This window comes from Sphingomonas sp. Leaf67 (assembly GCF_001421965.1).
Lineage (GTDB): Bacteria > Pseudomonadota > Alphaproteobacteria > Sphingomonadales > Sphingomonadaceae > Sphingomonas.
Window position 1 is genome coordinate 229,842 of sequence record NZ_LMLP01000020.1, and the last position, 56,071, is coordinate 285,912.

Annotated in this window: 57 protein-coding genes, 2 pseudogenes and 1 other annotated feature (2 of these 60 only partly in view); of the genes and pseudogenes, 35 read left to right on the forward strand and 24 right to left on the reverse strand. The window is 63.6% G+C overall.

The annotated features are described in order from the left end of the window. From ASE90_RS11865 to rfbC, 5 genes are all read right to left on the reverse strand, one after another. Positions 1-835: the 5' portion of a glycosyltransferase family 2 protein gene (locus ASE90_RS11865; RefSeq protein WP_156361554.1), read on the reverse strand. It extends 35 nt beyond the left edge of the window; the window shows 835 of its 870 coding nt (coding positions 1-835); it begins with the start codon at positions 833-835; the stop codon falls past the left edge of the window. Between the two features lie 94 nt (positions 836-929). Beyond that, the gene (gene rfbA / locus ASE90_RS11870; protein WP_056000664.1) at positions 930-1,799 is read right to left on the reverse strand and encodes a glucose-1-phosphate thymidylyltransferase RfbA; all 870 of its coding nucleotides are present in this window, start codon (positions 1,797-1,799) and stop codon (positions 930-932) included. Next, positions 1,796-2,683 carry a dTDP-4-dehydrorhamnose reductase gene (gene rfbD, locus ASE90_RS11875; protein WP_056000667.1) on the reverse strand — a complete coding sequence of 296 codons (888 nt, stop codon included), beginning with the start codon at positions 2,681-2,683 and terminating at the stop codon, positions 1,796-1,798. The genes rfbA and rfbD overlap by 4 nt, the downstream gene beginning before the upstream one ends. 34 nt (positions 2,684-2,717) lie before the next feature. Then, on the reverse strand, positions 2,718-3,767 hold the full coding sequence (rfbB, locus tag ASE90_RS11880; protein WP_056000669.1) for a dTDP-glucose 4,6-dehydratase: 1,050 nt from the start codon (positions 3,765-3,767) through the stop codon (positions 2,718-2,720). Between the two features lie 14 nt (positions 3,768-3,781). After that, positions 3,782-4,348 carry a dTDP-4-dehydrorhamnose 3,5-epimerase gene (rfbC, locus tag ASE90_RS11885; RefSeq protein WP_235531783.1) on the reverse strand — a complete coding sequence of 189 codons (567 nt, stop codon included), beginning with the start codon at positions 4,346-4,348 and terminating at the stop codon, positions 3,782-3,784. A gap of 377 nt (positions 4,349-4,725) precedes the next feature. Between rfbC and ASE90_RS19230 the strand changes: the two genes are divergently transcribed. From ASE90_RS19230 to ASE90_RS11930, 9 genes are all read left to right on the forward strand, one after another. Next, positions 4,726-5,985, forward strand: coding sequence for a sugar transferase (locus ASE90_RS19230; RefSeq protein ID WP_235531785.1), 1,260 nt, complete (start codon positions 4,726-4,728; stop codon positions 5,983-5,985). A 78-nt stretch (positions 5,986-6,063) separates the two neighbouring features. Next, positions 6,064-6,813 (forward strand): WxcM-like domain-containing protein, encoded by a 750-nt coding sequence (locus tag ASE90_RS11895; RefSeq protein WP_162235087.1) that lies wholly within the window; start codon positions 6,064-6,066, stop codon positions 6,811-6,813. Continuing rightward, complete coding sequence (locus ASE90_RS11900) at positions 6,806-7,921, forward strand: DegT/DnrJ/EryC1/StrS family aminotransferase (protein WP_056000678.1); 1,116 nt, start codon at positions 6,806-6,808, stop codon at positions 7,919-7,921. Before ASE90_RS11895 ends, ASE90_RS11900 begins: the two co-directional genes overlap by 8 nt. Before the next feature lie 15 nt (positions 7,922-7,936). After that, positions 7,937-9,202, forward strand: coding sequence for an O-antigen translocase (locus tag ASE90_RS11905; protein ID WP_056000681.1), 1,266 nt, complete (start codon positions 7,937-7,939; stop codon positions 9,200-9,202). Between the two features lie 932 nt (positions 9,203-10,134). Next, the gene (locus ASE90_RS11910) at positions 10,135-10,989 is read left to right on the forward strand and encodes a glycosyltransferase family 4 protein (RefSeq protein ID WP_162235088.1); all 855 of its coding nucleotides are present in this window, start codon (positions 10,135-10,137) and stop codon (positions 10,987-10,989) included. Continuing rightward, positions 10,986-12,020: an EpsG family protein gene (locus ASE90_RS11915; protein ID WP_056000687.1), complete on the forward strand. Its 1,035-nt coding sequence runs from the start codon at positions 10,986-10,988 to the stop codon at positions 12,018-12,020. Before ASE90_RS11910 ends, ASE90_RS11915 begins: the two co-directional genes overlap by 4 nt. Beyond that, positions 12,017-14,032 carry a glycosyltransferase gene (locus ASE90_RS11920; protein WP_056000690.1) on the forward strand — a complete coding sequence of 672 codons (2,016 nt, stop codon included), beginning with the start codon at positions 12,017-12,019 and terminating at the stop codon, positions 14,030-14,032. Before ASE90_RS11915 ends, ASE90_RS11920 begins: the two co-directional genes overlap by 4 nt. Then, positions 14,025-15,152, forward strand: coding sequence for a glycosyltransferase (locus ASE90_RS11925; protein WP_056000693.1), 1,128 nt, complete (start codon positions 14,025-14,027; stop codon positions 15,150-15,152). The genes ASE90_RS11920 and ASE90_RS11925 overlap by 8 nt, the downstream gene beginning before the upstream one ends. Positions 15,153-15,501: 349 nt before the next feature. Then, on the forward strand, positions 15,502-16,374 hold the full coding sequence (locus ASE90_RS11930) for a hypothetical protein (protein ID WP_414889180.1): 873 nt from the start codon (positions 15,502-15,504) through the stop codon (positions 16,372-16,374). A gap of 18 nt (positions 16,375-16,392) precedes the next feature. Here the strand turns inward: ASE90_RS11930 and ASE90_RS11935 are convergent, their stop codons facing one another. The 6 genes from ASE90_RS11935 to ASE90_RS11960 are packed head-to-tail and all read right to left on the reverse strand — an operon-like array spanning position 16,393 to position 21,117. Further along, positions 16,393-17,775: a class I adenylate-forming enzyme family protein gene (locus ASE90_RS11935; protein WP_056000701.1), complete on the reverse strand. Its 1,383-nt coding sequence runs from the start codon at positions 17,773-17,775 to the stop codon at positions 16,393-16,395. A 10-nt stretch (positions 17,776-17,785) separates the two neighbouring features. Next, the gene (locus ASE90_RS11940; protein ID WP_056000704.1) at positions 17,786-18,820 is read right to left on the reverse strand and encodes a ketoacyl-ACP synthase III; all 1,035 of its coding nucleotides are present in this window, start codon (positions 18,818-18,820) and stop codon (positions 17,786-17,788) included. A gap of 9 nt (positions 18,821-18,829) precedes the next feature. Next, positions 18,830-19,483 (reverse strand): MBL fold metallo-hydrolase, encoded by a 654-nt coding sequence (locus tag ASE90_RS11945; protein WP_056000708.1) that lies wholly within the window; start codon positions 19,481-19,483, stop codon positions 18,830-18,832. Next, entirely contained in the window at positions 19,483-20,196 is a 714-nt protein-coding gene (locus tag ASE90_RS11950; RefSeq protein ID WP_056000711.1) for an SDR family NAD(P)-dependent oxidoreductase, read from the reverse strand. Before ASE90_RS11950 ends, ASE90_RS11945 begins: the two co-directional genes overlap by 1 nt. 2 nt (positions 20,197-20,198) lie before the next feature. Continuing rightward, positions 20,199-20,504, reverse strand: a complete 306-nt coding sequence (locus ASE90_RS11955) for a hypothetical protein (protein WP_200910879.1) — start codon at positions 20,502-20,504, stop codon at positions 20,199-20,201. Between the two features lie 19 nt (positions 20,505-20,523). Next, complete coding sequence (locus ASE90_RS11960; RefSeq protein WP_056000714.1) at positions 20,524-21,117, reverse strand: GNAT family N-acetyltransferase; 594 nt, start codon at positions 21,115-21,117, stop codon at positions 20,524-20,526. A gap of 65 nt (positions 21,118-21,182) precedes the next feature. Between ASE90_RS11960 and ASE90_RS11965 the strand changes: the two genes are divergently transcribed. From ASE90_RS11965 to mqo, 8 genes are all read left to right on the forward strand, one after another. After that, on the forward strand, positions 21,183-22,685 hold the full coding sequence (locus ASE90_RS11965) for an O-antigen ligase family protein (protein WP_056000717.1): 1,503 nt from the start codon (positions 21,183-21,185) through the stop codon (positions 22,683-22,685). Between the two features lie 43 nt (positions 22,686-22,728). Next, the gene (locus ASE90_RS11970) at positions 22,729-23,439 is read left to right on the forward strand and encodes a polysaccharide biosynthesis/export family protein (RefSeq protein ID WP_056000720.1); all 711 of its coding nucleotides are present in this window, start codon (positions 22,729-22,731) and stop codon (positions 23,437-23,439) included. Positions 23,440-23,452: 13 nt separating this feature from the next. Then, the gene (locus tag ASE90_RS11975) at positions 23,453-25,651 is read left to right on the forward strand and encodes a GumC family protein (protein WP_082449762.1); all 2,199 of its coding nucleotides are present in this window, start codon (positions 23,453-23,455) and stop codon (positions 25,649-25,651) included. Beyond that, positions 25,651-26,886 carry a hypothetical protein gene (locus ASE90_RS11980; protein ID WP_056000723.1) on the forward strand — a complete coding sequence of 412 codons (1,236 nt, stop codon included), beginning with the start codon at positions 25,651-25,653 and terminating at the stop codon, positions 26,884-26,886. Before ASE90_RS11975 ends, ASE90_RS11980 begins: the two co-directional genes overlap by 1 nt. A 32-nt stretch (positions 26,887-26,918) precedes the next feature. Next, the gene (locus tag ASE90_RS11985) at positions 26,919-27,290 is read left to right on the forward strand and encodes a hypothetical protein (RefSeq protein WP_056000726.1); all 372 of its coding nucleotides are present in this window, start codon (positions 26,919-26,921) and stop codon (positions 27,288-27,290) included. Positions 27,291-27,427: 137 nt separating this feature from the next. Further along, positions 27,428-28,360 carry a replication initiator protein A gene (locus ASE90_RS11990; RefSeq protein WP_056000729.1) on the forward strand — a complete coding sequence of 311 codons (933 nt, stop codon included), beginning with the start codon at positions 27,428-27,430 and terminating at the stop codon, positions 28,358-28,360. Between the two features lie 417 nt (positions 28,361-28,777). Then, a complete protein-coding gene (locus ASE90_RS11995; RefSeq protein WP_235531789.1) occupies positions 28,778-29,596 on the forward strand; it encodes a helix-turn-helix domain-containing protein in 819 nt (272 codons plus the stop codon). Between the two features lie 263 nt (positions 29,597-29,859). Next, on the forward strand, positions 29,860-31,575 hold the full coding sequence (mqo, locus tag ASE90_RS12000; RefSeq protein ID WP_056000735.1) for a malate dehydrogenase (quinone): 1,716 nt from the start codon (positions 29,860-29,862) through the stop codon (positions 31,573-31,575). A 44-nt stretch (positions 31,576-31,619) separates the two neighbouring features. Here the strand turns inward: mqo and ASE90_RS12005 are convergent, their stop codons facing one another. Then, complete coding sequence (locus tag ASE90_RS12005; RefSeq protein WP_056000738.1) at positions 31,620-33,107, reverse strand: SulP family inorganic anion transporter; 1,488 nt, start codon at positions 33,105-33,107, stop codon at positions 31,620-31,622. Between the two features lie 61 nt (positions 33,108-33,168). Beyond that, positions 33,169-33,224: a sequence feature (sul1 is cis-regulatory element that is thought to sense ions involved in sulfur or methionine metabolism; They are found in Alphaproteobacteria), on the reverse strand. Between the two features lie 235 nt (positions 33,225-33,459). Between ASE90_RS12005 and ASE90_RS12010 the strand changes: the two genes are divergently transcribed. Next, positions 33,460-34,206, forward strand: a complete 747-nt coding sequence (locus ASE90_RS12010) for a hypothetical protein (protein WP_056000742.1) — start codon at positions 33,460-33,462, stop codon at positions 34,204-34,206. Between the two features lie 122 nt (positions 34,207-34,328). After that, on the forward strand, positions 34,329-35,192 hold the full coding sequence (locus ASE90_RS12015; protein WP_056000745.1) for a hypothetical protein: 864 nt from the start codon (positions 34,329-34,331) through the stop codon (positions 35,190-35,192). A 101-nt stretch (positions 35,193-35,293) separates the two neighbouring features. Here the strand turns inward: ASE90_RS12015 and ASE90_RS12020 are convergent. Together ASE90_RS12020 and ASE90_RS12025 are read right to left on the reverse strand one after the other, a co-directional pair. After that, a pseudogene (locus tag ASE90_RS12020) lies at positions 35,294-36,323 on the reverse strand (type IV secretory system conjugative DNA transfer family protein); the annotation flags it as partial. Next, positions 36,323-36,589: a hypothetical protein gene (locus ASE90_RS12025; RefSeq protein ID WP_056000751.1), complete on the reverse strand. Its 267-nt coding sequence runs from the start codon at positions 36,587-36,589 to the stop codon at positions 36,323-36,325. The pseudogene ASE90_RS12020 and the gene ASE90_RS12025, both read right to left, overlap by 1 nt. Before the next feature lie 412 nt (positions 36,590-37,001). On the opposite strand from ASE90_RS12025, the gene ASE90_RS20875 reads away from it, so the two are divergent. Both ASE90_RS20875 and ASE90_RS20880 read left to right on the forward strand, forming a co-directional pair. Then, the gene (locus ASE90_RS20875; protein ID WP_268795012.1) at positions 37,002-37,130 is read left to right on the forward strand and encodes a hypothetical protein; all 129 of its coding nucleotides are present in this window, start codon (positions 37,002-37,004) and stop codon (positions 37,128-37,130) included. Beyond that, positions 37,127-37,249 carry a hypothetical protein gene (locus ASE90_RS20880; RefSeq protein ID WP_268795013.1) on the forward strand — a complete coding sequence of 41 codons (123 nt, stop codon included), beginning with the start codon at positions 37,127-37,129 and terminating at the stop codon, positions 37,247-37,249. The genes ASE90_RS20875 and ASE90_RS20880 overlap by 4 nt, the downstream gene beginning before the upstream one ends. An 11-nt stretch (positions 37,250-37,260) precedes the next feature. On the opposite strand, the gene ASE90_RS12030 is transcribed toward ASE90_RS20880, so the two are convergent. From ASE90_RS12030 to ASE90_RS12040, 3 genes are read right to left on the reverse strand one after another with little or no spacing between them, the layout of a single operon-like run. Next, the gene (locus ASE90_RS12030; RefSeq protein ID WP_056000754.1) at positions 37,261-37,482 is read right to left on the reverse strand and encodes a conjugal transfer protein TraD; all 222 of its coding nucleotides are present in this window, start codon (positions 37,480-37,482) and stop codon (positions 37,261-37,263) included. Positions 37,483-37,498: 16 nt separating this feature from the next. Further along, the gene (locus ASE90_RS12035; protein ID WP_056000893.1) at positions 37,499-37,825 is read right to left on the reverse strand and encodes a conjugal transfer protein TraD; all 327 of its coding nucleotides are present in this window, start codon (positions 37,823-37,825) and stop codon (positions 37,499-37,501) included. Beyond that, a complete protein-coding gene (locus ASE90_RS12040; RefSeq protein ID WP_156361558.1) occupies positions 37,818-38,129 on the reverse strand; it encodes a hypothetical protein in 312 nt (103 codons plus the stop codon). The genes ASE90_RS12035 and ASE90_RS12040 overlap by 8 nt, the downstream gene beginning before the upstream one ends. 103 nt (positions 38,130-38,232) lie before the next feature. Here ASE90_RS12040 and traA point away from each other — a divergent pair, with 103 nt between their 5' ends. The 4 genes from traA (at position 38,233) to ASE90_RS12060 (ending at position 43,575) form a co-directional block, all read left to right on the forward strand. Beyond that, on the forward strand, positions 38,233-41,121 hold the full coding sequence (gene traA, locus ASE90_RS12045) for a Ti-type conjugative transfer relaxase TraA (RefSeq protein WP_056000760.1): 2,889 nt from the start codon (positions 38,233-38,235) through the stop codon (positions 41,119-41,121). Positions 41,122-41,232: 111 nt separating this feature from the next. Further along, entirely contained in the window at positions 41,233-41,937 is a 705-nt protein-coding gene (locus ASE90_RS12050) for a DUF6118 family protein (protein WP_056000763.1), read from the forward strand. Between the two features lie 417 nt (positions 41,938-42,354). Further along, complete coding sequence (locus ASE90_RS12055) at positions 42,355-42,945, forward strand: helix-turn-helix domain-containing protein (protein WP_200910881.1); 591 nt, start codon at positions 42,355-42,357, stop codon at positions 42,943-42,945. A 54-nt stretch (positions 42,946-42,999) separates the two neighbouring features. After that, complete coding sequence (locus ASE90_RS12060) at positions 43,000-43,575, forward strand: HD domain-containing protein (protein WP_056000766.1); 576 nt, start codon at positions 43,000-43,002, stop codon at positions 43,573-43,575. A 64-nt stretch (positions 43,576-43,639) separates the two neighbouring features. On the opposite strand, the pseudogene ASE90_RS19975 reads toward ASE90_RS12060, so the two are convergent. After that, positions 43,640-43,762 (reverse strand): annotated as a pseudogene (locus ASE90_RS19975) (integrase core domain-containing protein); the annotation flags it as partial. Positions 43,763-44,100: 338 nt separating this feature from the next. Here ASE90_RS19975 and ASE90_RS12065 point away from each other — a divergent pair. From ASE90_RS12065 to ASE90_RS20350, 7 genes are all read left to right on the forward strand, one after another. Further along, positions 44,101-44,310: a hypothetical protein gene (locus ASE90_RS12065; RefSeq protein ID WP_156361559.1), complete on the forward strand. Its 210-nt coding sequence runs from the start codon at positions 44,101-44,103 to the stop codon at positions 44,308-44,310. 136 nt (positions 44,311-44,446) lie between these two features. Further along, the gene (gene poxB / locus ASE90_RS12070; protein ID WP_056000772.1) at positions 44,447-46,165 is read left to right on the forward strand and encodes a ubiquinone-dependent pyruvate dehydrogenase; all 1,719 of its coding nucleotides are present in this window, start codon (positions 44,447-44,449) and stop codon (positions 46,163-46,165) included. Between the two features lie 2 nt (positions 46,166-46,167). Next, positions 46,168-46,653, forward strand: coding sequence for an FUSC family protein (locus ASE90_RS12075; protein WP_200910883.1), 486 nt, complete (start codon positions 46,168-46,170; stop codon positions 46,651-46,653). Positions 46,654-46,761: 108 nt separating this feature from the next. Further along, on the forward strand, positions 46,762-47,016 hold the full coding sequence (locus ASE90_RS12080; RefSeq protein WP_156361560.1) for a hypothetical protein: 255 nt from the start codon (positions 46,762-46,764) through the stop codon (positions 47,014-47,016). 400 nt (positions 47,017-47,416) lie between these two features. Beyond that, a complete protein-coding gene (gene parA / locus ASE90_RS12085; RefSeq protein WP_056000781.1) occupies positions 47,417-48,070 on the forward strand; it encodes a ParA family partition ATPase in 654 nt (217 codons plus the stop codon). Beyond that, positions 48,067-48,342, forward strand: coding sequence for a ribbon-helix-helix domain-containing protein (locus tag ASE90_RS12090; RefSeq protein WP_056000784.1), 276 nt, complete (start codon positions 48,067-48,069; stop codon positions 48,340-48,342). The genes parA and ASE90_RS12090 overlap by 4 nt, the downstream gene beginning before the upstream one ends. Positions 48,343-48,473: 131 nt before the next feature. Beyond that, entirely contained in the window at positions 48,474-48,614 is a 141-nt protein-coding gene (locus ASE90_RS20350; protein WP_200909490.1) for a hypothetical protein, read from the forward strand. A gap of 383 nt (positions 48,615-48,997) precedes the next feature. Here ASE90_RS20350 and ASE90_RS12095 read toward each other — a convergent pair whose 3' ends face one another. Both ASE90_RS12095 and ASE90_RS12100 read right to left on the reverse strand, forming a co-directional pair. Next, the gene (locus ASE90_RS12095) at positions 48,998-49,228 is read right to left on the reverse strand and encodes a BrnA antitoxin family protein (protein ID WP_056000787.1); all 231 of its coding nucleotides are present in this window, start codon (positions 49,226-49,228) and stop codon (positions 48,998-49,000) included. Continuing rightward, complete coding sequence (locus ASE90_RS12100) at positions 49,215-49,490, reverse strand: BrnT family toxin (RefSeq protein ID WP_056000790.1); 276 nt, start codon at positions 49,488-49,490, stop codon at positions 49,215-49,217. Before ASE90_RS12100 ends, ASE90_RS12095 begins: the two co-directional genes overlap by 14 nt. A gap of 205 nt (positions 49,491-49,695) precedes the next feature. On the opposite strand from ASE90_RS12100, the gene ASE90_RS12105 reads away from it, so the two are divergent. After that, positions 49,696-49,992 (forward strand): hypothetical protein, encoded by a 297-nt coding sequence (locus ASE90_RS12105; RefSeq protein ID WP_056000793.1) that lies wholly within the window; start codon positions 49,696-49,698, stop codon positions 49,990-49,992. Positions 49,993-50,065: 73 nt separating this feature from the next. Here the strand turns inward: ASE90_RS12105 and ASE90_RS12110 are convergent, their stop codons facing one another. The 4 genes from ASE90_RS12110 to ASE90_RS12125 form a co-directional block, all read right to left on the reverse strand. Beyond that, positions 50,066-50,644: a GFA family protein gene (locus ASE90_RS12110; RefSeq protein ID WP_235531792.1), complete on the reverse strand. Its 579-nt coding sequence runs from the start codon at positions 50,642-50,644 to the stop codon at positions 50,066-50,068. 18 nt (positions 50,645-50,662) lie between these two features. Then, positions 50,663-51,268: a class I SAM-dependent methyltransferase gene (locus ASE90_RS12115; RefSeq protein ID WP_056000796.1), complete on the reverse strand. Its 606-nt coding sequence runs from the start codon at positions 51,266-51,268 to the stop codon at positions 50,663-50,665. A gap of 64 nt (positions 51,269-51,332) precedes the next feature. Further along, on the reverse strand, positions 51,333-52,478 hold the full coding sequence (locus ASE90_RS12120) for a sensor histidine kinase (RefSeq protein WP_082449763.1): 1,146 nt from the start codon (positions 52,476-52,478) through the stop codon (positions 51,333-51,335). 342 nt (positions 52,479-52,820) lie between these two features. Further along, complete coding sequence (locus ASE90_RS12125) at positions 52,821-54,008, reverse strand: sigma-54-dependent transcriptional regulator (RefSeq protein WP_235531793.1); 1,188 nt, start codon at positions 54,006-54,008, stop codon at positions 52,821-52,823. Between the two features lie 144 nt (positions 54,009-54,152). Here ASE90_RS12125 and ASE90_RS12130 point away from each other — a divergent pair, with 144 nt between their 5' ends. Together ASE90_RS12130 and ASE90_RS12135 are read left to right on the forward strand one after the other, a co-directional pair. After that, on the forward strand, positions 54,153-55,454 hold the full coding sequence (locus ASE90_RS12130; protein WP_235531795.1) for an efflux RND transporter periplasmic adaptor subunit: 1,302 nt from the start codon (positions 54,153-54,155) through the stop codon (positions 55,452-55,454). A gap of 11 nt (positions 55,455-55,465) precedes the next feature. After that, positions 55,466-56,071, forward strand: the 5' portion of a protein-coding gene (locus ASE90_RS12135; protein ID WP_056000799.1) for an ABC transporter ATP-binding protein. 72 nt of this gene lie beyond the right edge of the window; the window shows 606 of its 678 coding nt (coding positions 1-606); its start codon is at positions 55,466-55,468; its stop codon lies beyond the right edge, outside the window.

Here is a 56,071-nt window from a genome sequence, read left to right on the forward strand (position 1 = left end):
TCGCAACGCGCGGCCGGCCATAGCGCGCCAGCGGCACCGACCATGGATGCGCCGGGGTCGCACCGGGCGTGGCGTCCGCTACGAATGCCTGCAACGCTTGCGCGACCGGCCCGTCAGGCTGCGTTACTCCTGTTTCAACATCGAACGGCAGCCCACCGAAATGGCTGACGACGCCGCGCATCCAGTCGTCGTCGTTGCGCTGGTGCCGGCCTGCGGCTTCGCTGGCCCATGGCATCGCCCGGGTGATGGCGAGCCGCCGCAGAGCCTGATCGAGATCGGCATGGCGCAGATGGAACAGGTACAGATCGTCGAAGCGCGGGGCGGCGTCGTGCGCATGCCAGCCCGGTGCCCAGTTGACCCCGCGCCCGATCATGTTGGTCTTGCACATCGACGAGGAAAAGATCACGCTGCCGCGCTGTCCGCCCACCCCGCGCGTGGATTCCAGCGGCGGCTCGCCCGTGCCATGCACGATCTCCAGCCCGATCGAGGTGACCGCGTCGGCCGTCATCCGCTCGGCATAGTCGTTGAGGTCGCGGTAGCCCGCCGGATCGGCGAGCAGCAGTTCGTCGGCATCGACATAGGCGACGCGGCGGTAGTAGCGCAGCAGCCCGCGGGTCAGGTCGGCCACCAGTGCCAGACGCTGGTCATTGTCCTGCGGTGACCGCGGCAGTGCGATCCGGCTCGCGCCGCCGAGCGCTTCGGTCGACCCGTCATCCGACCCGTGATCGATGACGTAGCAATGCGCCAGCCCGACCTGCCGCGCATAATGCCGCAGCCAGATCGGCAGCTTCTCTGCCTCGTTATAGACCATGGTGATGATGGCGAGTGGCGGCACGAACGATTTTCCGGGAATATGGGGAGTGTCGTCCTAGTCGGTCTGCCCCCCTTTGTCACCGCCGGCCCCGATCCAGCGACCGGCGGGATTTGGACTAGCGCCCATCCACCGCGTTCAGGATCGCCCGACCATAAGCGGTCTTCTTGAACCGCTCACCCGCCGCGCGCGCCTGCTCGGCTGAGATGAAGTCCATCTCGAACGCGATTTCCTCGAGACACGCCACCTGCACGCCCTGCCGCTTCTGCAACGTCCGCACGAATTCCCCCGCCTCCAGCAGGCTGTCGTGCGTACCGGTGTCGAGCCACGCATAGCCGCGCCCCATCTGTTCAACATAGAGGTCGCCGGCCTCCATATAGAGCCGGTTGAGATCGGTGATCTCCAGCTCGCCCCGGGCCGAGGGCTTCAGGTTGCGGGCATAGTCGACGACGCGGTTGTCGTAGAAATACAGGCCGGTGACCGCGTGGTTCGACTTCGGCACCGCCGGCTTTTCCTCTAGGCTGATCGCGCGGCCGCCTTCGCCGAACTCGACCACGCCATAGCGTTCGGGGTCTTCGACGCGGTAGCTGAACACGGTCGCGCCAGTTGGACGGGCGACGGCGCTGGCGAGCAGGTCGGTCAGGTGCGCGCCGAAGAAGATGTTGTCGCCCAGCACCAGCGCGACGTTGTCGTCGCCGATGAAGTCCGCACCGATGGTGAACGCCTGCGCGAGGCCATCGGGGCTGGGCTGTTCGGCATAGGACATGGTCAGGCCGAACGCCGATCCGTCGCCGAACAGGCGGCGGTAATTGTCAATGAATTCGGGGCTGGAGATGATCAGGATGTCGCGGATGCCCGCGAGCATCAGCACGCTCAGCGGGTAATAGATCATCGGCTTGTCATAGACGGGCAGCAGCTGTTTGTTCACCGCCAGCGTCGCCGGGTGAAGCCGCGTGCCCGAGCCGCCGGCGAGGATGATGCCCTTCATGCTGTATGTCCGATCAGTTCGTCGAGAATAGGCTTAAGCGCCGCCTGCCACGGACGTGGGGCGATGCCATAGGCGGCGTGGATGGCGGTGTGGCTGAGCAGCGAGTTGGCCGGGCGTTTCGCTAGGGTCGGATAGTCGCTGCTCGGGATCGGCGCGACCTCGGCCGAGGCCCCGCCGCGTGCCGCCGATTGCGCGAAGATCGCGCGCGCAAAACCGGCCCAGCTGACCGCGCCTTTATTGCTGAAATGAAAGGTGCCGGTGGGCGCATCGGCGTCCTCGGCCAGACGGACGGCGATCACCAGCAGCGCCTGCGCGAGATCGGCGGCGCTGGTCGGCGACCCGATCTGATCGTCGACCACCGACAGCGTGGTCCGGGTGGCGGCGACGCGCAGCATCGTCTTCACGAAATTGCTGCCATGCGCCGACACGACCCACGCGGTGCGGACGATCGCATGGCGCGCGCCGCTGGTGCGGACCGCCAGTTCGCCGCCCAGCTTCGACGCGCCATAGACGCCGAGCGGCGCGACCGGATCGGTCACTTCCCACGCACCGTCCTTGTCGCCGGCGAAGACGTAGTCGGTCGATACCTGCACCAGCGGGATGCCGGCCGCGCCACAGGCCTGCGCGAAGGCGGCCGGGGCCAACGCGTTGATGGCCCACGCCGCGACGACGTCGCTCTCGGCCTTGTCGACGGCGGTATAGGCGGCACCGTTGATGACGGCTGCCCAGTCGCGCGAGGCGACCACGTCCGCGATCGCCGTCGGATCGGTCAGGTTGAGCGCGGCCCGGTCGAGCGCGACGACCTCATAACCGGCCGGGCAGGCGATGCGCACCAGCTCGCGGCCCAATTGTCCGTTGGCCCCGGTGACGAGGATCGGCCTCATCGCGCACCCGACATGTCGACAGGTCGACGCGACATCACGCGACCCCGCGCCGTTCGGCGGCCTTGGCGGCGACCAGCGGACGCCACCACGCCTCGTTCGCCAGATACCATTCCACTGTCTTGCGGATGCCGGTTTCGAAGGTTTCCGCCGGGCGCCAGCCCAGTTCGGCACCGATGCGCGACGCGTCGATCGCATAGCGCTTGTCATGGCCGGGGCGGTCGGCCACCTCGGTCATCTGTTCAGCGTAAGGACGGCCATCGGCGCGCGGGCGTAGTTCGTCGAGGATCGCGCACAGCGTCTGCACCACCTCGATATTCTGCCGTTCGTTATGGCCGCCGACATTATAGGTCCGGCCCGGTCGCCCGCGTTCGAATACCGCCTGCAGCGCGCGGACATGGTCCTCGACATACAGCCAGTCGCGGACCTGATCGCCCTTGCCATAGATGGGGAGCTTTTCGCCATCGAGTGCCTTGGCGATCATCAGCGGGATCAGCTTTTCGGGGAAGTGATACGGCCCGTAATTGTTCGAGCAGTTGGTGATCAGCACCGGCAGGCCGAAGGTATGGCCCCATGCGCTGACCAGATGGTCGCTGCCCGCCTTCGACGCCGAATAGGGCGAGCGCGGGTCATAGGGGGTGTCTTCGGTGAACAGCCCGGTGTCACCCAGCGTGCCATACACCTCGTCGGTCGAGATATGGTGGAAACGGAACGCCTTGCGCGCCTCTTCTTCGAGGGTCAGCCAATAGGCGCGCACCTCGGCAAGCATCGTATAGGTGCCCACCACATTGGTCTGCACGAACGCGCCGGGGCCATCGATCGAGCGGTCGACATGGCTCTCGGCGGCCAGATGGGTGATGACGTTGGGTCGGAAGCCGGCGATCGCGGCACGGACCGCCTCCGCATCGCAGATATCGCCCTGGACGAACCGGTACCGGTCGCTGTCGGCGACCCGCTCGACCGTGGTCAGTGTGCCGGCATAGGTCAGCTTGTCGAAATTCAGGACGTCGTGATCGGTATTCTCGATCAGGTGGCGCACCAACGCCGAACCGATGAAGCCGGCGCCGCCGGTGACGAAAATACGCATTGTCGAGGTCCTTTTTAGGAAAGCGGGGCCAGCCGGCGGCCGTCATAGGCGAACGGACTGTTGAACTGGGCGAGCGTCGGCTGCACCTTGTCCTTGGCGCTGAGCTCGGGGATGGTTCCCCTAGGTATCGGCCAATCGATGCCGACGCTGTCCCAGGCGATGCCGCCGTCGTTCGCGGGAGCATAGGTGTCCGAGCATTTATAGGTGACTTCGCAATCGGGCTCGAGCGTCACAAAGCCGTGTGCGAAACCGATCGGAATGAAGAGCTGATGCCCATTCTCGGCCGACAGCTCAGCCCCGACCCACTGACCGTAGGTCGGCGAACCTTTACGTACATCGACCGCGACGTCGAAGATCCGGCCACGGATGCAGCGGACTAGCTTGTCTTGGCCTCTAGGTGGCGTCTGAAAGTGGAGGCCGCGCAGGGTGAAGGCGGGCACCGACAGCGAGTGATTGTCCTGCACGAAGGTGCAGGTGATCCCGAGCTTTTCAAAGGCGGGCACCGAATGGACTTCGGTGAACCAGCCTCGGTCGTCACCGTGGCGACGGGGCACTAAACGTTTGACTGGCGCGTCCATCATAGGGGCCTGCTAACGATCGAAGCAGAAGCCGACAACCTGCAAGATGCCTCTGCTCCGGCTACCACAGGTATTGAACTGGTCGCTTCTGCTATTCGGTATAAAGCAGGAGCCTAGATTTTTTACGGGGTGAGGCTTTCCCGGTCGGTTTTGTGCATAATATGACGTGATGCTGACTGAAAGAAATTCTCTCCAAATCAGGCATTTGTTATCTACGCCAAGGACGTCCATCCGTACGCGCAGGCAGAGGAACGTTTACTTTTTTGTCGTCGGTCTCTAGCCACCCGCGTCAGTCACAAGGTCGTTATAGGTAGCCAATGTGATTGCGTCGACGTCGAGCGATGCAAGCGCATATAGGCTACAAAACGCAGGATTTATACATGTCCCTGTTCGATGTCAGCCGAAATAGCTCCTGGCATTCGCTAAGATTACAGATAACGGGTGGCTTGATAGCGGCTTCAGTGCCGTTTTTAATCCGTTTATCAGGAGAGGGTAGCGAGCACATCGTTATAATGACCTTTGTCGGGTGTATTATTGCGGTATGTATTGGAACGCTGACATTCCGGGGAATCAGTACGTATCCTGGGGCTGAGTACAGTGTATATATTGTACCTTCATTTGCATTTTCATACGGTACTTTGATACTATTTTTCGTATTAGGCAGATTTAATTATTCGATCGCTGTCTTGTTCGGTAGTTTCATATTTAGCGTATGCTGGATGTACGTTGTGTATTTCAAAATACAAAGGGCGCGTGATTTACGCATTGGATTAGTCGGGGAGACTAATAACGCATATGTGAAAGAGTTGAGCCAAGTTCGCTGGTTCCCTTTGGCTGACCCCTTGGCTGATGTTTCCGGGTTGGCTGCGGTTGCTGTCGACCTCCGTCAAGATTTGCCCGATGAATGGGAGCGTCGCTTGGCGGATTATGCTCTTTCTGGCTTGCCGGTATATCATATCAAGCATCTATACGAATCAATGACCGGCCGGGTGGAGCTGGAACAGTTATCTGAAAGCAGTTTTGGAAGTTTATCGCCAATTTCAGCCTACATGAGTTTGAAGCATGTAATAGATTGGGTATTAGCCGCTATTGCTATTATGGTACTTATACCTGCGCTCTTAGTAGTAACAGTTGTAATAAAGCTTAGTTCGCCAGGGCCGGCGCTATTTCGCCAGCGGCGCATTGGATACCGTGGACTTCCGTTCATAGTTTATAAATTTAGAACGATGAAGCAAGCTACCGCAGCAGAAGCTGATGCGCGTAATGCTGCTATGACCCAAAGCGACGATGCTCGGATTACTAAATTGGGAAAGTGGTTGCGGATGACACGGATCGACGAATTGCCGCAACTGCTGAATGTTTTACGTGGCGAGATGAGCTGGATTGGCCCTCGTCCTGAAGCCGAGGTACTTTCGCAATGGTATGAGGAAGAAATTCCGTTTTATAGATACCGCCATATCGTACGTCCCGGAATAACCGGTTGGGCACAGGTAAACCAAGGGCATGTGGCAGAAATATCTGATGTCACAAGTAAGCTTCATTACGATTTTTATTATGTGAAACATTTTTCACCATGGATTGATCTGCTTATTGTTGCTCGAACAGTTAGGACGATGGTTACAGGTTTTGGTGCTCGCTAAAAAGTAAGTGTCGTAGGGAGTTCCGATTAAATGTCAGACGCACGTATAGAATCAGCGCCCTCTTTGGACGCTGGTGCCATGTTCGCGAGTTTCTCGGGTACGCTTCGTATTGGCGATGATGTCGTCGTTGGGCCGGGGGTTTCGGTGGTTCCTCCGGTTGGAGATGCGGATAATCGACGGGTTACGACGATCGAGAAGGGAGCGATCGTTGGGGGCAACGCGGTGATCGTTGCCGGCGTTACGATCGGTCGCCAGGCGCGGATCGAAGTGGGCGCGGTGGTCGAGACGTCGGTTCCCGACTTTGCGATCGTCAAGGGAAACCCGGCTACGATCATCGGTTACACCGACACACCGCGCGCAGTGATGGCCGGTGGCGCGCAGGCCGCGCGGATCGAACCCGCAGGGATCGGTGGCGTCAGCTTTCACCGGATGATGACCGCGGTCGACATGCGCGGCAAGCTAACGGTTGGCGAGTTCGAGGAATCGGTGCCGTTCGTTCCCGAGCGGTATTTCCTGGTGTACGACGTCCCCAGCAAGGACACCCGCGGCGAGCACGCCCATCGTGAATGCCACCAGTTCCTGGTCTGCGTCCACGGCAGCGTCACCTGCATCGTGGACGACGGATCCGCGCGGCGTGAATTCGTGCTGTCCGAACCCTATCAGGGGCTGTACATGCCGCCGATGATATGGGGTACCCAGTACCAATACTCCCCCGGAGCGGTGCTGCTGGTATTCGCTTCGCACCGATATGATCCCAAGGATTATATCCGTGAATATTCCACGTTTCTGGCCGAGACAGGGCACGACAAGGGCGCGCGCATTGACTGACAACATTCCCTTTCTCGACCTTGGTGCCGTATTCGCGAGCGCGAGGGACGAGATTGCCGATGCGATGACGCGGGTGCTCGACAGCGGTTGGTACATTCTCGGCAATGAAGTCACCAACTTCGAGGCGGCCTATGCCGGCTATTGCGGGGCGAAGGCATGCGTCGGCGTCGCCAACGGACTGGACGCGCTGGAACTCGCCCTGCTGGCGATGGGCGTGGGCGAAGGCGATGAAGTGATCGTTCCGTCCAACACCTATATCGCCACGTGGCTGGCCGTCAGTCACGTCGGGGCGGTGCCGGTGCCGGTCGAGCCCGATGCGACATACAACATCAATCCGGCACGGATCGAGGCGGCGATCACGTCCCGAACCAAGGTCATCCTTCCCGTCCATCTGTATGGACAGGCCGCGGACATGACCGCGATCCTCGACATCGCGCGCCGGCATGACCTGCGAGTGCTGGAGGATGGTGCGCAGGCGCATGGTGCGCGCTACGATGGTATCCGGGTAGGCGCGCATGGCGATGCGGTCGCCTGGAGCTTCTATCCCGGCAAGAATCTTGGCGCGATGGGAGACGGCGGAGCCGTCACCACCAACGACCCCGAAATCGCCGACCGGCTTCGGGTGCTGCGCAACTATGGTTCGCGAGTCAAATATCACAACGAAGTCGTGGGTTACAACAGCCGGCTCGACGAGTTGCAGGCCGCGATCCTCGCGGTTCGCTTGAAGCGATTGGATGCCGAGAACGCCCAGCGTTCGCGGATCGCGGCCGTCTATGATCGCGGACTGCAGGATAGCAGACTGATCCTGCCCATCGTCGCCACCGGATCGGAACCGGTCTGGCACCTGTATGTCGTGCGGACCGACGATCGCGACGGGCTGGCGGCCTTCCTGCGCGAGCAGGGCATCGCCACGATGATTCATTATCCCATTCCACCCCATCTCCAGCCTGCCTATGCCGAGCTTGGTGTCGGTGAGGGTAGCTTGCCGATCAGCGAAGCAATCCATCGCGAGGTCCTAAGCCTGCCAATCGGGCCGACCATGACCGAGGAAGAGGCGCAGCGGGTGGTCGATGCAATCCATGCCTGGGTCGAACGCCGTCCGTCCTGATCGATCGCAGTCACCATGGCGCTTTTGAAGACCAGTGTCTGGAACGGGTTGGCGGTCGGCGTGCGCATGGTCAGCGCGCTCGTCGTCAACAAGTTTCTCGCTGTTCTGGTCGGTCCGGCGGGCTATGCGCTGATAGGGCAGTTCCAGAACGGCATCACCGTGGTGATCGCGTTCGCGACGGGCGCGTTGGGAACCGGGGTTACTAAATACACCGCCGAACATGGCGATGACCTTGCCGCGCAACGGCGACTATGGCGCACTGCCGGTACGATAACCCTGCTGGCGTCGTGCGGCAGCGCGGTGGCGGTGGCGGTGGCGAGCGTCTGGCTGGCACGGTTGCTGTTGGGGGATGCTGGATATTACGGCGTTTTCCTGTGGCTGGCCGCCGCGCTGGTTCTGATCGGTTTCAACGCATTTTTCCTGTCGATTCTGCAAGGACGCAAGGAACTGCGGCGGTTCGTCGTGTCGGGCATCGCAGGATCGATCATCGGTCTGCTGGCGACGATCGGACTGAGCTTTTGGTTCGGTCTCTATGGCGCGCTCGTCGCGCTGACTTTGAATCAGGCGCTGACGTTTTTCGTGACCCTGCATCAGACGATGTCGGCCGACTGGTTCGCCTGGCGGGACATGGTCGGCCGGATCGACCGGGCGTTCGCCGCGAAACTGGGACGCTATGTCCTGATGGCCGCCGCGACCGCCGTTGCCGGCCCCTTCAGCCTGATTGCGGTTCGCCAGCATCTCGTCGTCCAGTTCGGGATGGATTATGCCGGATATTGGGACGCGATGTGGCGGATCAGCGCCCTGTATCTCACGTTCATTACGACCACCCTGTCGCTTTATTATCTTCCGAAGATTTCCGAACTGAAGAATATTCGCGACATCCATTCGGAAATCGTTTACAGCTTCAAAGTTGTGGTCCCGGTAGTGGCACTATTGTCGTGCTGCGTGTATCTGCTGCGCGATCTTATCATCCAGATCCTGTTCGCGCCGTCGTTCCTGCCGATGCGCGACCTGTTCGCGTTGCAGATGATGGGCGACGTGGTGAAGATCGCGAGCTGGATGCTGGCGTTCGTGATGCTCGGGCGGGCGATGACGACGCTGTTCATCACTACCGAAATCGTCTTTGCCGGGTTGTTCTGGGTCACGACGGTCCTGTTGACCCCGGTTCTAGGATTCAAGGGTGTCGCCGCCGCCCATCTTGCGACCTATTCTATTTATCTAGTTACGCTTTATCTGTTGATTTTTCGAAAGATCGGCCATAAAAATTATAGTGCGGTATAAATTTAGGAAATAGTATTAGACCTGCTCTATGCTCAGCAAATCAGGACAATAAGTGATACGATATTTAAAGTATTTTCTGTATTATTTGTAATACCATCAATAGCAATGCCCAATATAATGTTGGCATTCCCGAGGAATTTCATTATTATTGGACTTATTGCCGGCTGCGATTGCCTCGGTTTGGATATTTGCATACGAAACGGAAAAAATATCCGAATGGAGATATGCCCGCTTGCCATCGTTAATGCGTGAGGCCAGTTTCATATTGTGTATGCTGAATCAGCTAGTGTCCCGATATACCGCTAGTATATTTGGTATTTACGGAATTGTTGCTTTCATTGCGGGCGGTGTTTCCGTTCTACTTTTCGTTCCGTCGTGTATGGCCTTTGAAAGGCCGGTGTGGCGCTGGCTAAACCGTTATGAAAGGCCGGTGGCAGCACAGACGGGTAGAACGACCCAAAACAGTCATGGTGGCCGAGCAAAGAACTCCCATGCGGTCAAGGCTGCCGACAGGTTCTGCCCTGTCCCCATGGGCGGACTCCTTTGGACAAGAGGTACGCAGAGGGCGGCTTCATCCGGCGTTCTTTGCTGGATGTGAACGATGTCTACACCGGTCGATCCATCCGCCGCGCATTTGCCTTCGAGGGCGAGCGACGGTAGAGGCTTGACCTAGTTGCCCGCCGTGCAGTCCTCGCCGGGGCAGGTTTGCAGTGGTGGCCGTTGTGAATATCCTCATCCCGATTTTTGGTTTCGGGGCACAGGGGGGGTATCGCGTATTGTCCCGCTTGGCCAGCGAATGGTCCGATTGCGGAATCATGGTCGATTTCCTCGTTCCCGAAGGCGTGGATCGTCCCTATTTCGAAACCAGCGGCGGCATCCGTCGGGTGCGTCGCGACGGTACGCTGGCAACGGGATCCTCGGATGCCCGACCGATGCCGGGCAAGGATCGTTTTCGTGCCTTGTTCAAGGGGTTGTGGGCGTTACGCGACGAATATGACGTCTTTCTCGCAAACCAGGCATTCACGCCCTGGTTGTTGCTGGCGGCCGGTGTTCCGGCAAGAAAGCGGGTCTATTACATCCAGGCGTATGAGCCGGACTTCTTCGATGCGAAGAGGCAGCCGGTTCATTGGGCGCTGGCCAAGGCGTCCTATGCCATTCCGGCGTTGCGGATCGTGAATTCACCTCTCTACCTCCGCTACAAAGGCATCCGCGCGGAACATTGGGTGCCGCCTGGTATCGACCTGTCGAATTTTAGGCCCGATGCGAAACCGCGCGATCGCGACACGTTCGTCGTCGGGTGCATCGGCCGGCACGAACCGGACAAGGGGACGATCTATGTCCTCAAGGCGTTCGAGCAGCTGCATGCCGCTGACCCGCGCTACCGCCTTCGTGTCGCCTTCGGCAATCTCCCGGCGGACTGGAGCCACCCTGCGGCCGAAGTCATGCCGTTGCAGGGTGATGCCGCGCTTGCCAGCTTCTACCGCTCGATCGACGCGATGGTGGCACCGGGGACGATCCAGCACGGTGCCGTTCATTATCCGGTGATGGAGGCGATGGCATGCGGCACGCCTGTCGTCACGACCGGATACCTTCCCGCGACGCCCGACAATGCATGGATCGTGGCCAATCGTGATCCCGATGCCATTGCCGTTGCGATACGGACGATCAGTCAAGGGACCGACCGGCAGTCACGCGTCGCGCATGGGTTGGAAGCGGTCGCTGAATTCGCCTGGCCCCAAGTTGCGGCAAGGATGCTGGCGTTGTTGCCTGGCAGGGTGGCGCCATGAATATTGGTACGATGTTCCAAAACAGCTTTGCGGCATCATTGCTCGTTCCCGTCGAGCGCGACGCCGAAACGCAGTTGATGACCCGCGTCGTTCTGGTGGCGATGTGGACGGTGCTTTCTCTTGCCGCGGGACAGCAGTGGTTCGGCGATTCTCCCGATCTTCCGAACTATCTATTCTATTACCAGACGATCGGGCCATTCTTTGATCTTGCCAACAGCCGGTTCGAATATGGTTTCCAGATCGTTTCATGGCTATGGAGCAATCTGGGTCTTGGATATGAATCCCTGTTCGTATTGATGGCCGCGGTTTCGCTGGGCTGCAAATTCTATCTGTTCGAGCGATATCTTCGTTCCCCGATCCTAGCCGCGATCAGCTACATACTGGGGTTCTATCTCCTTCACGAATATACCCAGATCCGGGCGGCGGTAGGGATCGGCTTCGCGCTGCTGGGCATCCATGCGATGCTGCAGCGGCGGTGGTGGTTGTTCGCAGTCTTCACCGTCGCTGGCATCCTGTTCCACTACAGCATGGTCGTGATGCCGCTGGTCGCTCTGGGTGCCCGACAGATCAAGGGGCGTGTCGTCATCATCGTGGGCGCGCTGATCCTGGTTACCGGATCGACCGTCCTGCCCGCGCTCCAGCAACTGATCGTCGACGTCTTCTCCCAGTTCAATCCGTTGACGACCGCTTATGTCTACAACGACCTGAATGCGGATAGTGCCAACATCCTGTCGTTCGCCAGTGTGATGACCATCGGTATCATCGTGTGGATGGTCACGATACCGTCGACGTTCAAGAACGAATATACCCGAGTGTTCTTCGGCATGACGCTCATGTCCTATCTATCACTGGTATTGCTGCGGGATTCGCTGGAACTGGCACTGCGACTGCGCGACGCTTTGGCGGTCGGCATCATCTTTCTGGTCTTCAGGGAACCGCTATCGATACGTCAGATCCCGCCGATCATATTGTGGTTCGCTGCAGCAGCGTATCTATACTATGGCTATACGACTACACAGGTGCTGACATGACGCCCGGATTGCAACGCGGCGACCGTCTGGCGCTGGTTACCGTTACCTATGACAGCGAACCGGTTCTCGCGGATTTCCTCGAATCGCTGGACCGGCAGATCGATCGTGCCTGGGAGCTGATCGTCGTCGACAATGCGTCAAGCGATGCCTCGGTCGCGATGGTTGAGGCTTGGAATGGGCCGCTGCATGCCCTGATCCGCAATTCGGAGAATGTCGGGTTCGGGGTCGCCACCAATCAGGGCATGCGAGTTGCTCTGGCAGCCGGTTACGGTGCGGTCGTCATCATCAACAACGATGTTATGTTCGACCGGGATTTTCTGGGCCGACTGGCACATTCGCCGGCACGTGACGGGACCGCGGTCCTGGCACCCGCGGTACGCTATGCCACCCGGCGTGACCGGTTCTGGTATGCCGGCGGCGACTTTACCTGGTGGCGGGGGGCGTTCCAGGCACGGATGTTCGAAACGCCACCGCCCGGTGGCGATTTCTGGCCGGCGAAGTTCGCTCCGGGATGCTGTCTGCTGATCGAGCGTACGACGCTCGAGCGGATCGGTTTGTTCGACGAACAATTCTTCGTATATTGGGAAGACGTCGACTGGGCGTATCGCTGCCTGGTCGCGAAACAGCCGATCACCGTCCTCAGGGAACCCACGCTCGATCATAAGGTCAGTATTCTGACCGGCGGCGGAACGTCGCCGTTCGGCGCGCGCATGTTCCATGAGGGGCAGATCCGCTTCTTACGCAAGCATTTCCCGAAATGGCTGCGTGCAACCCAATATCCCTTAATGCTGGGCAAGGTCCTGTTGCGTCTTGCAGTGCGCCGTGACGACAAGGCGCAGACCGCGTTTCGCATCAGGGCCATCAATGATGCCCGCCGCCTGCCCCCGCCCAGACAGGCGCCACGGATCGCGGTCAACCTGACCGCTGTCGGTGCAGTGCTAGTGGGGGGGACATCGCGATACGCGGTGTCGCTGTTCGAAGCGATGGTACGGGCGGTCGACGACGGGCGGGTCGAGGCGACCTTGCAGGGGATCGTCCAGCCAGGTGGCACCGACCATTTTTCGCCGCTAGCGCGCAGGTTCCTGTCGCAGACGCCGAGGTTGAAGAACCGGGTCGCCCGGGTCCTGTACGAACGTGCCTTGCTCCCTACCCGGCTGCGTCGGGACAAGGTTGCGGCGATCGTCAATCCGATCTTTGCCGGACCGACCAGCGGTGCGCAGCGGGTCGTCACCATCATTCACGATCTGTATTTCCGGACCGTCCCCCAACTGGTCGAGCCCCGGCGACGCCGGTATCTCGAACTGGCGGTACCCCGCGCGGCGCGTGCCAGTGACGTGGTCATCGCCATATCGGACAATACGGCGCGAGAGGTTGCCGAGGCATGGCCCGACATCGGCGATCGGATCGTGACGGTCCATTCGGCGGGGCGCGACCTGCCCGCCGCCGAACCCCTGGCAGCGCCCAAGCCCTACATCCTGTTCGTCGGTGCTGTGCTGCCGAACAAGAACATCGATTGTATCGTTGCGGCGCTTACCGAACTCCGCGCCCAAGGCCATGCCATCGACCTGTGCCACGTCGGTGCCGATCCGCATGGATTGCGTGCGGCAGCCGTGGAGCGGTACGCGATGCAGGGAGCAGTGCGTGTTCTGGAAGCGGTCGATGACGAAGCGCTGGCAGCCGCCTATCGCGGCGCGGTCGCCTTGACCATCGCATCGGTCGCCGAAGGCTTCTGCCTGCCCATATTGGAAGCACAGGGGCTGGGCGTCCCGGTGTGCAGTACGAAATGCGGTGCATTGCCCGAGATCGCCGGTGACGCCGCGCTGTATTTCGAGGCAGACCGCCCAAGCGAACTGGCGGCCCATGTCGTCACGTTGCTGGAGGATGAGGCGCGCCGCGTAGCGATCATCGCAGCGGGATATCGCAATGCGGGCCGTTTTGACTGGGATCGGACGGCCGTTGCCGTCCTTGACCATGCGCTGGCGACGACATCCACGAGCAAGCACCATGCATGATACTGTACACCAAAAGCGGTTCGTCCAGATCGGCAAATTTTATCCACCCGAATGGGGAGGGATCGAAACTTTTGCCAAGAATCTGGCGGACGGGGTGGCGGCCAGCGGCATATCGTCCGAAATCACCGTCTTTACCCGCGACGAGACCGTCGTGGAGCGGGTCGGTGACGTCATCGTCGACCGGTCGCATGCCGGGCGAACGGTTTCGTCGCAGCCGATTAGCTTCCCATGGCTATGGCGCACGATCCGACGCGCGCGCGACGCAGATGTCGTGCTGGTCCATTATCCCAACGTTCTGGCAATTGCGGCGGTCCCGTTCCTGCGAACCAGGCGTCTGGTGACTTACTGGCATAGCGATGTCGTCAACAAGGGCGTGCTCGGCCGCATCGTCGGAGTGGCCGAGAAATATCTGCTCTGCCGCTCCGATCTGGTGCTTGCCAGTACGCAGGCTTACGCCGATGCCTCGCCGAGATTGCGCGCGGTTCGTGACAAGACCAGAGTGCTGGCGATCGGTATCGACGATGTGAAACATCTGCCGCAGCAGACGCTGCCCGATGCGATCGCCGATTTCGTCGGAGAGACGGGCCGTATCGTCCTCGCGGTCGGACGGCTCGTCAAGTACAAGGGTTTCGACGTGCTGATCCACGCGGTCCGAGACATGCCGTCCGATACCCGTATTGTGATCGTCGGAGCAGGTCCTGAACGGGATCACCTTTCCGGGCTGATCGACCGGTTGGGGGTAGCGGATCGCGTCCTGTTGGCGGGGCGTCAGGACGATGCATCGTTGCAGGCGCTGTTTCAGGTCGCCGCGGTATATGCGATGTCGTCGGTCGAACGATCAGAAGCCTATGCGATCGTCCAACTGGAGGCAATGGCGCACGCGATACCCATCGTTGCAACCGACATTGTGGGATCGGGCGTGTCGGAAGTTTCCGGCCATGGAGAAACCGGTGCGCTGGTTCCGGCAGGCGATGCGGCGGCGCTGGGCCAGGCGTTGACCCTGATACTGGATCGCAAGGACGATCTGTTGCGCCAACGCGCCCGGCAACGGTTCGAGGATCGCTTTACGATCGGGCATATGGTGAAGGACGCCATGCGACTATTGTTCGACCGGCAGTGAACGATTGGGACGGACAGGCGTACCGTGAGGCCATGACCGGAATATTCAAATGACCGATACGACAAGACGGGCGTTGTTTACGGCGCTTCCGATCGGAGCAGTCGGAGCGGCGACGATCGGTACCCAGCAGCGTCCCGTTGCCCGAACCGATAGCGCTTCGGCGCATCTCGCACCGGTACCGCAGCAATTCGGAGCCGTGGGGGATGGACGTGCGGACGACAGCGATGCGCTTGCGGCCTGGCTGGCGGTCGGCGCGGCGGGAACCACGCTTCGCCTGCCCTCGGGGCAGTATCGTACGACCCGGACCCTGGCCATTCGCATCGGCGGCAAAGGCCGCGGACTTGCGATCGTGGGAGACGGTGCGGCCAATACCATGCTCCTGATGGACGGATCGGTTGATCGCCCGGCGCTACGAATCGTCGGCAACATGCCCGAATTCGATCATCTTCGTCTGAGCGGCATCCGGATCGAGCGACCGGACCGCGGCATGAACGGCCTCGGCAACGGGGCCGGGCTTCTGATCGAGAATGTCCGTCAGTTTGAACTCGACGATCTGCGGACCTTCCGCAACGGATATGGTGTCCACCTGATCGGCTGCCTGGTCGGCAGAATCGACAATCTCCTCAGCTATTACGACCGGCAGGGTATCCGTCTCGAACAGGGGAAATATCAGTCGACCCCCAATGTGATCGCGATCGATAATTGTTCGATCCTGGCGTCGCTGCGGATCGGCGTGGAAATCGTTGCCGGAACCAGTGTTTCGATGCGCGGAACGACGATCGAGTCGACCGGCGTGGAAACCCCCGATCAACGGTCGGTCGGACTGTTTGTTGGTCAGTCGGGGTTGGCAGGCGGCGTCGCGATCGATGCCAGCGCACTATATTTCGAAGATAATCACGGCAGCGATATTGTCGTCGATCATCCCGACCGGTTGCTGACCTATGGCTTCACGCGATGCGTGTTCAATCGCTTCGCCAAAAGCGCGCTGGCACCAGCCATCGTTTTTGGTAGCCAGAACGGCCCGGGAGCGGCGCGCGCCTTTCTCGATCTGAGCGGTAGCGCGTTCCTAGGCCATGGTGGCGACTATCGCGCCGTGCCCACGCGTCCGGCAGTCCGGTTCGATTTTCCCCGTGGCTATGCCGGGGTCCGGCTGTTCGATGAGTCCGCCCTGTACCAGTTCGACGAGGAACGTCCGGAAGCCGAACCCTTTCGCATCAGGTAGCGGCTACCGGTATCGGTATCATCCCCGCAGTTTCTTCTGCCGCCCGGAATATAGCGGACCGTCCGCCAAGATGACCTTGCTGGGTACCTTGTAGTTGGCAAGGCGCTGCGAACATTCGGCACGAATGCGTTTCTTGAGATCGCCGATTGCTTCGGGTTCCACCGTCAATACGCGTGCAACGATCATCTTGCCAAGCAAGGCATGGTCTTCGCCGAAAACCGCGACATCGGCGACATTCGGGATCGTCAGGATAACGTCCTCGATCTCGGTCGGATAGACCTTCTGTCCGCCGACGTTGATGAGATCGGTGACGCGGCCATGGATGCGGACCCATTCGCCATCCTGTTCGACCCGGTCCTGGGTATTGAACCACCCTTCCGCATCGAACTTCGAGGGGGCGTTGAGATAGCCGACCATCGCATATTGCGACCGGACCCAGAGCACGTCGTCAACAACCTTGGTCTCAAAGCCGGAACCGCCCAGTTTCACCCAGAGCGAACCGTCGGGGCGCGATTTCGAACGTAATACGCCGACTTCGGACAAGCCGTAGGTCTGCTGGAATTCGACGTTTGGAAAAACCTGCCGCATCCGGTCGAGCGTCGACTGCGGCATGACTTCGGTGCCGTAGGTGATCCGGGTGAGCGACGACAGATCATGATCCCGCCAGACCCCCGATGACAGCATCATGGTGAGGAACGAGGGCGTTGCCGGCAACAGTTCGACCCTGGCATCGGCGATCGCGCGACAGATCGTTCCGACCGACCGGTCGCCAACCGTCACGACGGTACCGAGACTGGAGGTGATAGCGATGATCGTGTTGATCCCGCCGAAATGGTCGATCATCAGAAAAGCGATGGCGACGGTCGCGGCACGCGGTACGCGAAATTTTTCCGCGACGGTGACCATATCGTGCAGGATCGCCTTGGGCGTTCCGGTCGATCCCGATGAGAACAGGATCAGGCCGGGATGTCCCCCCTCGCGGAACTGGTCGAGAAGCGCGTTGTCCGCAGGAAGCGCATACCGCTCGATCGTTACTTCTCGTCCGGCGGCATCGAATGTCGCCTGCCAGTCGCAGCCGCAAACCGAAAGCGCGGTCGAGCGTTCGACAACGGATTCGGTCGTCAATGGAACCTGTATCGCGCCGATCTTGGCCAGAGCCAGCATGAAACAAAATACATCGGGCGAGTAATCCGCCAGGACGCAGACGATCTCGCCCCTAGCGATCCCGACCTGTTCGAGGTGCCGGCCATGGTACGCGATCCGCTCCACGACCTCGTCGTAGCGCATCCGTTTGTCACGGTGGATGAAGGCGATGCGATCGCCGCCGCTGGCCAATCGTTCGACGAACCAGTCGAGCGGATGCGCAGACGGAGCCGTCTGCACGATATCAGTGTTTTCCATATCGGTACTCCTACCAGGTCAGGGCCGCGCCTGCCCAAGAAAGGCCCACGCCGAAGCCAAGTAGCACGATCTTCTCGCCCCGCTTGAGCGAGCCTTCTTCATGCAGGGCGGCCAAGGCGATGGGGATGGTCGAGGAAACCGTGTTTCCCGTCTCGGCGAACCGGTGAGGGAGCAACGCGGCCGGGATACCCAGTTTCTTGGCCAGCGTATCGAGTACGAACTTGTTCGCCTGATGGGCAATCACGCGGTCGATACCGTCCCGTGACCATTCCGCCTTTGCCAGAAGCGCGTCGAAACTGCTGGGTACTTCACGATTGGTAAAAGCGAGGATTGCCGGCCCGTTCATCGACAGCGTGTCTGCGCTGCGCACCACGCCGCTGGCGTCCTCACGCAAACGGGCCGTGTCTTCCGATCGTGGCAGACGGGTTCCGCCCGCTTCGAGGATGAGGTGCCGTGCGCCGCTGCCATCGGTTCCGAAGACGAACGGCCCGATGTGCGATCGGGTTTCTAAATCTCCTTCGATTAGCGAAGCGGTGGCACCGTCGCCAAAGAGGGGGCGGACCGATCGATCACCGGTGTGAATGATCTTGGAATAGGTGTCCGTCGTGATCAACAGGATGCGGCGGGCCGCTCCCGCTGCAATTAGTCCGGCGGCAAGCGACAGGCAATAGACATAGCCTGAACAGCCCAACGCCACATCCAGCGCGCCGGTTCGTTTGGAAAGCCCAATGCGGTCCTGTACGATGCAGGCCACGCCGGGGATCGCATGATCCGGGGTCTGGGTACAGACGAGCAGGAAATCGATCTGATCCCGTTCGATCGCGCCCGAGGCGAACAGCTTTTCCGCCGCGGCAACGGCCAGATCCCCCGCCGTTTCGTCGGCCCCGGCGATCCGTCGTTCGCGGATACCGAGTTTCACTTCGATCTGGTCGGCCTGCCAGATCGGAAAGTCGCGCGAGAGCGTTTCGTTATCAAGGATCGTTTCGGGCAGATGGACTGCGATCGCGGCGATGCGTGCGGCGATCTTGCCGGAGGGATCGTGCATGTCGGGACCTCAGCAGGGGGTTTCGAGGAATGTACGCAGCGCCGTATTCTGCACCACAATGACTGCACCCTCTCCGCTTGGTCCGTGGCCGGGGTGGATCTGGTGCTTGACGATCATCGGCCACATGCGCTGGATGCTGGTGCGAATGCCGTCCAGATCTTCGTTGGGGCGGCGGGCAAGGCCCATTCCGCGCGAATAAAGCGTGTCGCCGGTGAACAATGCGCCGCACCAGGACAGCATCGAACTGCCCGGAGTGTGTCCAGGCGTATGATGGTAGCGTAGCGGGCTTCCTCCGACATGGAGCGTGAAGCCGTCATCCACAAGCTCGAAGTTGGGCAAGGTGATACGGTCCCGCCGCCTCATCAGCATAAGGAGGCCATTGCCGGTCTTGGCAACACGCAGGTCAAGGCGAGGAAGATAGGCCGGGATGGCGTATCGTTCGACGAAGAACCGGGCACTGCCGACATGATCGAAATGACCATGGGTACAGCATATCGCAACCGGTACCCGGTCGAGAGACGTCAGGGCGTCCTGAATCGCTTCACCATCCATTCCGGCGTCGACCAGCACGGCATGGCCGGGGCCGGCATCAAGAATATAACTGTTCGCGACGATGGCTCCGGCGCGCACGACCCAGATTCCATGACCGACCTGTTCGACCATCAGTGCAGGCCGCCGAGATAGATCGTTTGTGCCGTGATGTACCCGCTTGCGTCGGACAACAAGAAGTCCAGCACGTTCATCACGTCTGCGGGAGTTGCCGGGCGGGCGATCGGCATGGAAGCGACAATGGTGTTCAACAGATCGCGCGACAGCGTGTCGAGCATGTCGGTTTCGATCACCGATAGACCCAGCGTGTTGCAGGTGATCCCGACCGGCCCCAGTTCCTTGGCAAGGACGTGTGCCAAGGTTTCGATCGCTGCCTTGGTCGCGGCATAGATCGAACCTCCGGCCGGTTCCACGACGGCCATGATCGATCCGATGTTGACGATGCGCCCGGTGCGACGCTTCGTCATCAGCTTCGCGGCCGCCCGCGAAAGGTGGAACGTGCCGAGTAGATTGGTCGATACCATCTCACTTGCCGCTGTCGGCGGCAACATCATCGCGAACCCCGACGTCGCAACGCCGGCGTTGTTGATCAGATAGTCCAATCCCATCCGTTCGCCACGAATGTGACGAAAGACGGCATCCACCGCGGCTGCATCTGCCACGTCGGCGACATGATGCGTATATCCCGCCGCTTCGAAGCTTGCTTCGCCGCGGGCTATGCCATGAACCGTGACGCCTTGCTCCAGCAGATGTTCTGTGATCAAGCGCCCAAGACCGCGACGGCTGCCGCTGACGACGGCAACCTTGCCGGCATGCGCCTGTGTCATCGTCAGCCGCGAGCGTTCGACAGCTCGACGATATAATCGGACAGCGTGTCGGCGTTACGGAAGGGCGACGGATCGCGGTTCATGGTCGCTTCGTCGGTCAGGCTGATCGACTGGCCGGTTTCATCGTCGACCGCCTGTTCGACATCAACGATCAGCGACACCAGCGTCAGCGAGTTGATTTGCGCATCGGCACCGAACAACTGGGTATCGGGTGCTACCGTGACTTGTTCGGAAGCGTCCAGTTCCTCATTGGCACTGGCAAGCGCGGCAAGAACGATTTCAAGCGCACGATCTTTGGTAATGGACACAGCAAATCTCCTGAAATTATTAGGGTTGAGACGTGCGACGTCCCATGGCGACCAGCCCTTGAAGCCGGCGGATCGTGACCGATCGATATTCCGGTTCCAGCAGGCCATATACCATGCCGTCGTGGAATTCGCCGTCGAGGAACAAATGGTCCCGCAGCACACCTTCGCGACGCATGCCACTGTATTCGTGGAATTTCATCATCGGCTGATTGGGGGCGGCAACTGTGCCGTACAAACGGTGCAGCCCGAGCACATCGAAAGCGTGACGATAAAGCAGCAACAACGCTTCAGCGGCGACCGGAACGCCGCGAACGGCATCCTCATCACCGATCAGAAAGCGGGCGGGCTCGGCCTTGCGTGCCACCATATCGATTTCGACCAACGACACCATGCCGACCGGCGTTTTATCCTTGAGTACGATCAGATAATTGCGCTCGCTGCTAGGACGAGTTGCAATCCAGTTGCCCTGCTGTTCAACCGAGGTGGCACCACGGTTCAGCAGTCTGGCACGCGTACCACCGCGCCAGCCAAACGTCACATCTGCATGATCGGGCACGAGCGGCAGCAAGTCGACAAACTCGCCTTCCAGTCGGCTGAAATCGGGTTCGTGCACCGCACCTGTCCAGTCTGCTATGAGCGTCCCCTTAGGAGCGAAGCTGCCGGATTGTAAACCGCTGCATGCACGCTCTGTGGATTTCGGAGTTAGGGTTGCTGATCGTTTGGACGATCCCTTATTTTCTCTTGGCAATCGCCATCGGTGGTTCCGTTGATCGTGCCGATCCCCTAAGCGTCGCTGCCATGCAGCCACGTCGCCGTTCTCCTGCCTTTGCCATGCCCAGCCTTTCGTTCGTCCTGCTGTGCGGATTGCTGGCCGTCCTATGGCTAGCAGGGGGCGGTTCCCGTGCCGATGTCTTGGGTCAGGTCATTGTTCGTAGCGTTGCTTGGCTGTCGCTGATCCTGGCGATCCTGCTGGCACCAAAGCCTAGCTTCGCTAACGCCAAGCCGTTGTGGCTGTTGCTGGGGGGGGGCATTCTTCTGGTTGTGATACAACTGGTTCCCCTTCCCCCTGCTCTTTGGCACGCATTACCCGGCCGCATGCCATTTGCCGACGCTCTTGGAAGCGATCCGCAACAATGGCGTCCGTGGTCGCTGGTGCCAGGCGCGACGTTCAATGCGTTGCATTCCCTGATCGTGCCGCTGGTGGTGCTGGTACTGGCGAGCGGTGCCAGTGATCAGGAGCGCGCCCATCTGCCCGCGATACTGCTAGGCCTGATTTTTGCCTCGATGCTCTATGGCTTGTTCCAGTTTTCCGGCGGCGTGCTGAGCAATCCGCTTATCAACGATACGATCGGTCAGATCAGCGGAAACTTCGCCAATCGCAACCATTTAGCCCTGTTCCTAGCCTTTGGTTGTGCACTTGCTCCGGTCTGGGCACTGGGAGGTCGAGCGCATCCCGGTTGGCGAGGTCCGGTTGCGTTGGGATTGATGGTCTTGTTCGCCCTGACAATCCTTGCGACTGGTTCGCGTGCCGGCCTTGCCCTCGGACTACTAGGATTGCTTGCCGGTATAATGCTGGTCTGGCGCGACCTGAAACGCGTATTAGCGCGTGCCCCACGCTTTGTTCTTCCTACACTAATCGCTGCGTTCGTCGCGACGATCGCTATTTTCGTCCTGATGAGCGTCGCTGCTGACCGTGCAGTTGCAATCAATCGGGCGCTTGCAACCGAAGCGGCTGAGGATATGCGTAGTCGTGGGCTGCCGACTGTACTTTCAATGATCAAGACCTATCTTCCGTTCGGATCCGGGTTCGGAGATTTTGATCCTATTTTCCGGATACATGAACCGTTCCATCTACTGAAATTCACCTATTTCAACCATGCGCATAATGATTTCCTGGAAATTATTTTAGATAGCGGTTTAGCGGGCGCTCTCATGCTGCTGGGCGCTCTCGGATGGCTGGCGTTTGCCGGGGTGCGTGCATTGCGCGCACGCCGTATCGGCGGGTCTGCCTTGCCTATGTTAGGTTCTGTTCTGCTGCTGCTCGTGGTTCTGGCCAGCGTCGTCGATTATCCTGCTCGCACATCGATGATGATGGCCGTCGTTGTCTTGGCGGGATTGTGGCTGCACGGCAATGGCAGTGTCCGGCAGTCAGCTTTACCCGGACAGGACCAACATCTATAGGCGGCCGATATCAACCCCCTTATTTGCGGAATATTCCGAGCGCATGCGTAAGATCAGTATCGCTTTCCTTATGGCAGTCGCGCTTACCGGATGCGCTAAGCGTACGCCGCTGGAATCCAGCGCGCGCTTGACCGTCGTACAGGACAGTCAGGCGCTACCACCGCCGAACCGCAACGATCTGACTGCTGCGGACCGGCCAGCGTTAATCGGTCCTCTGGACACCATTGAAGTGACCGTGTTCAGCGTTCCCGATCTCAACCGCGAAATGCAGGTCGACTCCAGCGGGCGGATCGCAATGCCACTCGCTGGAACCATAGACGCGCGCGGTAAGACTGCCGAAGAACTAGCGCTGGCGATTGAGGCAGCGTTACGCGCACGCTACGTTCGCAATCCCGAAGTCACGGTCAATATCAAGAGCTCGGTGAGCCAAGTGGTGACGATTGACGGGCAGGTCGTCGAACCCGGCCTGTATCCTGTCACCAACCAGATGACGCTGATGCGGGTCATCGCTTCCGCCAAAGGGTTGTCCGAATTTGCCCGGCAAGACGATGTGGTCATTCTGCGCACGGTCGACAACCGCCGTATGGCCGGATTGTACAACGTCGCGGCGATCCGTGAGGGGGCCTATGATGATCCTCTGGTCTTTGCCAACGACGTCATCGTCGTAGGCGATTCACCGCAGCGTCGCCTGTTCCGTGACTTCGTTTCAGTTTCGCCGCTGCTGGCGGCTCCGTTGATCGCGATACTGCAATAAGGCCCTTGCCGACATGACTTCCAATGTTTCCGGTCCGCGTAGCGGCTCTCAATCGCCGACGCTTGCCGTGCCGGCCAAGGACGAAAGTTCGATACTGCGCCAGTATCTGCGGATCGCGATCCGTTGGCGCTATGTTATCCTGGGAACGACGGTTGCGTTCGTTCTTCTTGGCTTGATCGTAACGTTGCTGATGACGCCAAAATACACGGCATCTGCAACGATCGAAATTTCACGTGAATCTAGCCAAGTAACCAATTTTCAAGGTGTGGAACGCGAAACGAGCGTTGCGGATCAGGAATTCTATCAAACGCAATATGGCTTGCTAAGGTCGCGTGCGTTGTCCGAGCGCGTAGCGAGCCAGCTGCGACTTGTCGATGATCCCAAATTCTACGAACTCTTTCGATCTTCGTCTAACGACCCGGCCTTTCAGTTGGTCAATGGACGTTATCCTGCTGCCGGGCGCCCTATTCGTCAGCGAACTGCGGGACAAATCCTGCGTGACCATCTGGATGTGGCGCCGACCCGACTATCGCGCCTAGTGGAGATCCGCTTTACCAGCCCGGATGCTGCATTCTCGGCAAGGATCGTCAATACGTGGTCGGACGCGTTCATACAGACTAACTTGGAACGCAAGGTGCAGGCGACCTCCTACGGCCGCAACCTGCTTCAACGGCAGTTGGCACAGCAGAAGGAGCGGCTCGACGAAAGTCAGCGGCAGTTGGTTGCCTATGCGTCGCAGGAACGGATCATTAACCTCCCCGCGCAGCAGAATGGTGATGGTACTACGTCGGAACGTTCGATTGTCGCTGACGACCTTGCCTCGCTTAATACCGCGTTGAGCCAAGCCACGGCCGAACGCATCGCGGCCGAGGCGCGTTACCGCGAGGGCGGTCGGGCCGGTGCTTCGTCGGAAGCACTGCGAAATCAGGCGATCAACACGCTGCGTCAGCGCCGTGCCGAATTCGCAGCCGAATACCAGAAGCTGCTGATCCAGTTCGAACCGGAATATCCGGCGGTTAAGGCGCTGAAGTCGCAGATCGACCAGCTCGATCGCAGTATCGCTAACGAAGAGCGCCGGGTATCGGGTTCGCTCGAGACCGATTATCGCGGTGCCGTCGAACGCGAGCGGGCGTTGCAGGCACGTGTCGAACAGCTCAAGAGCAGCTATCTTGACCTGCGGCGGCGATCGATCCAGTACAATATCTATCAACAAGAGGTGGATACCAACCGCGCCCTATACGAAGGACTGTTGCAGCGCTTCAAGGAGATCGGCGTCGCTGGTGGTGTTGGCGTCAACAACGTCTCAGTGGTTGACCAGGCCGATGTGCCGCAAAAGCCGTCGAGTCCGCGCCTGCTCGTCAACCTTGCCATCGCTCTCATCGCGGGTCTCGGCATCAGCGCGGTGCTGGCCTTCGCACTCGAACAGATGGACGAGGCGATAGCGGATCCGGCGGAGGTCGAGCGGCGGCTTGGCCTGCCGTTGCTGGGGTCGGTACCGAAGGTCGATGGGGTCACGCCGAAGGAGGCGCTGCTCGATCGAAAGTCCGATCTGGTGGACGCTTATCTGGCAATCCAGACGAACCTTGCCTTCACCACCGAACATGGCGTGCCGCGGTCGCTGTCGGTTACCTCGACGCGACCGGCGGAAGGCAAGTCGACGACCGCGCTGGCGCTCGCGACCATGTTGGCCCGTAGCGGCAAGCGGGTAATCTTGGTCGATGGCGACATGCGTTCGCCGTCCGTCCATCACCTGGGCGGGGTGAGCCATGACCATGGCCTCAGCAACTTCTTGGCGGGCCAAGATGATATTGCGCCGCTGACCTTCGATATGACCGATCTGGGCTTCACCGCCATGTCGGCCGGACCGATCCCGCCCAACGCCGCCGAACTGCTGACCGGTAACCGCTTGTCGCTGCTGATCGAACGGCTGCACGAGCATTTCGATCATGTCGTGATCGACAGCCCGCCGGTCATGGGACTGGCCGATGCACCACTGATCGCGAGCCGGGTCGAGGGCGTGGTCTATGCGGTGGAATCCCATGGCATCCGCTCGACGCTGGTGAAGACTGCATTGGCGCGGCTTGCATCAGCCAACGCGCATATCTTTGGCGGGGTGCTGACCAAGTTCGAGGCGCGCAAGGCGCATTACGGATATGGCTATGAATATGGCTATGGCTATGGCCGCGACAAAGCCGCGGAGGCCAAGGGCTGATGGCGAAGCGCCGCGCAACCCGTCCCCGGCGGTCGGCGACCGAATGGGGGGTGCGTGGCGCGCTCGCGATCGCGGTAGCCGGGTTGGGATATGTCTCGGTCGCCCATTCGCTGGCCTATATGATGCGCGGCACCGCGCCGGCACGGGCGCATGCACTGGCACCATGGGATGGGCGGATCACGGCGCTGTTGTCCGAGCAGCTATCCGGTCCCGACGCGACTCCGGCCGATCGCAAGCGCGCCGACGAACTGGCGCTGCTGGCGCTGCGGCAGGATCCGACCGCCGTGCCGGCGGTTGCGACGCTGGGGATCAATGCGCAGGTTCGCGGCGATACCGCGGCCGCGCGGCGTATTTTCGCGTATTCGGAAAAACTGTCGCGGCGCGACCTGCGCACCCGGCTATGGGCGATCGAGGATGCGGTCGGTCGCGGTGACATTCCGGGTGCGTTACGCAACTACGACATCGCGCTACGCACGTCGCGGATCGCACCCGACCTGTTGTTCCCGGTACTGGCATCGGCGATCAGCGATATTGAAATCCGGCAGGCGTTGATCGCGACACTGGCGCGGCGGCCTGCATGGAGCGAGCAGTTCCTGAGCTTCGTCGCCAGCACCGGTCCCGACGCACGCGCGACCGCCAATCTGTTCGAAGCCGTCCGGCGCCGCAGCATCGCCCTGCCGATCGGGGCGGCACCAGCCTTGGTCGGTCGGTTGCTGGCCGAGGAACATGTCGACGACGCATGGCGCTTCTATGCCGCGCTGACACCGGGTGCCGACCGGCGAGTCGCGCGCGATCCCGGCTTTACCGCCAATCTGACGTCACCGACGCCGTTCGACTGGACTCCGGTTACCGATAGCGGTGTGTCGGCTACGATCCAGCGTGGCGAGCAGGGCGGCATCTTCGACTTTGCGGTACCCTCCAATCTTGGTGGTGCGATCCTGCGCCAGACTCAGTTGCTGCCACCGGGCAGCTACGCGATCGAAGGACGCGGTATCGGCATCGAACAAGCCGACAACGCCCTGCCCTATTGGACATTGACCTGCCCCGATGGGCGCGAGCTGGGCCGGGTGACCGTGCCTAATTCGGCGCAGGCGAACGGGCGGTTTGCGGGGCGCTTCACGGTGCCGGCGGGCTGTCCGGTCCAGCAACTGCTGCTGGTCGCGCGGCCGTCCGAGCAGCTGTCGGGGCTGAGCGGACAGATCGACGACATCCGGCTGCGGCCGGTGGGCCGCTGAATCAGCCTATGCGACGGGGGGCGGATCGGGCTATGAGCGATGCGATGCGCATCGTCCCGTTCCTGCTGGCCCTGTATCTGTCCGCCCCCGTCGCGGCGCAGGATCGCTATCAAAATGATACGCAGGAACCCGCCGCGCCGGTCCAGCAGCCGTTGCCGGAAACCCAACAGGGCGAAACCGCCCGATCGGCCGCCGGCCAGACCGGACAGCGTCAGACGCGCGAGGAACTTGCCGCCGAGGCCGGGATCGAGCCGATGGGGCGAATCAACGGCCGGATACAGAACCGGGTCCAGTCGCGCATCCGCAACCGCATCGATCGCTATTACGACCCGCAGGCCAATGCGACCTCGCCGTTCGCAGTTGCCGGCGATCAGGCGCGTACCGCCGAGCGTCCACGCCGGTGATCCAAAGTGGGCGGAATGGTGCTCCGTCCGACTATTTCCTACTCGAAAGCACGAATGGTCGCCGGTCTGTCCGGCGTGCGTGTACGGGCAGGTCCAGCTTCCCATCGCATCTTCGTGCTTTCGGGTAGAATAGCCCCATGACCCGCAAGCCCCCTGCCCCGCGTACGCCGGCCCGCCCGCAGGGCGATCTGTTCCGGCTCGACAGCCCGCTAACCGCCGAAATCCGCGGCGAGCGGTCGTTGATGGCGTTTCCGTTCTTCGCGCTCGCTAAGAATGCGTGGATGAAACCGCTGACCTATCAGGCAAATGCGATATCGATTGAAGTACGCCCGTCGGCCAGCGGCGTTGCGACCATCTATGACAAGGAAATCGTGCTGTATATCGCCAGCCTCATGCTGGCGAAGATCGAGATTGGCGAGACGGTTACGCAGGATTTCGTCTTTACGGCGCATGATCTGTTCACGGTGACCGGGGCCAATCACTCGGCACGGTCGTACGGACGACTGTCGGAGGCGCTGGAACGACTGCAGGGTACGCAGATCAAGACCAATATCGAGGCAGGGGGCGAAGGCGAGGAGGGCTTCTTCTCGTGGTTGTCCGAAGCCAAGCTGCACTATTCGCGCACGCGGGGCGGCGAGCGGCGGCTGAAGGCGGTCAAGGTACGCCTGTGCGACTGGCTGTTCCGCGCGATCCTGCTCGACCGGCACGTGCTCGACTATGCCGCCGCCTATTTCCAGCTGGGGCCGATCGAGCGGCGCATCTATGAAGTGGCGCGCTCGAGCGGCGAGGACCGGTTGGAAACCGATCTCGCGACCTTCCGCCTGCAGATCGGCTATCAGAACCCGCTTGCCAATTTCCGCAATGCTTTGAAGCAGATAGCAGCATCCGACAGCATCCCCGACTATCACTTGAAGCTGATCGAGCAGGAAGTCCCCGAGGATCAGGCGCCCCGGCGCGGGCGGCGGGTGGCGCCGGTACAGGTGGTGCTAACCCGCCGCCCGCGCGCGCTCGGCACCGATGAGGCGGGTGATTCGGATGCGAGCGAATCGGCGGACGCCCCGGCCGCCTAATTCCTATTCGAAAGCACGAATGCGATCGGGGTTTTGCTACCCGAAAGCACGAACGTACCGCCATATTCCTATTCGAAAGCACGAATCGTCGGCGGTGATTTGCGCCGAAACGAACGTAATTGTCGCTTTCCTACTCGAAAGCACGAACCGGGAACGCTTCCGATGTTGGATTTGATCTGCAAAGGTCGCTGAAACCGGCAGCAGGGCCGGCAGCAAGGGAATTGGCCGTGACCACATAAAGGAAAGCCCGGCACGAAGGCCGGGCGTCCCAGGTTTTGGAGCGACGTCGCCAAACGTCGAACCGGCTTCCACAGGCCTTCTCCAATACCTCCGATCGCTTGTCGGTTCAAGGACGCGCGTTTCGCGCCACGCCCCTTTTTTGCTTGTTTGTCGCGGCCCCGGACAAGGGGGACGATGATGGCGCTTATCCTGGCGCAGGCGATCGCGCGCATGGCCGATCCGGCACATGGCAAACGGCCACGCAGCGGCGGTGTGCACCGCACCGGCGCACCCGTCCGGCGCGGCAGCGTCGAGGCGGGGACGGTCGAGGACCATTTCTTCGCGGTGCCCGCCAAGGGCGAGACCGACCGGCTGCTGCGCATGGCGCGCGCCGCGCTCGATGCCGGGCGGGCGCGGCGGCGCGCTGCGCGCAGCGAGGGGCGGATGCTGACCGCGGCCGAAACGGTGCTGTGCGCCCTGACCGCCGGGGCGGTGCGCGTGTTCGAGGAGATCTGCACCCTCGCCCGGCTGAATGGCGGGCGGGTGTTCCCGACCTATGACCATCTGGCCAAGGCGACCGCGCTCGGCCGGGCGACGGTGGCGCGGGCGCTGGCGGCGCTGGAGGCGGCGGGGTTCCTTGTTCGCCAGCGGCGCTTCTGTCGCAACGTCGGCGCGGGGCCACGCTATCGCCAGACGTCGAACATCTATCGGGCGCTGCTGCCGGGCGGATTGCTGCGGTTTCTGCCGCGGCGCTTCCATCCCGTGCCGCTTTCCGACGACACCATGGCGCACCAGGCGCAGACGGCAGCCGAGCTAGCGGCGATGCGCGCGACGCTCAGCTGCCGCGAACTGGCCCAGGTCAGCGTCGGCGGCGCGCTCGGTCGGGTATTGGCCTCGCTGGGGGCGGCAATCGATCGCGCAGCCTGCGAGTCTCATTTCGATCCGCAACCACTCTCCGAGTCATTTAAATGGACGGCAAATGTCGTCGGCCTCGCCGGCCGCCGGCATCCAGCCTGACGGCTATATCGAAAGCCAAGGCATCGAACCATACATACACCTCCCACGCCGACCCTGCGGAACGCACCGGCTCACGCCGGCGCGATGCTTTCCGACGAAAGCAGGCGGAACCGTGGGGACCCAATGTTACATACTATTGCGCGGGAACGGCGGATTTGCGCCACCTCACGGGATCGTATAACGCGTTCTACAAGAGGATTTTCCGGCGCGGTTCGAACCGAACACGGCGTTCCCGCGCGCTCATCTTCCAACGGATCCATTCCATGCAAGCACCCTCCGCACCGGCGCCACGCCGGTCCCGCTGGCGCAAGACCAAGATCGCGCTCGGCATCGTCGTCGTGCTACTGCTCGCCGCGATCGCCTTCCTGTTCCGGCCGATGGCCTCGCCCGCCGGCCCCGCGGCCGACAACGACCGCCCGCTCGACATGGTGGTGATCGGCGGCGGGGTGATGAGCGTGACGCTCGCCACCTATCTGCAGGAACTTGAACCCGATTGGCGGGTCGCGCTGTTCGAACGGCTCGACAATGTCGCCGAGGAAAGCTCGAACGGGTGGAATAATGCCGGCACCGGCCATTCGGGCTTTGCCGAGCTGAACTATACCCCCGAAAACCCCGATGGCAGCATCGATACGAGCAAGGCGGTGGTGATCGCCGAACAGTTCGAGGTCGCGCGGCAATTCTGGGCGCATGAGGTGAAGACCGGGCGTCTGGGTGCCCCGAACGGCTTCATCAACCCGACGCCGCATATGAGCTTCGTGTGGGGCGACGCCAATATCGACTATCTGCGCAAGCGGCAGGCGGCACTGGTCAAGAACCCGTTGTTCTACGGCATGGAATATACCCGGGACCCGGCGAAGATCCGCGCCTGGGCACCGCTGGTGATGGAAGGCCGCGATCCGAACCAGAAGGTCGCCGCGACCTATATGCCGATCGGCACCGACGTGAACTGGGGCGTCATCACCCGCCAGCTCGCCACCGCACTGACCAGAAATCCCAATTTCGACCTGAAACTGCGCCATGAGGTTCGCGGCCTCAACCGCGGGGCCGACGGCATCTGGAACGTGACGGTACGCGACCTGACCACGAACAAAGACCGCACCGTGCGTGCGCGCTTCGTGTTCATCGGCGCGGGCGGCGCGTCGCTCAAACTGTTGCAGATGTCGGGTATTCCCGAGGCCAGGGACTATGGCGGCTTCCCCGTAGGCGGCCAGTTCCTCGCCTTCGAAAACCCGGCGCTGACCGCGCGCCACGACGTGAAGGTCTATGGCAAGGCCGAAGCCGGATCACCGCCAATGTCGGTGCCGCATCTCGATGCGCGCAAACTGGACGGCAAGTCGGTCATCCTGTTCGGGCCGTTCGCGCTGCAAAGCACGAAGTTCCTGAAGAACGGATCGTGGCGCGACCTGTTCAACAGCGTGTACAAGGACAATGTCGGGCCGATGATGGCGGTCGGCGCGGAAAATGCCGAACTGGTCCAGTATCTGGTCAAACAGGCGATGCTGACCGACAAGGATCGCCAGGCCGAGCTGGTCAAATATTTCCCGAATGCCAAACAGGGCGACTGGAAGCTGATCACCGCCGGACAGCGGGTGCAGGTCATCAAGCGCGACCCGAAAAAGGGTCCGGTACTGCAGTTCGGGACCGAGATCGTGACCGACAAGCAGGGCAGCATTGCCGCGTTGCTCGGCGCATCGCCCGGTGCCTCGACCTCGCCCGCGATCATGCTGGAGGTGCTGAAAAAGGCGTTCCCGCAGCGTCTGGCGAGCATCTGGACGCCGAAGATCGAGGCGATGATCCCGTCCTATGGCCGCACGCTCAACGACGATCCGGCCTTCACCAACCAGATCCGGCGGATGACCAGCGAGACGCTGAAGCTGCCGTTCGTCGAGGTGCCGGCGGGTGTCCGTCCGGGTGCCGCCGCCGCCCCGGTCGCGACCCCGCCGGCGCGCAGCCTGAACCGCGAGCAGCAGGCGATGTGAAGACGGACGGCGTAGGGAGACGCGATCTCCCTACGCCGTCCCGCTCAATGCGGCACGACGCCCAGCTCGACGCCGGTCTTGTCGTGCAGCGCGAAGCGGTCGACCAGATCGGCGCTGGCGCGGTTATAGCCGATCACCGCTACTTCGGCCCCGTTCTGGCGCAGGCGGGCGACGATCTTGTCGAGCGCGTCGACCCCGGAAATGTCCCAGAAATGCGCCGCGGTGACGTCGATCGTCACCGGCACCGCCCCCTCGAGCGCAAAGGCGCGGCGGAAGCGGTCGACCGAGGCGAAGAAGATCTGACCCGTAACCCGGTAGGTGACGCCGCCACCGCCCGCGACCCGCGCGACCGCGAACATCCGCTGGACTTTGCCGGCAAAGAACACGCCCGACAGCAGCACCCCAGCCAGCACGCCCAGCGACAGGTCGCGCGTCGCGACGACGACGGCGACCGTCACCAGCATCACGATCGACGAGGTTGGTGGATGGTGACGAAGGTTACGCAGCGAGTTCCAGCTGAACGTGCCGATCGACACCATGATCATCACCGCGACCAGCGCCGGCATCGGCACGCGCCCGACCCATGGCCCCAGAACCGCCAATAAAAACAACAGGAAAGCCCCGGCGGTAAAGGTCGATAGCCGGCCGCGTCCGCCCGAGGTCACGTTGATGACCGACTGTCCGATCATCGCGCAGCCGCCCATCCCGCCGAACAATGCGGCGACGATGTTGGCACCGCCTTGCCCGGCGCATTCCTGCCGCTTGTCGCTGTCGCTATCGGTCATGTCGTCGACGATCTGCGCGGTCAGCAGCGATTCCAGCAGGCCGACCGCCGCCATCGTCAGCGCAGTGGGCAGGATGATCCGCAGCGTGTCGAGCGTCAGCGGCACCTGCGGCCATGCAAAGCCCGGCAGCCCCTCGGGCAGCTTGCCCATGTCGCCGACGGTGTTGACCGGCAGGTTCAGCGCGATGCTGATGACGCTGAGCACCAAAATCGCCACCAGCGGCGACGGCACCGCCCGCGTCACCCGCGGCAGCAGGTAGATGATGGCGAGGCCCCCCGCGATCAGCGCATAGCTGTGCCACGTCACGCCCGTCAGCTGCGGCAGCTGCGCCAGGAAGATCAGGATGGCGAGCGCGTTGACGAAGCCGGTGATGACCGATCGCGACACGAACTGCATCACCCGGTCGAGCCGCAGCAGCCCGGCGGCGATCTGGATCAGGCCCATCAGGATGGTGGCGGCGAAGAGATATTCGACGCCGTGGTCGCGGACCAGGGGGCCGACCAGCACCGCGACCGCCGCGGTCGCCGCCGAGACCATGCCCGGCCGTCCGCCGATACAGGCGATGGTGATCGCGATCGCGACCGAGGCATAGAGGCCGATGCGCGGATCGACCCCGGCGATGATCGAAAAGCCGATCGCTTCGGGGATCAGCGCCAGCGCGACGACGATGCCGGCCAGCAGGTCGCGGCGGATCTGTGCCGCTCCGCCGAACCATTGGCGGCGATAGGAGGTAAAATCGAAGGTCATGGAAAATCCACATCAAGCCACATGGCACCCGATCGGGCGCAGGATTTCAGGTCATGTGCGATGTTGTCCGGCGGATCGGCGGCCGGAATAGCCACCCGGAATTGCACCGGGTCCTTGCGAATGCTCGGTCCATAGCGGGCGATGGGGCGGACAGGCAAGGGGCCGCGGCCCGATCGCCGGCAGATCGAACGAAACCGGGCGCGGCCCGGCCATCGTCCCGCCATGGGACGATCCCGCCCGCTTCTCATTTTGGGCAGGTAGCAGGATGCCACCGAATATAATGCCGGTTAGGCCGGCCCCCTGACCGCCGGACGGCGATCCGCCGGCATCCGGTTCAGGGGGGAAATATTCCATGTTACAAACGACCTATGCGTTGCTGAACGTCGACGAGATCGTCAATATCGAAGCGAACAACGTCATCGATACCCATTACAGCACGGCCCGGCGCACCGCGTTCGTCGTCGCCAATGGCGATGTCGGCGATGACAATATCATCGGCTTCGGCAAGACCGACACCCTGATCACCGGCAAGAAGATCTTCGACGGAAACGGCGACGGGTTCATCGGCTTCGGCAAGAACGGCCTGCTCGATATCGACCGGGTCAATGCGCGCAAGGCCGGCAACGATCAGCTGCGCATTACCGATGGCGAGGATTCGATCGGGGAACTGCGCTATCTCGGCGAATTCGGCGGCCAGCATGCCTATGCCGCTGCCGGCGCCCTGCACCAGTTCCTGAAAGAGCATGCGAACGGCGTGGAAGGCACCGTACAGGACGATGTGATGACCACCAGGGGCGGTGCCCTGTTCATCGACAACGCGCTCGGCCTGCGGATCGGCGACGATATCGTCACCGATTTCAATTACGGCAGCAAGATCGTCACGACCCACGCGCTGGCCGACGCGGACGAGGACGGCAACGTCGATAGCCTGCGCTATCAGGACGGTGGAAAGACCGCCGTCTTCGATATCACGTCGGGCAAGGGCGAGATCATCGGCACGATCACCATGACGGATTCCTATGCGTCGTCGGTCAGCCTGTCCGATATTACCGAGATCGGCGGCGTCGTCTATTACACCTACACCGTCGAAACACCGTAATTTAGCGATCTGCCGCGTAGCATCGCTGCTCCGACCATCATCGGCACCGGTATGTCATGGCATGCCGGTGCCAGAGGCTTCGATCGAACCCATCTTGCGCTGCGCCAATGCATAGTCCCGTCATGCCGTCCAATGTCGGCGCGCCCGTTCCGGTTCGTCAGGCGACGCGGCTGATCAACCATTTCCAGCTCTATGCCGGATCGGCCGCGATGCGCGCCGCCGGGCGTCATTTCGACAGCGGCGCGCTGCTGGTGCTGCTCCTGCGCAATGCGTTGCGCCCGACGCCGGGGGGACGGTGCAGCATCTCGTCGCTGGCGGCGTCGCTTCGCCGCCCGCGCGAGAGCATCCGCCGGGCGAGCATCACGCTTGCCGCACACGGGCTGTGCCAGGCGGACGAGGACGGGCTGCGGCTGCCCGACGGCTTTGCCGGGCTGCCGGCGATGGTCGCGATGCGCGACGACGTGCTGGCGCTGCTGCGGCAGATGCTGGACGGGTTCGTCCATGGCGGCCTGACCTTTCCGCGCGCAGGCGTGGTGCCGGGCGACGACGCGATGCTGGCGGCGGCGCTCGACGTCTATCTCAGCGTCTATGAATTGAGCGAAGCGCCGCTGGTCACGCCGATGGGGCTATATCTCGTCGGCGCGATCAGCGTGCTGAACGCCGCCGCGATCACGCACGACCCCGAACTCGGCCACCGATACGGTTTCGCCCATACCATCCCGCCCGACGAAATCCGTCGCCCGGCATCGCTGCAGGCGGTCGCGGAGATCGACGGATTTCCGTATCCGACCATCTGGCGGCACGCGACGGCGGCGCGACTGGCCGGCGCGTTGCGGCGCGTGCCCGACGGCTATCTGCTCGGCATACGCTATATGGACGATCCCCGCACGAACGCCGCGTCGGTCATCAAGGTACAGCATGTCCGCCGCATCCTGTCCGACCTGATGGCGGGGCACTATCGGTCGGCGGAAACCGGGAAGGCGTGAACCGGCACCGGCCGCGCCGGCCAGCGGATGCCGGACGGGCTGGAGCGTCCCGTTTCCATGCCCATCGGGCAGCGTCGTATCACGAGCGGCATAATCGGCGAAAGCGTCGCGGTCATCCGGGGGCTGTCGAGGAAGTGGGTATGGCGCTGCGCCGACGACAGCACGCCGGCGGCTTCGCGATCGGACTTGCCGAGCTGGCGGTTGGCGGCGCGCCCGATCAGTCCGCCGGTCTGCTGCATCCGTTCGAGCGGGCCGGCGAAGCCGGCCGGCGCCAGTTTCAGGTGGTCGCGCAGCGTGGTGAGGGTGCGGGTGGCAGACGGTTCGCTGGCGACGATGTGCATCAGCAGGCCGGCGATCAGCGCCTTGGCTTCCTCGTTCCAGTACGCCTCGCTCTGCTGGCCGTGGGCGTCGTGGACCAGCGCGTCGGCGAGCGTCATGCAGTTGTCGGCGACATCGAGGCCGTCAGGGTCGATCCGGTCGAGCGGGTTGAACGCCGCGGGCGGCAACCCGGTGATCCCGAACAGATCGAGGACATGGACCGGAGCGGACTGCCCGCGTTGCCTTGCGGCGATGCGGGCGTTCTCGCCCTTGGGGTCGATGCAGACGACGGCGAAGGGGTATTTGAGCAAATTGGGGATGATGGTGCCGACGCCCTTGCCGCTGCGGGTGGGTGCGATCGTCAGCAGATGGGCGGAGCCGGGATAGCGCAGCAGTTTCCCCGACTTGCAGTTACGGCCGATCAGCAGGCCGGCATCGCCCGTCAGGGTGCGCGCCTCGGCGTCGGTGGCGAAGCGGGCCGAGCCGTGGGTGTCGTCGGCGCTCATACCGCCATAGTGAAGGATCAGGGGCTGGAAGAGCGCGCGCAGCGGCACCAGCAGGATCGCGGCCCAGACGAGCAGCAGGATGACCGTATGGAGCGCGGGATAGCGGGCGAGGCCGAAATACCAGACCAGCCCGTCCGAGACGAGGATGAGGACGGTCGCGACGGCGATCGTCAGCACTAGGACGCAACAGGTGACGGGCGAAGCGGAAGGGGGCGAAGACGAGGCCCTGAACCGCCCAGACCGGGTTCTGAAGGACGGTGCGGGCTAGGTTGCGCGACGCGCGGCCGAGCTGGTGGAACCACTCGATCATGATGCTGCCTGGAACAGGGTGAGGCGGGAGATGCCGGGCATGGCGGCGATCTCCGCCTCGATCGCGGAGACCTCTTCCATGCGGTCGCCCGGCCAGTCGCGCGAGACGCTGACGCCGCCTGCGTCGGTTTCGATCTCGATGAGGCGGGTCTGCGGCAGCAGGTCGAACAGGCGCACCAGCCTCTCGTGCAGATCGGGCGTGACGTGGCGGCTGCCCGGACCGACCGTCATGAGCTGCCACGAACGCAAAACTGCATCAGCCATCCCTGGTCTCCAATACGATCAGCCCGTGGCACATCGATCCCGGTCTCACCTTTACTACTAAAGTATCATCATATCGGATGTTGATCTTAAGGGAGGGGGAAGGGGACCCGATGCCGTCGCACGTATTCAAGCACTATACGGTACGGTTCCTGTAATCTTTGTTACCGGCAATCCGGAGGATCCGCAGGCATGTGCGTTGGGGACGGCCGTATTGGCCAAGCCGGTCACAGCACAGCGCCTGGCCTCGATCTTCCAGACGATCGCGATCGCGGGCGATATGCCACGGTGGCATGAGCACCTGGAGATGCATCAGCCAACTTCGGCCGGACCACACCACATCTGAAGCGCCGGCGGCGACGCCGCGGTCGATTTCGTTCTGCACCGCGCGATCCACGGCAACGGCACGATAATCGTGAACGATGCGACGCAGGACGATCGCTTTTCGGCAAACCCGCTCGTCACCGGCGACGTCGGCATCCGCTTCTATGCCGGCGTGCGCTCAAGAACGAAGACGGCAAGTCGACCGGCACGCTGTGTGTGATCGACACCAAGGCGCATCCTGACGGCATGACCGAACGGAACCGCGCGGGGCTTGAGAGCCTCGTTCGCCGCACCATGCAGGCTCTCGAACTGGGGCGGACGATGCAGGCAGAAGGATAGCGCTGCCGGGATCATGGCACCGTCTCCTGTGCTTCCGCGTCAAACGCCCGCTTGCCGCGCCGTTTCCACAGCGCAAGCGTGTCGTCACCGCCCTCACTCCGCGCCTTGCCGACCAGCTCCAGCAGCGCGCCGTAGATGGTGGCGCGATCGTCGTCGGCGAGGTCGACCAGCCCGGCCTTTTGGACGAGGCCGCCCAGCTCGATCAGGTGACGGGTACGCTCGCGCCGTTGCACGACCCAGCCCCGCGTATCAGTCCGGCGCCGCGCCGCTTCCAGACGCTGGATCGACGCCCGGTTGCGGGTTTGCGCCAGCGCCGTCGCCGCCAGCAGTGCGGCCGGTTTTCCGCCCGCGGCGCTGAAAGAAAGCGGCGCCCTTCGCGCGCCACGCCTCCCTCGTTTCGGCATCACCGGATGCAACCGCGTCGAGCAGCACGCCGGCCAACGTTTCCATGTCAAGCGCGTCGGCGCCGGTGGAACTGACGAGTGCCCCGAGCTGTTCGACGCGTCGGGCTTTCAGCGCACGGGCCTTGTCTTCCAGCGCTTTCAGTTCGGCATCGTAATCGCGCACTTTACGCATCGCGATCATCCTCGTTGGGTCCATCCGGTGCGACAGGAATATCCGACCACAATGAGCCGACGTCACCGCTCACATCGACCCCCGGTGGAGCCTCGTCGTCCCATAGAACACGCCAGCTATAGACCAGTCCGTCATTGCTAGCGTTGTCGTCGAGTTCGAAGGGATAATCGTCGAGCGTATCAACATCGATGCCGAGCGCTTGGGCAATATACGCATTACGGTGCTGCTCCATCGATTCCTCGTAAGCACGGCTCATTGCAATCTCCTCATCCGCACAGTTTGCCATAGCGGGCAGGAACAGCAAGGCAGAATCCACCCCAGTCAATCAGAAGATGCGCAGCAGATCGTGAGTGCGCGCTTATACGTCGTTGCCGACGTGCGCTCAGAAAGGTAGAAGCAGAAGCAGGATGGCGATCTACCATTTCAGCGTGAAGGTTATCAGCCGTACCAACGGCTCCAGCGCGGTCGCGTCGGCCGCCTATCGCTCTGCATCCGAGCTGTTCGACGAGCGGCTTCAGCGGCATCACGACTTTTCGAACAAGGCGGATGTGATCCACTCTGAAGTGCTGTTGCCCAAAGGCGCGCCGGAGCGGTTGGCGGACCGCACGACGCTGTGGAATGAGGTGGAGGCAAAAGAGAAACGCAAGGACGCGCAGCTGGCGCGTGAGATCGAGTTCTCGATCCCGCGAGAGATGGATCGCGCAGAGGGTGTCCGGTTAGCGCGCGATTTCGTGGCCCGTGAGTTCGTCAACCGCGGGATGATCGCGGACCTCAACGTGCACTGGGACCGGGCGGAGGACGGCAGTCCGAAGCCGCACGCGCATGTCATGCTGGCAATGCGCGAGGTTGGGCCGGGCGGGTTTGGCAAGAAGGATCGCAGCTGGAACGGGACGGACCTGTTGCAGCACTGGCGCGAAGCATGGAGCGCGCACGTCAACGAACGGCTGACGGAACTGGGGATCGATGCGCGGATCGATCATCGGTCCTATGCCGAACAGGGCATCGCGCTGGAGCCGCAGCACAAGATCGGACCGGCAGCATCGCGACGTCCAGAACAGGGGCTGGAAGCGGAACGGATCGAGGATCACGTCCGCATCGCGCGCGAGAACGGCGAGAAGATCATCGCCGATCCGACCGTGGCGCTGGACGCGATCACGCGGACGCAGGCGACCTTTACGACGCGGGATCTGGCAGTGTTCGCGTTCCGCCATTCGGACGGCAAGGATCAGTATGACCGGGTGATGGCAGCGACCAGGGCGTCACCCGAACTGGTGGCGCTGGGTCGGGACGGACGCGGCGACGAACGCTTCACGAGCCGTGAAATGATCGCGACCGAAGCGCGGCTTGAACAGGCGGCCGACCGGCTTGCCGAAAGCCGGGACCATTTCGTTGCCGGCACCTGGGTGTACCGGGCGCTAGAGGCAGCCGAGGGCAGGGGGCTGACGCTGTCCGGCGAGCAGCGAGACGCCCTGGGTCGGATCATGGGCCGCGACGGTCTTGCGTCCGTCATCGGCTATGCCGGCACGGGCAAGTCGGCGATGCTGGGGGTCGCGCGCGAGGCATGGGAGGATGCCGGCTACACGGTGCGCGGTGCGGCGCTGTCGGGGATCGCGGCGGAGAATCTGGAGGGCGGGTCGGGTATTGCGTCCCGCACCATCGCCAGCCTCGAATATGCCTGGGCGCGGGACCGTGAGCAGCTTGGGCCGAAAGACATCCTCGTTGTCGACGAGGCCGGCATGATCGGGACGCGACAGATGGAGCGGGTGCTGTCGGCCGCGGAGCAGGCCGGCGCCAAGGTGGTGCTGGTCGGCGATCCCGAGCAGTTGCAGGCGATCGAGGCGGGGGCAGCCTTTCGTGCGCTGTCCGAGCGGCACGGGGCGGCCGAGATCACGGAGATCCGCCGGCAGCGGACGGACTGGCAGCGCGATGCTACACGCTGGCTGGCCACGGGGCGCACGGATGATGCGATCGGTGCCTATCGTGAACACGACATGGTGCGCAGCGCCGACACGCGCGAAGCGGCGCGGGCGGCGCTGGTGGAGGGCTGGGACCGGCAGCGCCAGGCCCAGCCTGCCGCCACGCGGATGATCCTCACCCATACCAACGCGGAGGTGCGCTCGCTCAACGGGGAGGCGCGCAAGCGGATGCGGGCGAGCGGGGATCTGGGTGCGGACGTCGCCGTGCAGGCGGAGCGCGGCGAACGTCGGTTCGCGAGCGGCGACCGGATCATGTTCCTGCGCAACGAGCGTGGGCTGGGGGTGAAGAACGGCACGCTCGGCATGGTCGAGGCGGTGTCCCCGGGACGGATGGGCGTGCGGCTCGACGACGGACGCCAGGTCGCATTCGACCTGAAGGACTATGCCGCGATCGATCACGGCTATGCCGCCACCATCCACAAATCGCAGGGGGTGACGGTCGACGCCACGCATGTGCTGGCGACGCCGGGAATGGACCGGCACGCCGCCTATGTCGCCTTGTCGCGACACCGTGACGGCGTACAGCTTCACTATGGCCGCGACGACTTCGCCACCGACGCGAAGCTCGCCGCGGTGCTGTCGCGCGACCGGGCGAAGGACATGGCGTCGGACTATGCGGGCGAGCCGGACGCCGCGGCCCGTGCTTTCGCAGACAGGCGTGAAATCCGGTTGCCGGAGCGGGTGCGCGAGATCGTGCGGACGGTCGAGACGAAGGCGAGGAGCATGTTCGCTGGCTTCCGGCCGAGGGCATCGGAGGTCGAGCAGTCTGGACATATACCCGAAAGCACGAACCGGCCCGATCAGGACGTAGCGATCCGGCGCTATGCGCGGGCCACGGTCGAGGCGGCGGAGATGCAGCGCAAGGGGCTGCCGGTACTGCCGCACCAGATGACCGCGATGGATCGTGCCGGCGAGGCGCTCGACAGGGTGCGCGACCAGGGCACGCGCGATCTGGTCTCCGCGTTCCAGCGTGATCCGGCGCTGGTGCACGACGCTGCGGCGGGGAATACCCGCGGTGCCGTCCGGGCGATGGCGGAGGAGGCGCTGGTCCGCGCCGACCCGGGCTTGCGTGCTGGCCGCTTCATGGAACGATGGCGGGCGCTGGAGGCTGAAAACGCTGGTGCCGGCCGGACCGCGGCGCAGGCGGAGATGATCGACGGGCTGCGCCATGATCCGGCGTTGCGCAACGAGCTGGAGCGGCGCGCGCCCGAGCTGGGGTTGGATCGCGACCGGCAGCAGATGGCCGAGCAGATGCGGCAGCGGCAGATTGAGATGGATCGTGCGCGCGATCGTCAGCAGGATCGCGGGTTAGAGCGATGAAAAAAGGCCGCCCCGAAGGACGGCCAGCAAGTTTTAGGAGAGGATGCCTGAAAGGCACGTCTTTTGTGCAGCGCAGCACGATCGATTGCAAGGGCGAAAGGAGATGTACGGATGACGGAGAGCGACGGCGGTGACGAGGCGGCCCGGGCGTTCGAGGATCTCCGCGGCGAGGTCACGCTGTTGCGCCGCGCCGTTGAGCGGTTGACGGCCGAACGGGCGGGTAACGGCGATGCTCCGGACTATTCCGAGACGCTGGGCGTTATCGCCAACAACATCACTGCGACAGCGCAGCGCGTCGATGCGCTGGTGAACAGTCCGGCGTTGGCGCTCACGCCTGAAGAATTGAACCGCCGGATCGTCGAAGTCGGTGCCGCGGGGCGGAGCGAGGATCGCCGGGCCATCGAGGCTGCCCGGCAGGTGATCGAGGACGTCGCCACGAAGCTCGGTCGTCAGCTGGAATCGCATGTCATGGCAGACGATCAGCGGCGCCGGGTTCGGCATGTCCGCCGGAATGTCGGTCTGATCGCGCTGGCGCTGGGTGCGCTGCTGTGGGCGATCCTCGCCGGCCCGGTTGCACGCAGCCTGCCGGCGAGCTGGCTGTTGCCCGAGCGGATGGCGGCGCGATCGTTGCGCATGCCGATGTGGGAGGCGGGGCAGCGCCTGATGCGGGCCGGAGATGTCTCGGCGTTCGCCGGCGTGCTGACGGGCAACCGGTTGATGGTCGCCAACCGAGAGACGCTGGAGGCGTGCAGGAAACAAGCGGCGAAGTCGGAAAAGACGGTGCGTTGTGCGATCGAGGTGGGAGCGGGCGAATGACGGACGATGGGACGGGGATGACGCGCGAGGCGTTGGAGGCGCTGATCGGGCGGATGCTCGATGCGGAGATGAGGGAAACGCCGCCCCCCGGCCGGCGAAGAGGGAGACTGGCTCTACGGCACCGCCGGCTTCACGGAACCCGACGAGCATGGCTGGATCGCGCCGCTTCCCTCGGCGCATGTCCGGGTGCCGCGGGCGCTGGTGTTCTGGCATATGGTCGTGCGGGTGGGGGCGCCCGCGGACGAGGATCTGCTGCGCGATCCGCGGCACTCGCTGGCGCGCTGGCCGACGATCGACGCGGCGGTGCGAGACCTCTTTCCGGCCACAAGGAGTCCGGGGACATGGTGACCGGTTCCGCCTGCATGGCGATGGCGCTCAATGCCTTTCGTCCGGTATTCGTCAGGGGGAGCCAGGCCGATGCGCTTCGATGACAGGAGCACGATGGAGATCCCCGCCATTCCGGGCCGCCACCTGGGGCTCCGCTTGCGCAGGTTCCGCGTGCTGCGAGGCCTCAAGCAACAGCACGTCGCCGAACTGCTGGATGTTTCTCAGGGGCTCATATCCCGATGGGAATCGGGATCGCATGTTCCTTCCCCGGAGATCCGTCCCCGCATCTATCGGCTCATCGCCACGTCCGCCGGGGCGTCGACCGATCGAGCCCTGTGCGGGCTTGTCGAGGCGGCGAACGTTCCCGTCCATCTGATCTGCGACGCGACCCATCGGCTGCTTTCGGCATCCCGTCCGCGGGAAATCGAATGGAGGACATCGGCCGGTGCTTTCCTGGGTCAGTCGCTGTGGCGGTTTGCGACGGCGGCGATCGTGGAAGCCGAGGAGCGCTTGGCGGATCACGGGTGGTTCGATCGCTCCAGTCCTGCCCCGTTGACCGTCCCGACAGACGGGAATGGCAGTCGTGAGATGCGGATTCTGCCGAGCATCCTGTGCTGGGAACGCATCGCCTTGGCCGATGGACGTTCGGGGCGTCTGGTGACCACGATGTCGTTCGGATGATCTCGAATATCTTATTCGTCGCCTGCACGGCGCCGGAGGTTTACGCGCGCCGTCATGCAAGATGATCTGACCATGCAAATGGCGTTTCTGGCCGAAATCGATGCGCTGAAGACGGTCGTCCGCCAATCGCCGATTGCCGATCGCAGCCGGCGTGAGAATTCGGCCGAACACTCCTGGCATCTGGCGATGTTCGCCTTGGTCCTCGCGCCCGATGAAATCGACAAGGGCAAGGTCATGGCAATGCTGCTGATCCACGACATCGTCGAGATCGATGCCGGCGATGCCCCCATTCACAGCATGCACGACCACGCAGCCCTTGCATTGGCGGAAGGTGCCGCGGCGAGGCGCCTGTTCGGTCTGTTGCCGGAGCGGCAGGCGGTGCACTTCCTCGATCTGTGGCGCGAGTTCGAGGCCGCGGAGACACCCGAGGCGAAATTCGCCAAGTCGCTCGACCGGTTGCAACCCCTGATGCTCAACACGCTGACCGGGGGCGGCACCTGGACGGAAAACGGCGTTTCAGAAAAGCAGGTCCATGAGCGTTACGGGCCGACCATCGAGAGCAGATCGCCGGTGCTTTGGGCCAGGGCGCAGGACATGGTGCGGCAGCATTTCGCGAGGACCGGCCTCTGATCGGGCGGACGCCATGAACATGGTGCTGACGTCATGGATCTGGCCCCCGTTTCGCCGGACGGACTTAAGCGGTTGCTGACCCCAATGCGCGATGCTCGCGCGGCGAACGCATTTTAAGTCCCGAATGCGGGTGGTTGTTGTTGTAGTCCTCGATCCATCCGGCAAGCGATGTCAACGCGATGGGTGCCTTGGGAAAGGCGTTGACGCTGCCCGCCCTAGGCCCACCTGCCGCCCAGCCTCACCGCAAAAATCTGCATTCGAGACCTTTGTAGCCAGATAGCGCATCATATTCGCAATGACGGCCCATCACAAACGCGTTGCCTGTGTCGTAAGTGTCGACGTGGAGGTACCGCACGATGAAGACCTATCCCGTCCGCGTTCCGCGTGGCCGGCCCCCGCCTGTGCGGGGTACTGTAAGGGGTCGGCGATCGGCACATTCACGGCAAACCCCGGAAATAACGGGGAGCCAAACCGGTCAACGCCGGTTTTCGAAAAGTATTTTCCCTTTGTATCGGGATGGACCCTGTGAAAAAGCGTACTGGATATATGGCGGTGGGCGCGTTTGCCGCGGTCGTGCTCGGCAGTATGATCGCCATCGGCTATGTCGAGGACAGGATCGGCCCGCGACCGGACGATCGGGTGGCGCTCGGCAATTCCGTGTCCGAACGACAGATGCTCGAGCGTCGTCGCGGGCGGGTGGCCGAGGCCGCGATCGTCGGGACGACCGTGCAATAGGGTGGCGACGGCGCGGCGCAGGTCGCCGCGCGCCGTCCGCCGCCCCGTGAAACCCGGCCTGCTATCATCGCAACCAAGCCGACGAAGCCAAACCGCCCGTCCCTCGTTCCGCCCTCGAACATTCGAGGGAAATGCCATGAAGATCGCCGATCTCATCACCGACACGCTGATCGCCGCGGGTATCGAGCGGATCTGGGGCGTGACGGGCGACAGCCTGAACGCGATCAACGACAGCCTGCGCCGGTCGGGCAGGATCGAATGGATGCATGTCCGGCATGAGGAGGTCGCGGCCTTTTCCGCCGGGGCCGAGGCGGCGGCGACGGGCAAGCTGGCGGTGTGTGCGGGGAGTTGCGGGCCGGGCAATCTCCACCTGATCAACGGGCTGTTCGATTGCCAGCGCAACCGCGTGCCCGTGCTCGCCATCGCCGCGCATATTCCGTCGAGCGAGATCGGCCTGAACTATTTTCAGGAAACGCACCCGACCGAGCTGTTCCGCGAATGCAGCCATTTCTGCGAGATGGTGCAGACCCCCGAACAGCTGCCCGAACTGCTCCACCGCGCGTTGCGCACCGCGATCGGGCAACAGGGCGTGGCGGTGCTGGTGATCCCCGGCGACGTCGCGCTGAAGGCCGCGCCCGACCATGCCCGCGCCGACTTCGCCACCCCCCTGCCCCCGCGCATCGTGCCGCAGACGGGCGAGATCGCGCGGCTTGCCGATCTGCTCAACGGGTCGAAGGCGGTGACGCTGCTCTGCGGAGCGGGGGTCGCGCACGCGCATGACGAGGTCGTGGCGCTGGCGGCGGCGCTGCAGGCCCCGATCGTCCATGCCTATCGCGGCAAGGAATGGATCGAATGGGACAATCCCTATGACGTCGGCATGACCGGGCTGATCGGCTTTTCGTCGGGCTATCATGCGATGATGGAGTGCGACACGCTGCTGATGCTCGGCACCGATTTCCCCTATCGCAACTTCTATCCCGAAAAGGCGAAGATCGCACAGATCGACCGCGACCCTTCCGCGCTGGGGCGGCGGGCGCAGATCGACATCGGCATCGTTGGCGACGTGCGCGAGGCGGCGGCGCTGCTGACCCCGCAGATCGCGCCCGACCGGTCGGACCGCTTCCTGACGAAAGCGCGGGCGCATTATGCCAAGGCGCGCGAGGGGCTGGACGATCTCGCCACCGCCCGCGACGGCGACAAGCCGCTGCATCCGCAGTTCGTGGCGAAAGTGGTCGACCGCCTCGCCACCGACGATGCGGTGTTCACGGCGGACGTCGGCACGCCGGCGGTGTGGGCGGCGCGCTACCTGACGATGAACGGGCGGCGGCGGCTGATCGGATCGTTCAACCATGGGTCGATGGCGAACGCGATGCCGCAGGCGCTGGGCGTGCAGGCGGCGTATCCGGGGCGGCAGGTCGTGTCGCTGTCGGGCGATGGTGGGCTCACCATGCTGATGGGCGACATGCTGACCGCGGTGCAGATGCGGCTGCCGATCAAGATCGTCGTGTTCAACAATTCGACTTTGGGCTTCGTCGAGCTGGAGCAGAAGGCGGCAGGCTATGTCGACACCAATGTCGCCCTCAAGAACCCGGACTTTGGGGCGGTCGCGGCGCAAATGGGCTTTTTCGGCGCGCGGGTGACGCGGTCGGACAAGCTGGAAGCTGTGCTGCGTGCCGCCTTCGCCCATGACGGCCCGGCGCTGATCGATGTGGTGACCGAGACGCTCGAACTCGCCATGCCGCCCAAGATCCAGGCGGAACAGGTCAAGGGGTTCAGCCTCTATACCCTCCGCGCGATCATGAGCGGGCGCGGGGATGAGGTGCTGGAGCTAGCGAAGGCGAATTTGTTGCGGTGAGGGTGGAGCGGTTGGCGGCGACGGCGTTCGTGCTGCGCTGTGCCGGCGCGGCGGTGCTGGCGCTGCTGTTCGCGACATGGGCAGGGCTCGATCATCCGGTCTGGGCGACGGTGTCGGCGCTAGTCGTGTCGCAGGACCGGTTGGGCGATACGCGGCGGACACTGGTGTGGCGGCTCGTGGCGACGGCGGCGGGGATCGGGATAGCGGTCACGATCGGCAGCCTGCTGGCCGGGGCCGGACCGGGCGTGACGCTGGGCGTGGTCGTCGCGATCTGCGCCGCCCTTGCCCGCTGGCGCAGCAATCTGCGGCTGTCGATGTGGACCGCGGCAATCGTGCTGCTGACGGTCGCGCCGGGGCAGAGCATCGCTCATGCCGGCGTGGCGCGCGGGGTGGAGGTGTCGATCGGCTGTCTGATCGGTGCGGCGCTGCACCAGTTGGCGGAGGTGGCGGTGGCAGGGTTTCAGCGCCGATGGGGATCGACGGGTTGACGTGTCGAAGTGTCGACATGTCGGGCAACGTACGAAGCGCATCCGTTCGCACCCCGGCGCGGACCTGTTACACGGCACGTACCGTCCGAAAGCTGGGAAGTTTGCGATATGCCCGATCCGTCACCTGCCCGGCGTAACGGGTTGTTCTGGCTCCTGCTCATCCTGTGGATCGCAATCGCGGTTCCGATCACGCTGTTCAGTCTCCTCACGCTCGAACTGCCGCTTTGGCCGTCCTTCCCGGCGGAGAGTACGCGCGAAGGTATCGCCCTTTGGGCGTTTTTGGCAGCGTGGTACTATATCGTGCCGGTCGTGCTGGTCCTTGTCGGGCGACGCGCGCGAAGGACGAAGCAGGAAGGGCGATGAGCGGCCGATCCACGGTCCACCGTTGCCAGCTCGAATTGCGGTCATCGTCGATCGATGGATGTTGCCGGGGTTCCCTCGATCCTGTGGTGACGATCGCTGCGCCGTGTCGCCACTTCGCAGTGCGGTCCGGCCACCAACTTCACCCCGTCGCGGCCCCGTTGCCCATGCTCGATGAGCCCCACCAGAAGGCGACTGCCGCGTCGATCATCCGCAGGAACAGGATCGCCGGCGTCGCGCCGGTGACTGCGCCGATCGCGATATGGAAGCGACCCCGCTCGCGTCCCGGGCGCTACCGCTTTGGCAAAGCCTCGCATGGGGACCGGCCGATATACCGGCAATCGCTCGCTTCGACACCTAGACAGCTTGACCTGTCGGCATGTCGACACGTAGATATCCCGACATGCCGACCATAGCCATCATCAGCCAGAAGGGCGGCGCGGGAAAGACGACGCTCGCGCTGCACCTCGCCGCCGCCGCACAGGCGAGCGGGCGCGTCGCGCTGGTCGTCGATACCGATCCGCAGGCGACCGCCAGCCAATGGGCGTCGTGGCGCGGCGAGGCACCGCCCGAGGTGATCGACAGCCCCCCGCCCCGCCTTGCCGCCAAGATCGCCGCCGCCAGCGCGCAGGGGGCCGAGGTGATCGTGATCGACACCCCGCCGCACGCCGACAGCGCGGCGCGTGCGGCGGTCGAGGCGGCGGACCTCGTGCTGATCCCGTGCCGGCCCAGCGCCTTCGACCTGTCGGCGATCCAGACCACCGCCAAGCTGGTGCAACTGCTGCGCCGCCCGGCCTTCGTCGTGTTCACCGCCGGCCCGCCCAATGCGCCGCGCGTGTATCAGGAGGCGGGCGAGCTGGTCGACAGCTTCGGCACCCCGCCCTGTCCGGTGCTGCTGCCCGATCGTGCCGCCTATCGCCATGCCAGTGCCGAGGGGCTCACGGTCATGGAGAGCGAACCCGCCGGCAAGGCCGCCGAGGAGGTTCGCGAACTCTACAAGTGGGCATGTCGACAGCTCGACATGCCGGCCCCCCGTTTCCGGAAAGTCAGCCCATGAGCCGCAAACCGTCCTTCGCCAATCTGCGTGATCGCACGACCCCGCCGCCCCCTGCCCCAGTGGCGCCCGCGCCCGCGGCGGTCGTCGCGTCCGATGCCAAGGGTCCGGCGAGCCGGCAGGGCCGCAAGCAGATCGCCGGTTTCTTCACCCCCGACATGTCGCTGGCGATGCATATGCTGGCACGGCGGCAGGACCGCAGCCTGCAGGCGCTGATGGCCGAGGCGTTCAACGACGTGCTGCGCAAATATGGCGAGAGCCCGATCGGCGAATAGCCTGTCGACGGCTCTACCTGTCGACACGTCGATCGATCCTGCTATGGTCGGTGGGCCGTACGAACCGAAATTTCCGCCCTGTGCCGATCGCTGCGATGGACAGGGCCCGTTTGAGATTGCAAGAAACCGTGATGGACCTGTCCCGCGAACTCATCGCCTATGCGATCATCGGTGTCGTCGCGCTGATCGTGATCCCCTGGGCGATCGTCGCCTATCGCCGCCGCCAGCGCCGCCGCCTGCGCCAGCGCGGGATCAAACGCTACGGCCATTGATCGTCGATCTGTCGACACGTCGACGGTTCGACAGGTCGGTTTGCCCCCGATCTGGGGGACATTGCATGGAACGGGCAAGAAACTACGCTTAACCCGTCGGAAAACCCGTGCAGGCGCATCGTCGCACCTGCCGGCTATCCGACAGGGATTGCCGCCTATGCTGCGCAAGGAAAACGGCCGGTTGCCTGGTGGTGCCGCTGAACGGCGGCGAACAAGTGTATTCAGACAGGTTCGAGCGTCCCAATTTCCCGTCGATCCGGCACCATTTCGGGAAAAGGCGATCGGGAAAATGATTTGGGAAAGCCCGCCTCGGTGGCCGTGATCCGACTTCACAGGGGTGCCCTTGTTCTCGATCGACCTTCCAAAACGGGACGACCCAACCGCTAAATTTGCCCCGTCTCCACCAGTCGGCCGAGCAATGCGTTCACGCGGGTCTGCCATCCGGGGCCGCTGCCACGCAGATGCTCGACCGTCGCAGCGTCCAGGCGAATTTTGACTTCAACCTTCGGCGTTTCCAGCTTCGGCCGACCGCGCCGGGAAGGCGTCATGCCGGCCATGAAGTTAGCATCCAGCGGCGGGTTGTCGTCGTGAAGATCGGGATTAAACTTGGTCATAATAGAACCTTACCTCATGCTTCTCGGCGGGGCGTAGGCTGATGGCGCGCACCGCGTCCTCGTGAGAGCCTTCAGTGAACACCAGCACGTGCAGGCGATCACCGATCAGACCGAGGGCGACGAACCTAACCTCTCCGTAATCGAAGCGATTATCTTCGCGCTCCAAGGCCGTATCCCAATCGAATCCTTCCGCCGCGCTCAGCGACACGCCGTGCTTGCTGGCGTTGAGGCGATCCTTGGCAGGGTCGAACTCGATCTCCATATATTTTTGTACACCTGTTTAATGGCGGTAGCAACGATTGTCGTGCACCCGAAAAATCATCCAATGGGACTGTCTTGGCCGTCTCACGGGCCGTTCGTTTCCGGGAAAGCGACAGCGCGCAACACGCTCCACAGCATGTCACGTTGTTTGAAGGCCAACTAGCTGGCACACTGTACTCGTCTTCAGCGATTCCGTTTTGGGAAAGATGAGCGAGATAGTGTTCTTCGTCCTGTTTTGGGCAAGCTACGCGGCTTGGCTCGCATTGTTCATATGGCTTGCATGGACGGGCAAGGTACGACTGCTTCTGCTACTTGGCGCAGTTATGCTTTTGGGATTCGTTATAACCTGCGCGACTATGCAGACGGAAATTGCTGAACCCAATCGCAATCACAGCGGCGATATGGGTTACGGACTGATCGCGTTATTTGCAGCGGCAGTGCTGCTCGTTCCACTTGGCCTTGCCGCTATCACTTATCCCGTCGGCCGCCTCTGGAGCCGCTAACAGCCTCTTTTCCCATTTCTCGATCTCAATCGGGACACCCAACGACGCGTTGACGGAGCGGGAGGCCGTTAGCCTAGTCGCGATGCTCGATATCGTCGCCGGTGATCGCCACCCACGGCTGCTGCATCTGTTCCCACCCCGATACGGTCGGCGGGGGAAAGGCGGGGTCGGCGAAGGCGCCGACCGGGATCGCGATCTGTCCCGGGCGGGTGTCGGTGGTGTAGGCGACCGTCGAACCGCAGGTCGCACAGAAATGATAGGTCGATCGCATCCCGCTGCCGCCGCGCGCCGACCAGCGCTGGGTCGGGCCGTCGAACGATACGCGATCCTCGGCAAAGCGGGCGTCGACCGCAAAGGCGCTGCCGCTGCGCCGCTGGCAATCGTGGCAATGGCACACCGACACGCGCAAGGGGTCTCCGGTACAGATAGCGCGGACCGTGCCGCAGCGACAGGTGGCGAGCCGCCGGATGGTGTGATCGGACGGCGGATCGATCGGCCGACCGATCAATTCGCTGCGCACCAGCGTTCGCCGCATCTGGCCCAGATCGCCGGGCGGCAGGGCGCTGGCCTGCGGCGGACGGCCGGACGGGGTCACCCGCTCGTGCGTCGTGCCGCTGTCCGGCCTGTGCGCTTCTAGCCGGCGGTGCTCCACGGGCGGGTACGATCCTCGTTACGATACCGTCCTATCGTAGGCGTCGCCCCCCTGCCCGGCAACTGCCATCCCATAGTCGTTACCGCCATTATCACGATAATTTGCAGAGAGATGCAGTCCTGCATCAGCCAGCAGCCCGCGATAGGCTGTTTCGCCCAGCGATCGCGACGTCCGACCGGTCAGCGTGTCGCGCCACGTACACGCGATGCGCGGTGCCCCGAACAGGAAGCGACCACCCGGTTTCAGCACCTGTCCGACCCGCGCGATCAGCGTCGCCTGCGCGGTTTCGGGGAGCAGGAACAGTAATCCGATCGCGACCGCGGCATCGAACCGGCGGTCGAAGAAGCGGCTGTCCTCGACCGCCTCGCACGCGGCATCGGCATGGGGCAGCGCACGGCGAAAGGCGGCGAGCAGCGTGGGTGAAGGGTCGATGCCGGCGACCCGATGGCCGGCGGCGGTCAGGGTCGTCGCGACCGGCCATCCGCTGCCGCAGCCGATGTCGACGATCGCCGCACCGGCGGGCAGGGTGGCGGCCCAGTCGCGGACGACGTCGCTGCCGATGGCGGAGCGGGCGGCGACGTATCGGTCGGCGATTGCCTCATAGCCGTTCGACCTGTCGGTCATTCGACATCCCGACGTGTCGACATGTCGGGAAACGGTGCCAGTGTTTGCTGGAAGTGACGGCCGATCATTCGACAGCTCGACCTGTCGACATGTCGGACAGGGTCAGGCGGAAGCACGTCACGCGCGTGTCGAGCAGCATCAGTTCTCCGCCATGCGCGCGGGCGATGCGGCGGGCGAGGGTCAGGCCGATCCCCGAACCACCCGCCTTGTCGGTGTGGAACGGGCGGAAGATGCGGGCGCGATCGGTGGCGGCGATGCCACTGCCGCTGTCGCGTATTTCGGCCAGAAAGCCGTCTTCGGCGGTCAGGGTCAGCGCGACCCGCGCCGGCGCGTCGGCGGCAAGGGCGGCTTCGGCAGCGTTCTGGAGCAGCGCCCACAGCGCCTGCACCATCTGGTCATGGTCGACCTGCGCGGTGCCGCGGCCATCGGCGGTGAGCGCCACCCGGTCACCGAACCGCCCCCGGAACAGCCGCGCGAGATCGACGGCCAGTTCGTCCAGCGCGACGGGGGCGGGCACCGGATCGGGCAGGCGGGCGAGCTGGCGATAGGCACGGGTAAAGCCCTCCAGCCCCTCGACCCGGCGGGCGAGGGTGGCGAGGATGTCGCCGAGCATCGCGTCGCCCCGGCGATGCGCCGTCATCGCACTGTCGGCCAGCGAGACGACCGGCGACAGGCCGTTCAGAAGCTCGTGGCCGAGAATGTCGATCATCTCGTCGCTGGCGCGTTCCTGCGCGGCATGTTCCTCGGCAGCGATGTCGATCAGCGCGGCGAGGCGGGTGTCGGGGCCGAGCGTCACCGCATCGATCCGCCAGCGCCGCCCGGCATGGCGCAGGTGCCGCGCGGCCGGATCGGTCAGCGCGGCGGGCGGGGCGATCAGCCGGTCGTCGGCGACGAACAGCGCGCGCGCGGCGCGGTTGATCGCGCGGACCTGCGCCGCATCGATGCGCAGCAGCGGGACGGGCACCTGATCGAGCAGCGCCGCGATCGGCAGCGTGTCGTGCGGCGAGGTGCGCGGGACGGGGGTGGCCGATGCCCGGCGCAGCGCGATCCAGCAGCCCAGCGCCAGCGCCCAGACGATGATGCCGAGCGTGCCGAGCAGCGACCCCCAGATGCCCGCCTGCCACGCCAGCACGAGCGCTGCGCCGCCAAGGGTGAGGGTGACGCCTGATCCGAGCGCGGCGAGGGTGCGGCGGCGTTCGGGGGTCAACATGGGGTGGATGTTCCGATGTGCTGCCGTACGCCGGTGGAGGCGAGCAAGGTGCCAACGTCACGGACCCGTACCCCGGCGAAGGCCGGGGCCCAGTTGGGAAGGTTTGGCGGACGATCGCTACCGTCCCCCAACTGGGCCCCGGCCTTCGCCGGGGTACGGGGTGGGGAGGGCAAGGGAGCCATACCCCCGCGCAGGCGGGGGCCCAGAGCCAAGCAGAACAACACTTTGTGCGTGGGGCCCTGGACCCCCGCCTGCGCGGAGGTACGTCCGACGATCGGTAATCGGGACGTTCGTAAAGGTCTCGCCTGCGCAGGGGTACGCCGGTGGACGGGGACGCGCACCCTATAACCCATGCCGCGCCATCCGCCGGTACAGTGCCCCCCGGCTCAACCCGAGGGCCGCCGCCGCATGGCTGACATTGTGGCGATGTTCGCGCAGTGCCGCCTCGATCACCGCGCGTTCGTTTTCGTCGAGGTCGAAGCGCGCCGGTGCGTCGGCGGCGACCATCGCCGCTGTCTCCGGTGCCAGCAGCGCGGTGTCGATCGCGCCGCCATCGCCCAGCAGCACCGCGCGCTCGATCGCGGCCGCCAGCCCGCGCACCTCGTCGGGCCATGGTCCGCGCAGGATGCGGGCTTCGGCGGCGGGGGTGAGGGTCGGGACCGGCCGCCCGTGCAGCGCCGCCGCCATCCGCAGGAAATGGCGCGCGAGCAGCAGCGCGTCGTCGCCGCGCGCGGCCAGCGGCGGCACCGCGATCTCGACCGTGGCAATGCGGCGGGCGAGCGCGGGCAGAATGCCGTTCGCGCTGTCGGCGATGGCGATGCAGCGCGTGGTCGCGGGCACGTGCGCCAGCAACCGCGCCTGCGCCACCTCGCCCAGACGATCGGGATGGCGGAGTATGATGGTCGACGTGTCGACAAGTCGACCCCATGCCGCATCGTCGCGCAGGTCGATCACCGGCATCGCCGCCCCGGCATCGGCCGACGCGGCGTGGAGCGCGGCGGCGGTCAGGGCGCGCCCCGATCCGGCCGGACCGGTCACCACCACCCCGGCGCGGGTCGGACCGATGCGGCGGATCAGGTCGCGCAAGGCCGCCATCGCCGCACTGTCGCCGAGCAGCCGCGCCGGTTCGGCCGCCATCGGCTGCGGCACCGCCGCCACCGGGGTCCGTGCCCGCGCGGCGGTGGCGATGCGAGCGAGCAGGTCGGCGTTGCGCCACGGCTTCATGATGAAATCGCGTGCGCCGGCGCGCATCGCCTCCACCGCGATCCTGACCCCGCTATGCGCGGTGATGACCACCACCGCCGCCGCCGGATCGTCGGACAGGATGCGCGCCAGCAACGCCAGCCCCTCCGCGCCATCGGTGCGCCCGGCGGCATAGTTCATGTCGAGCAGCACCACGTCGTACCGCGCGGCGGCGAGGCGGGAGAGCGCTTCCTCGGGCGTCGCGGCGGTATCGATCCGGTGCCCGCTGAGGCGCACCGCCAGCGCGATCGATTCGGCGACGCTGGCATAGTCGTCGATCAGCAACACGTTCAGGCCGCTTGACGCGCTGTCCGACTGTCCATTTGCGGACAGTGCGTCCGGACATGGACGGTCACCTGCCGGCAGATCGGGTGAAGTTCGTTCGGTTTCAGGCACTTAGGATTTTCCGTCCGGATCGGTGACACTGTGTCCATGATGACCGAACCGACCGACGGCGCAAGCAGCACGACGACAGGGCAGGGGAGCGCCCCCGGCGCGGCGATGGACCGTCGCGTGGAGAAGCCCCGTGCGCGCTGGTGGCGGCGGCGTCCGCTGTGGATCGCGGTGGCGGTGGTGCTGGCGGCGGTCGCGTTGTGGCGCTTCCTGCCCGCCGCCGGATCGACCGATATCGATGCCGACCGGATCGAGACCGGCGAGGTGACCCGCGCCGCATTCGACGATTACCTGCCGGTGCGCGGCACCGTCGCCCCGCGCCTGACCACGCTGGTCGGGGTATTGTCGGGCGGGCAGGTCGAGACATTGCTGGTGCAGGACGGGGCGATGGTCGCCGCCGGACAGAAGCTGGCGACGCTCGCCAATCCCGAACTGCGGCTCGAAGTGCTGACGCGCGAGGCGGCGATCGCCGGCCAGCTCGGCGCGGTCGCGGGCGAGGGGCTGGGGATCGAGCGCAGCCGGCTCGACCGCTCGGCACAGGTCGCGCAGGCCGAATATGATCTGATCAAGGCGCGCCGCGACCTCGCCATCCGCCAGCAGCTGTTCGACAAGGGTATCGTGTCCGAAGCGGGCGTCGCCGGCTATCGCGCCGAGGCCGAGTATCAGGCGCGCCGTCTGGCGCAGCTGCGCAGCGGTGCCGGTACCGAGGCGCGAATCACCGCGACACAGGGCGCGCGTCTGGCAGATACGCAGGCGCGGCTTGCCGGCAATCTTGCGGCGGTGCGCGGCGGGCTGTCGGCGCTGACCATCCGCGCGCCTGCCGCCGGGCGGCTGACCAACTTCACGCTGCAACCCGGCCAGACGCTGAAAGCCGGCGACCCGGCGGGACAGGTCGACAGCGAGGGATCGTGGAAGCTGGAGGCCGATGTCGACGAATATTATCTCGGCCGCGTCGCGGTCGGGCAGCGCGCACGGGCGGACGGTGCGAGCCTGACGGTGTCGAAAGTGCTGCCGGCGGTGAAGGACGGGCGGTTCCGCGTCGAACTGACCTTCGACCGGACACCACCCAACCTCAATCGCGGCCAGACCATCGATATCCGCATCACGCTGGGTGCCGCGTCCAAGGCGGTCGTCGCCCCGGTCGGCGGGTGGGTAGCGGCGGAGAATGGCGCGTTCGCCTTCGTGCTCGACGCCGATGGCACCCATGCCACCCGCCGCCCCGTCAAGATCGGCCGCCGCAATCCGGAAGTGGTCGAAATCCTGTCGGGGCTGAACCCCGGCGACCGCATCGTCACCAGCAATCTGTCGACCGTGAAGGGCGACACCATCAACCTCAATTAAGGGGCAAGCCTATGATCCGTCTAGAAAATATCCAGCGCCGCTATGTCTCCGACGAGGTCGAGACGACCGCGCTGGCCGATATCAACCTGCACGTCGAAGCGGGCGAGTTCGTCGCGATCATGGGGCCGTCGGGCTGCGGCAAATCGACGCTGCTCAACACGCTCGGCACGGTCGATCGCCCGACCGGCGGCAAATATTGGTTCGGCGAGCGCGATCTGGCGGCGCTCGATGAAAAGGACCTCGCCAAATTCCGGGGATCGACGCTCGGCTTCGTGTTTCAGAGCTTCAACCTGATCGACGAACTGACGATCGAGGAGAATGTGGCGCTCGGCCTCGCCTATCGCAGTGATGCCGGCGATCGGAAGGGGCGGGTGGCCGCGGCGATGGACAAGGTCGGCATCGCGCATCGCGCCCGCCATTTCCCGCACCAGCTGTCGGGCGGGCAGCAGCAGCGCGCCGCCATCGCCCGCGCGATCGTCGGCGATCCGAAACTGATCCTGGCGGACGAACCGACCGGCAATCTTGACACCGCCAATGGCGAGCAGGTGATGAACATCCTCGGCGCGCTCAACGACGAAGGCGCGACGATCGTGATGGTCACCCACTCGCCCGCCCAT

Bases quoted from the DNA above. Each gene is read 5' to 3' on its own strand.
- rfbA (WP_056000664.1), bottom strand. From the start codon at position 1,799: ATGAAGGGCATCATCCTCGCCGGCGGCTCGGGCACGCGGCTTCACCCG.
- rfbD (WP_056000667.1), bottom strand. From the start codon at position 2,683: ATGAGGCCGATCCTCGTCACCGGGGCCAACGGACAATTGGGCCGCGAG.
- rfbB (WP_056000669.1), bottom strand. From the start codon at position 3,767: ATGCGTATTTTCGTCACCGGCGGCGCCGGCTTCATCGGTTCGGCGTTG.
- rfbC (WP_235531783.1), bottom strand. From the start codon at position 4,348: ATGATGGACGCGCCAGTCAAACGTTTAGTGCCCCGTCGCCACGGTGAC.
- ASE90_RS19230 (WP_235531785.1), top strand. From the start codon at position 4,726: ATGTCCCTGTTCGATGTCAGCCGAAATAGCTCCTGGCATTCGCTAAGA.
- ASE90_RS11895 (WP_162235087.1), top strand. From the start codon at position 6,064: ATGTTCGCGAGTTTCTCGGGTACGCTTCGTATTGGCGATGATGTCGTC.
- ASE90_RS11905 (WP_056000681.1), top strand. From the start codon at position 7,937: ATGGCGCTTTTGAAGACCAGTGTCTGGAACGGGTTGGCGGTCGGCGTG.
- ASE90_RS11910 (WP_162235088.1), top strand. From the start codon at position 10,135: ATGCCGGGCAAGGATCGTTTTCGTGCCTTGTTCAAGGGGTTGTGGGCG.
- ASE90_RS11915 (WP_056000687.1), top strand. From the start codon at position 10,986: ATGAATATTGGTACGATGTTCCAAAACAGCTTTGCGGCATCATTGCTC.
- ASE90_RS11920 (WP_056000690.1), top strand. From the start codon at position 12,017: ATGACGCCCGGATTGCAACGCGGCGACCGTCTGGCGCTGGTTACCGTT.
- ASE90_RS11925 (WP_056000693.1), top strand. From the start codon at position 14,025: ATGCATGATACTGTACACCAAAAGCGGTTCGTCCAGATCGGCAAATTT.
- ASE90_RS11935 (WP_056000701.1), bottom strand. From the start codon at position 17,775: ATGGAAAACACTGATATCGTGCAGACGGCTCCGTCTGCGCATCCGCTC.
- ASE90_RS11940 (WP_056000704.1), bottom strand. From the start codon at position 18,820: ATGCACGATCCCTCCGGCAAGATCGCCGCACGCATCGCCGCGATCGCA.
- ASE90_RS11945 (WP_056000708.1), bottom strand. From the start codon at position 19,483: ATGGTCGAACAGGTCGGTCATGGAATCTGGGTCGTGCGCGCCGGAGCC.
- ASE90_RS11950 (WP_056000711.1), bottom strand. From the start codon at position 20,196: ATGACACAGGCGCATGCCGGCAAGGTTGCCGTCGTCAGCGGCAGCCGT.
- ASE90_RS11965 (WP_056000717.1), top strand. From the start codon at position 21,183: ATGCACGCTCTGTGGATTTCGGAGTTAGGGTTGCTGATCGTTTGGACG.
- ASE90_RS11970 (WP_056000720.1), top strand. From the start codon at position 22,729: ATGCGTAAGATCAGTATCGCTTTCCTTATGGCAGTCGCGCTTACCGGA.
- ASE90_RS11975 (WP_082449762.1), top strand. From the start codon at position 23,453: ATGACTTCCAATGTTTCCGGTCCGCGTAGCGGCTCTCAATCGCCGACG.
- ASE90_RS11980 (WP_056000723.1), top strand. From the start codon at position 25,651: ATGGCGAAGCGCCGCGCAACCCGTCCCCGGCGGTCGGCGACCGAATGG.
- ASE90_RS11985 (WP_056000726.1), top strand. From the start codon at position 26,919: ATGAGCGATGCGATGCGCATCGTCCCGTTCCTGCTGGCCCTGTATCTG.
- ASE90_RS11990 (WP_056000729.1), top strand. From the start codon at position 27,428: ATGACCCGCAAGCCCCCTGCCCCGCGTACGCCGGCCCGCCCGCAGGGC.
- ASE90_RS11995 (WP_235531789.1), top strand. From the start codon at position 28,778: ATGGCGCTTATCCTGGCGCAGGCGATCGCGCGCATGGCCGATCCGGCA.
- mqo (WP_056000735.1), top strand. From the start codon at position 29,860: ATGCAAGCACCCTCCGCACCGGCGCCACGCCGGTCCCGCTGGCGCAAG.
- ASE90_RS12005 (WP_056000738.1), bottom strand. From the start codon at position 33,107: ATGACCTTCGATTTTACCTCCTATCGCCGCCAATGGTTCGGCGGAGCG.
- ASE90_RS12010 (WP_056000742.1), top strand. From the start codon at position 33,460: ATGTTACAAACGACCTATGCGTTGCTGAACGTCGACGAGATCGTCAAT.
- ASE90_RS12015 (WP_056000745.1), top strand. From the start codon at position 34,329: ATGCCGTCCAATGTCGGCGCGCCCGTTCCGGTTCGTCAGGCGACGCGG.
- ASE90_RS12025 (WP_056000751.1), bottom strand. From the start codon at position 36,589: ATGGCTGATGCAGTTTTGCGTTCGTGGCAGCTCATGACGGTCGGTCCG.
- ASE90_RS12035 (WP_056000893.1), bottom strand. From the start codon at position 37,825: ATGCGTAAAGTGCGCGATTACGATGCCGAACTGAAAGCGCTGGAAGAC.
- traA (WP_056000760.1), top strand. From the start codon at position 38,233: ATGGCGATCTACCATTTCAGCGTGAAGGTTATCAGCCGTACCAACGGC.
- ASE90_RS12050 (WP_056000763.1), top strand. From the start codon at position 41,233: ATGACGGAGAGCGACGGCGGTGACGAGGCGGCCCGGGCGTTCGAGGAT.
- ASE90_RS12055 (WP_200910881.1), top strand. From the start codon at position 42,355: ATGCGCTTCGATGACAGGAGCACGATGGAGATCCCCGCCATTCCGGGC.
- ASE90_RS12060 (WP_056000766.1), top strand. From the start codon at position 43,000: ATGCAAGATGATCTGACCATGCAAATGGCGTTTCTGGCCGAAATCGAT.
- poxB (WP_056000772.1), top strand. From the start codon at position 44,447: ATGAAGATCGCCGATCTCATCACCGACACGCTGATCGCCGCGGGTATC.
- ASE90_RS12080 (WP_156361560.1), top strand. From the start codon at position 46,762: ATGCCCGATCCGTCACCTGCCCGGCGTAACGGGTTGTTCTGGCTCCTG.
- parA (WP_056000781.1), top strand. From the start codon at position 47,417: ATGCCGACCATAGCCATCATCAGCCAGAAGGGCGGCGCGGGAAAGACG.
- ASE90_RS12090 (WP_056000784.1), top strand. From the start codon at position 48,067: ATGAGCCGCAAACCGTCCTTCGCCAATCTGCGTGATCGCACGACCCCG.
- ASE90_RS20350 (WP_200909490.1), top strand. From the start codon at position 48,474: ATGGACCTGTCCCGCGAACTCATCGCCTATGCGATCATCGGTGTCGTC.
- ASE90_RS12095 (WP_056000787.1), bottom strand. From the start codon at position 49,228: ATGACCAAGTTTAATCCCGATCTTCACGACGACAACCCGCCGCTGGAT.
- ASE90_RS12100 (WP_056000790.1), bottom strand. From the start codon at position 49,490: ATGGAGATCGAGTTCGACCCTGCCAAGGATCGCCTCAACGCCAGCAAG.
- ASE90_RS12105 (WP_056000793.1), top strand. From the start codon at position 49,696: ATGAGCGAGATAGTGTTCTTCGTCCTGTTTTGGGCAAGCTACGCGGCT.
- ASE90_RS12115 (WP_056000796.1), bottom strand. From the start codon at position 51,268: ATGACCGACAGGTCGAACGGCTATGAGGCAATCGCCGACCGATACGTC.
- ASE90_RS12120 (WP_082449763.1), bottom strand. From the start codon at position 52,478: ATGTTGACCCCCGAACGCCGCCGCACCCTCGCCGCGCTCGGATCAGGC.
- ASE90_RS12130 (WP_235531795.1), top strand. From the start codon at position 54,153: ATGATGACCGAACCGACCGACGGCGCAAGCAGCACGACGACAGGGCAG.